Here is a 57,671-nt window from a genome sequence, read left to right on the forward strand (position 1 = left end):
TAACTAACACTATTATCGCAACAACATTATACACATCTATAATTGCCACAGTTTTAGTTAATTTTGTTCAAGTGAAGTATCAAAAAGTTGTTGGCTCTAATTCAACTGTTCTTATATTCATTGGAGAACCTATTTTTGCTTCATTATTTTCTTTTATATTTCTTAAGGAAAGATTTTCATATCTTCAATTAATAGGAGCAATTTTAATGATATTGGTTATTTTGTTAACTTCTTTTTCTGACAAAATAATTGTCCATTTTACAAAACCTATAAATACAAAAGAATTATAAAGTAAAAACATATGTCAATTACCCACCGCCCCTAGAGGCGGGGGCTTGTAGAAATACAAGCTCGGTTGATTAGCCTATGTCATTAGCTTTTGCTAATGATTAGTTATAGCAGAATATATAGTCACCGTGGGATGCTCCACAAGTCCCATGCTCTGAGGGTAATGGTTAAACATCTCTGAGGGGTAGGAGAAGTGCTGTTACCATTAAACCTGCTATAACATTGGCGATGTGGACCTACAGGCTTCGGCCTGACTTACCTTGATGGAGGTAAATTGTATGGAATGAAGCCTGTTCAAAAACCATTAAAGGACGCAACATTTATGTCTACTATAAGATGGAAATTGGTCAATGCGCTGATGTGTGACTACACTTACGGTTATATTACAAAATCCAAAAGAGTAAGTCTTGGTTTGGAAAAGACACATTATAACGATGCATTTTGCATAGCAGGTGGAATTAATCAACAGAGAATAGAACCTATCTATTTTGAGCAAATTAGGAGAAACAATCGTTCACTCGAAAAGTTCTATGATGCAAAATATGTTGATATAAGAGATAAGTCTATTAAAACAGGACAAGAGCTTTTCTGTGGTAGAAGGACACGGAACAAAAACTTAAATGAAGAAAATCTTCATAAGTATCGTGGAGCTAAAAAATCAAAAGGCAGAAGAAATATTCGTAAGCAAAGATACGCTTATCAGCCTAAAGATATTGTTACCTTTGAGAGCAAAAAATATTCAGTTCAAGGTGTACAGAACAAAGGTGAATATATTAAGCTAATGGAAATGTCTAAGCCAGTTAAAACAGATTTAGTTAAGCCCTATATGTTTAGGAAAGGATTTAGTATGTTTTATAACTGCAATTCATCACCCACTTACAGAAGTGGGAGTCTTCTTGCAGGAAAATGATAAAGAGGTGAATTTTAAATGAAATATATCGATATCAGAAGCGATACAGTAACTCAACCTACTCAAGAGATGAGAGACGCCATGTATAATGCAGTAGTTGGAGATGATGTTTACGATGAGGACCCTACAATAAAAAAATTAGAGGTTTATGCAGCTGAAATTGTTGGAAAAGAAGCTGCTCTATTTGTCCCTAGCGGTACTTTTGGAAATCAACTTTCTATCTTCACTCATTGTGAAAGAGGAAATGAGGTCATCTTAGATGATAGTTGCCATATAGTTATTCATGAAGTTGGGGCTTCATCTGTAATAGCTGGAGTTCAACTAAGGACTATTAAAAGTGATAAAGGCATTATGTCTCCTCAAGAAGTAAGGAGTAAAATTAGGAAAGGTGAAGAAGATATTCATTTTCCTTCAACAGGGTTAATTTGCTTAGAAAACGCTCACTCAAACGGAAGAGTTATCCCACTTGAGAATATGAAAGAAATTCATGAAATAGCAAAAGAAAATAAAATCCCTGTTCATTTAGATGGAGCAAGAATATTTAATGCCTCAACTTATTTGAAAGTTGATCCAAAAGAGATTACACAGTATTGTGATTCAATAATGTTCTGTTTATCCAAGGGGTTATGCGCACCTGTTGGTTCGATGGTCGCAGGAAGTAAGTCATTTATTGAAAAGGCAAAGAAAAAAAGAAAACTTATGGGCGGGGGTATGAGACAAGCAGGTTTTTTAGCCGCAGCAGGATTAGTTGCACTAGAAAAAATGAGAGATCGCTTACATGAAGACCATGAAAATGCAAGATATATGGGAAAAGAATTGAGCAAAATTCCAGAAATATCTATCAATTTGGATGATATCCAAATTAATATGGTTTTTTTCACTTTGAACATTGATAATGTTGAAGAGATGGTAAGTTACTTTTTGGATAAAGGTATAAAAATTAATCCCCCTGAAAATGGAATGTTTAGGTTTGTAACAAATTACTGGGTTACCAAAAGAGATATCGACTACATAATAAAAACCCTAAAAGATTTTTTATCTTTAAAAGCGAGATAAAGATAATGGAGAAAAAGAAGGTTGTTGCATTACGGTATAAAAAAGGAGTAGATAATGCACCAAAAGTAGTAGCAAAAGGCATGGATCTGATAGCCCAAAGAATTCTGGAGATCGCTGAAAAGGAAAATATACCCATTATCAAAAATGAAAAAGCTGTAGAAGATTTCTATGGTATTGATTTAGATGATGAAATACCTTCTGAACTTTATGAAATAGCTGCAGAAATCATAGCTTTTGTCTATAAATTGGATAAGCAACATATTTGATAATTTCACTCACAAACTCTAAATATAGTGCTTCCTGTTCCGCTCATAAGTGCAAAAATAGTACCTTTTTCTTTTTCTATCTCATGTTTTTGTTCTTGCAATTGAGGATTTATTTTAAAAACAATTTGTTCAAATACGTTGAAGGCGTTTTTTTTAGCAACTTCAACGTTTTTGTTTTTTAACGAACAATATAGAAGATGGGGGTCCCCTTTATGCTTTATTTCTTTCCATTGCTGATCCAATAGTTCATACATCTTTTTAGTGTCTATTCTTAAAGGCATCGGATATAATTTTATATTAATATCTAACGGTTCCAAATACTCTAAAATATCTCCTTTACCTCTTCCTATGGCGGTTCCTCCATTTAATAGAAAAGGAACATCACTTCCTATTTTTTTGGCAATATCAAATATATCTCTTTCTGATATATTAAAATTTTTCGCTAAAAATCTTAAAAGAGCAGCGGAATCTGCACTTCCGCCGCCAACGCCCCCTCCAAGCGGGAGTTTTTTTACTAATTTTATTTTTAAGTTAAAATCATAAATACCGGTTTCTTTTTTAAATATTTCTATTGTTTGTTTTAATATGTTATCTTTCCAGGGTATTGACAACTCTGGTTCACTTTCAAAAAATTCTTTTTCAGAAAAATCCACATAAATAATATCGTGTTCTTTTATGGATTGAAACAAGGTTAATATATCATGGTATCCATCGTCCCTTTTTTTTATTACATCTAAGTAGAGATTAACTTTCCCATAAGCTTTTAACATCATATATTACATCTTCTCCATTATATTCATTTTATTATATATTTAAAATACATACCAGCCAATGGTGGTAAAGTCAAAATGATGGATTGTTCTCTTCCATGCATTGGAACATCTTGTGAATAAACCTCTTTTGGATTATCAATTCCACTGCCATAGTATTCTTTCCAGTCGCTATTTAATATCTCTTGATAAACACCTTTTTTGGGTACTCCTATTCTATAATTTTCTCTCGGTACAGGTGTGAAATTAAAAATGCAAACTATTAATTCTTCTTGATTTTTAGATTTTCTGACAAAAGAGATAACACTGTTTTCTGTATCATTAAAATCTATCCATTCAAATCCATCATAACTATGATCTACCTCAAAAAGTGATTTATATTTTTTATATATCTTGTTCAAATCCTTTAAAAAAACACTAGTTTTCTCATGAGGTTCATATTGTAGCAAATGCCAATCTAAACTGTGCAAACAATCCCACTCTTTTCTTTGAGCAATTTCCGCACCCATAAAAAGTAACTTTTTACCAGGATGTGCATACATATAAGAATAAAATAACCTAAGATTAGCAAATTTTTGCCAATCATCCCCTGGCATCTTTTCTAAAAGAGACCTTTTCCCGTAAACTACTTCATCATGTGATATAGAGAGGATAAAATTTTCTGAAAAGGCATAAAGTAAAGAAAACGTCAGATCGTTTTGATGATATTTTCGAAATATAGGATCCTTACTAAAATACCTTAAAGTGTCATTCATCCAACCCATATTCCATTTAAATGAAAACCCTAATCCTCCCAAGTGAACTGGTTTTGTTACACCAGGAAAAGCTGTGGACTCTTCTGCTATTGTTAAGATTCCAGGAAAATACTGGTAAGCAACTGTATTTAATTGTTTTAAAAAATCAATTGCTTCTAAATTTTCTCTTCCACCATATTTATTAGGTATCCATTCTCCATCTTTTCTACTATAATCTAAATAAACCATAGATGCAACGGCATCTACCCTTAATCCATCAATATGATACTTTTCCAACCAAAATAATGCATTGGATAACAAGAAATTCTTTACTTCGTACCTTCCATAATTAAATATATATGTCCCCCAATCTTTATGTTCTCCAAGCCTTGGATCAAAATGTTCATATAGCGCTGTCCCATCAAATCTACCCAAAGCAAACGAATCTTTTGGAAAATGTCCAGGAACCCAATCAATAAAGACTCCTATATTATTTTGATGCATTACATCAACAAAATACATAAAATCTTCGGGTTTACCAAATCTGCTTGTTGGAGCAAAATAACCAGTGACTTGATAACCCCATGATATATCCAAAGGATGTTCTGCTATAGGAAGTAATTCAATATGTGTGAAATTATGTTCTTTAACATGTTTAACTAATTTTTGAGCTAAATCTCTATAATTTAAAAATTCATTTCCATCTTTTCTTGCCCATGAACCCAAATGAACTTCATATATCGAGATAGGTTCTTCAAACCAATTAATTCCTTCCCTTTTTTCCATCCATTCTTCATCCTGCCACTTATGCTTATCGTCTACATCATAAACTATAGCAGCAGTGTTAGGTCGAACTTCAAAATAGGTTCCGTAAGGATCTGTTTTTAGAAGTATCTCACCATTTTGAGTTTTAATTTCAAATTTATATAAATCCCCTTCCACTACATTTGGAATGAAGATTTCCCAAATGCCTGATACACCAAGTACTCTCATTTGATGAACTCTTCCGTCCCAATTATTAAAATTACCTACCACACTTACCCTTTTGGCATTTGGTGCCCAAGTTGCAAATAATACCCCATTTACACCCTTTATCTTCATAGGGTGTGCCCCTAATTTTTCATATATCTTATAATGATTCCCTTCATTAAATAGATACCTATCATATTCAGAAATAACAGGTAGAAAAGAATAGGGATCGACAGTACGCCATTTATGTCCATCCTGGGCAACATATTCAAATTCATATTCAAAAAACTCTGTTCCTTCTATCTTTTTTTCAAAAAGCCCGCTAGGATGTATTTTATCTAGTTTGATTTTCTTATCTTGTGTTATCAAATAAGCTTCTTTTGCAAAAGGTTGAATAGTTCTCACAATAAGATTTTTTTCATCTAATTTTCTTAAACCAAGATAGATAAAAGGATCATGGCACTCTGCGTTTATTAACATTTTAATTTCATCATCAGTCAATATTGGCATGGGATCACTCTCCTTCTTTCAAAATATAGTAAACTCCATTTTCCTGACCAATAACACCTTCTATTTCCATTTTCATTATAGTTGATAAAATTAATGATACATCTTCATTTATAGAATCACAAATTAGATCTAAATTATCTTTCCCATTCATTATTGATTGAAGTATATGATTCTCTAATATAGAATTTTTATCTTCTATGATTGTATTGTTATTATCAAAAGTCTTGTTAACTCTGAATAATTCTCTAAGTTGCTCTAAAGAAATTATTGGCGTAGCACCACTATATATGAGGTAATTTGTTCCATATGAGTTTATACGTGTAATATCCCCAGGCACAGCTAAAACTTCTCTCCCATAATCTAGGGCATACCTAGCAGTAATAAGTGAGCCACTTTTCTTTGAAGCTTCTACTACAATGGTTTTTTCTGAAAGTCCAGCAATTATTCTATTTCTATAAGGGAATGTATACCTTGCAGGCCTAGTTCCGGGAAAGTACTCTGATAAAATTAAACCTTCATTTTTTATTCTGGCATACAGGTTCTCGTTTGATTTGGGGTAAACAACATCTATTCCATTTCCTAAAACTGCTATAGTCTTTTTAGAATTTATATGGGCTATAGAATCTATTCCATAAGCCATTCCACTAACAATGGTATAACTATCTAATGTTTTTGCTATATTTTCACAAACCGTTTTTCCATAACTGGTTGGCTTCCTACTACCAACAATTGATACTTTCATACTTTTCATCAAAGAAATATCTCCAAAATAGTAAATAATGATAGGGGGATCATTTGTTTCTTTCAAAAGATCAGGATATGCTTCATCCCAATAAGTCAAGATTTTTAAGTCTTTGACCTGATTTAATCTTTTAAATATATTTCTTTTCTTTTCTTCATAATCTTCTTTAAATACTGTGGGCAATGTATTGTTATCAACAAATTCAATTAATTCTCGATTATTTTTTTTATAAACTTCTTTAAGAGTTATTAGATCTAAAACATTCAGTTTAAAACCCTCCCTTTAGAAATTCTAAAATCTGCAATATATATATAAGTTTCGTATTTGATTTTTTTACAAAATACTTACCAACTTCTAATCTTCATTATCTTTTAATTTCTTTAAATTCTTCGGTGCTTATAGCTGGGAAAGAGGGAGGGCTCCGCCCTTAACCCACTAAAAATTCAAAAACGATTATTAATAAGTGCAACTTTATTTAGTACTTATAACTGAGAAAGAGGGAGGGCTCCGCCCTTAACCCATTATAAATTCAAAATAATCCATAATTTATTTGTGTATACTAAAATCTCAACGGTTATTTCATATTATAGAAATATTTTAACAAAGGTGAATCGTTTGGAATCACCAAAATACTCTTTTCAAATGATTCTTTATAAATTTGAGTTATTTTTTGTAATTCATAAAAATCCATATCTTGTGAATATGCCTCTGAATATATATTAGTAGCACTAGCTTCCCCAGTTCCTCTTATGATTTCAGCCTCTTTTTGAGCATCTGATTTTATTATGCTGACTTTTTTATCAGCCTCTGCCTTCATTTTTTGAGCTTCTTTTTCTCCTTCAGCCCTAAGTTGAGCTGCCATAGCATATCTTTCACTTTTCATTCTTTCATAAACAGCTTGAGTATTTTCTTGAGGTAGATCCGTCCTTTTTAGTCTAACATCTATTATACTAATTCCAAAATCTTTTAAAGAGTTTACACTACGTTTTTTTATTTCTTCTAATATTTTAAGCCTTTGTATAGATAATACTTCTGAAAAAGAGTAGGTGCCTATTACATCTCTAACATGAGAATAAACAATATCGTCTATCCTTGTCATTGCTACCTCCATAGTTCCCAATGTTTCTATAAATCTTTTAGGATCTTCTATCCTCCATATTGCATAAGTATCTGCTAGAACAGTACGTCTATCGAAAGTAATGACTCTTTCTACTGGAATATCATAAATCATAAATCTTTTTTCAAACTTGACAACATTGTCGATGAATGGCGCTTTTACGTAAACGCCAGGTTCGGTTCTTACATTTTTAATCTCTCCAAATCTAAGTACAACTGCTTGTTGAGTTTGTTCTACTATGTAAAAAGATGTTAATCCAAAGAAAAGCCCTAAAAATACAATTATTATTGTAACTGCCCAAATAGTCATTTTCGTCATCTCAATCATCCCCCATAACCTCAGCTATATTGATGAAGTTTAAGGTATCTCCTTTTTCAGATATAACTTTTATTTTTGAATTTTCAAGCATTTTTTGTATAGAGTCTAAAATCAATCTGTTCTTTGTTATTTCCTCTGACTTTCGGTATTCCTCTAACATTATTCTGAATCGTTCAGCCTCGCCAGTAGCCTTAGATATTTGCTCATAAGCATAAGCTTGTGCATCGTTTAAAATTTTTACTGCTTCTCCTTCAGCACGAGGAATTACATCATTTGCATATCTTTGGGCTTCATTTATAGAAGTTTGCTGATCTTGACGAGCATTATTAACATCATCAAACGCAGGAACTACGGGATCAGGTGGTGTAACATCCTGTAAGTAAACATTTTCTATCTGAATACCTGCTTCATAATCGTTCATGATTTCTTGTATTCTTCTTGCAGTTTCCATAGCTACTTTATCTCTTTCTGTAGTTAAAACTTTTTCTAACTCTAATAACGCAACCATTTCTCGCAAAACGCTCTCAGAAGTTAATTTTACTAAATCGTCTCCCTGAATTACATTAAAAGCATAATCTACGGGATCACTAACTCTATATTGCACTATAGCTTCTATACTTATTATATTTTGATCTCCTGTAATCATTTCCGCTTCTTCTTCAACGAATACATAAGAAGTAGTTCTGCCAGAACTTGTGGTTCTAAACCCAATTTCAATCTTATTTATTGTTCTAACATCTACGATAACATGTGATTGAAAGGGATAAGGAAGATGTAAATGTATGCCAGGACCAGTTGTTGAAGAGTATGCACCAAAGGTTTTAACTAAAGCTACTTCAGAAGGGCCAACTTGATAAACCCCCGTTAGAAGATAAGCTCCCACAGCGATTATAATAACAAGAATTATTATATTTCGCCACCTATGTTTTCTATCGTTGCTATATTCTTTGAACTCATCATTAGGATCTACTGGATCAAATACTTCATATTCAGCCAAAACAACACCTCCTCAAATGTAAAATTATTTTGTACCCACTTTAGAAATTCTAAAACATTAATTTGTTAGACGTTTCAATTTTTTCAATTATACCTTTTCAAGGGCAAACCTTATTAATTATGAATTACTTTAAGTAAGTCTGTTGTGTTTTGACCAAAGAAATTGGGGATACGTTATCTTTAAAAATCTATTTCAAATCGTCAAAGAAAACTGGAGGATGAATCACAAAATTCTTTCCTCCATTTTTTCTAAAAATCAACGATATAAGTTGAGCATCTTTATTTTTATTACCATATCCTATATACATATGTTGGGGCTCTAAATTATTTTTTTCTAAATATATAAAGACGTCAGATAAGATCGATGGATGAATTACAAAACATCCTAATCTTTTATTTTTCAAAAGATACTTTGCCGCATAGATAAAATCTTCCATAACCTTTAAGTTGTCGGCAGACCTGGCAACCCTTCTATCTTTTTTATCACTTTTAAGTCCATCAAAATAATGAGGTGGATTTGAAATAACTAAATCCGCACACTCAGCAGTAAAAAGAGATTTAATTTCCTTAACATCTAAGTTATAAAACTCAACATTTTTAATACAATTGTTTTGTATGTTTTTTAAAGAAGCTAAATACAAATCTTTTTGAACTTCTATTCCATAAATCAAACTATTTTCTACTAATTTTGATAAAGCTAAACAAACATGACCAATACCACTTCCCAATTCTACTATTTTATAACCATCTTTAAAGGGACTGGTCGCAAGTAAAAAAACACTTGCATGGGTGGGAAAATGAGTTACACTAGGTGAATATAGACTTATACTTCTATAAATTTGATCTATTTTTTGTATCTTATTTTTAAATTCCAAAGCATCCATAAAAAACACATCCCGATGTATTTGAACAGAAATGCATAACAAAACAACTACTTCTAATATTTTTAACAATTATTAAATAATTATAACACAAAATTAGTATTGTTTCTAGATTTTTTTAACATAAATATCTTTTTGAAATTTAATAGAGGAGTATATAACAAAAATAAGAATTCAATAATAAGTTAAATACATGTTATAATTAAGACTGAAAATTATAATTGTATATTGTAACTATATAAAAATTACTGATAAATCATTGGAGGTTATCATGGCGGATAAAAGCAAATATAAAATACTTGTTACTGGTGGTGCTGGTTTTATTGGTTCAAATTTAGTAGACAAATTATTAGAAGAAGGGCATTCAGTAGTTGTTGTTGATAATCTTTCAACAGGCAATATTAATTTGTTATCTCCGTTAGCTTTATTTTATCAACAAGATATTAGAGATTATAAAGTTATGGATATCATTTTTGAAACCCATCATTTTGACTATGTCTTTCACCTAGCTGCTCAAATTTCTGTTCCAGAATCTGTTGAGAACCCAAAGAAAGATGCAGAAATAAATATTCTAGGTACTTTAAACATTTTGTCTTTATCTGTAAAATATGGAATCAAAAAGATAATATTTTCTTCTTCTGGTGGTGCTATATATGGAGAAAATGCACCTATTCCCACAACAGAAGATTATTGTCCAAATCCAATAAGTCCATATGCTATTTCAAAATTAGCTTGTGAACATTACATAAAATTTTTTTCAAAGGAATTTTCTCTTGATTATACTATATTAAGATATTCAAATGTATATGGGCCTAAACAAACTCCAAAAGGTGAAGCTGGTGTTGTTGCTATATTTACAGAAAATATGCTAAATAATCAAGAAGTTACAATTTATGGTACTGGTGAACAAATAAGAGATTTTGTGCATGTTTATGATGTCATACAAGCTAATATTTTATCTTTAGATCGTGCAAAAAACGAAATTATTAACATCTCAACCAATGAGGCAACAAGTATAAATGAACTCTTTAAAATCATGAAAGAAGAAATTAATTACAAAAAAACTCCTATTTATCAGCAAAAAAGACCTGGAGATTTAGAGGTAAGTGTGCTTTCAAACGAAAAAGCAAAAGAGATTTTAAATTGGCAGCCTTCATTCAATTTAAAAAAAGGAGTGAAAAACACTATTGAATGGTATAGAACCTCTGTATGAAAAGATACGCCCTAAAAACATCGATGAAATTTTAGGAAATGAAAAATTAAAAGAAGTGCTTAAGACCTGGATAAAAAATAAGAAAATCAGATCTTTTATAATATATGGTGAACCTGGAACAGGTAAATCTACTATTGTCAAAGCCCTACTAAACGAGATTAAAGAATTGTATGATATTTATACAATTTCAGGGGCTTTAGAAGGAAAAAAAACTATTAAAAGTATAATTGAAAAAGAAAATAATCTATTTTCCAAACCTAAATTACTGTTTGTTGATGAAATTCATAGATTGAACAAAGCTGAACAAGATACACTTTTATTAAGTATTGAAACAGGAGATTTAACACTCATAGGAGCTACAACAGAAAATCCTGCTATAAGTATAAATCCTGCATTACTTTCTAGAGTTTTAATCTTTAAAACCCAAGAATTATCTGAAAAAGATTATGAACTTTTATTTGAAAGAATTAAAGATTATTATAAAGATATAAATATAACCGACGAAGCAAAGAAAGCCCTTGTTGATTATGCTGGAAAAGATCTAAGAAGAATAATCAATTTAATTGAAACAGCTAAAGAAGCTTCTATAAACGAAATAGACTTACAATTTCTATCTGATTTTACAGGTTTCAAACTAAACTATAACAAAAATGCAAAATATAGTTTTATTTCTGCATACATTAAAAGTGTAAGAGGCAGCGATCCAGACGCTGCCATTCTTTATCTTGCCTATATGTTAGAAAGTGGGGAAGACCCACTTTATGTAGCAAGAAGGATGGTAATTCTTGCTGCAGAAGATGTAGGTTTAGCTGATCCAAATGCCTTAAATATAGCTGTTTCTGCAATGATAGCAACCGAACATATTGGTTATCCTGAATGTTATCTTCCTTTATCTGAAGCAACCTTATATCTATGTGCTTGCCCTAAATCTAATTCTTCTTACTTAGCTTATTCAAAAGCTAAAGATTTTATTAACAAAAGTAATTTTGAAATCCCTAAAAAATTAATTAATCCTCTCAATAAAAAAATGCAAAAGCAAGGATTTGGAGAAAATTATAAATATCCTCATGACTATGGTGGATTTGTAAGAGAAAGTTACATGCCTGAAACTTATGAAAAAACACAGTTTTATCATCCAAAAGACATTGGTTATGAGAAGAAAATCAAGGAAAGATTTATTCAATTATGGAAAAACTATAAAAATTATACTTGAAATTTTTTTCCTATGTTAACTCAATTAAATTTAATTGAAATTTTCTTCACTCTTTAGGAATAGTTGTTAATAATAACTTATTATTTACTTTATTCGAATTTCTTTTATTTGACATTTTAATTTAAAATAGTATATAATATTAAAGGATGTCTGAAAAAGTTCTAATTTTTCAGATAAAAGTTGGTCTGTTGAATACAATGGGCATAAAACGTCTTTTGAAATACATTAAAATAACGTATTTAATTTCAGAAGACAGGAAATTCATTTATTTTGAAGAGGAGGGATTTCATGAAAAAAGTTAGTGTTTTGTTAATCGCTTTAGTTTGTTTGCTTTCCGTTTTTTCTTTTGCAGAAAAGGGACCTATGCCAGATAAAGTTTATTTCGATGTTAGAATGCAAGAAGACGTCGCTATACAGGATGTCGCTGCAGGTAACGTTGATGTCTTTTTTTCAGGAGTAGGTGCTCCTACTATCAATGCTTTACCTCAATCTACTCTTGATAAACTTGATATCTATTCTATTCCTTCGGGTTCTTGGTCCTTGCTTTTTAATCCTGTACCAAACGCTGCCCCATATACAGTAAAAGTTGGAGATAAAGAATATTTTAACCCTTTAGCAATCAAAGATGTTAGATTTGCAATGAACTTTCTTATAAACAGACAATATATTGTCGATGAGATTCAGCAAGGTGCTGGGGAAGTAATGTACACAGTTGCTACCCCAGGACAACCTGGTACACAACCTTACATTGATATAGCAGCAAAAATGGGTTTTGCCCCAGAAGGAAATGAAGAACTAGCACTTGAAACAATAGAAAACGCTATGAACGAAGCTGCTAACCTTCCTGAAAACAAAGGTAGGCTGGTTAAAAAAGGTCAATGGTGGACCTTTGATGGCGAACCAGTTACTATAAAATTCCTGATTCGTGTAGACGATCCTGAAGGAAGACTTAAAGCTGGAAGATATATAGCAGATCAAATAGAAAAAGCTGGAATAAAAGTTGAAAGGTTAGAAAGAGATAGAACAGCAATACAGATTGCTTATTATTCAAATCCTGCAGACCTAGAATGGCATATTTATACCGAAGGTTGGGGTGCAGGAGCTACCAGAAAGTTCTGGCATCATATTGTAGCCCAAATGTACGCCCCATGGTATGCTAACATGCCTGGTGGTCAAGATCCTGCAAACTGGAATTATGTACAAGATGAAATTGATTATTTAACTCAAAAAGTATACAGTGGAAATTTTGCAACAGAAGAAGAATATTGGGATTCTATTTTAAGAGCGACAGAACTCGGATTAGAAGACTCTGTAAGAATTTACATCTCCTATCAAGACCAATTCTTTGTTGCTAACAAAGACCGTTTCAATAGAAGAATGGTTTATGGTTTGGGAGACGGTTTAAATCAATGGTCTGTAATAACTGCAGACACAAAAGATAGAATCCTAAGAGCTACTCAGTTTTCCTCACAAGGTGCTTTATTTATGAGTGCTTGGGATCCAATTGGAACCGATGGGTTTAACGATGTTTTCTCTATCAATATAGCTTCCACTATGTACGATTACGGAATGTTCGAAAGTCCTGCTTCTGCTGATATTGTACCAGCAAAAGTTATTCCAAGACTAGAAACTCTTGATACAAAGTTTGAAGTAGACGAAGAAGGAGAATTAGTTGGTTTAATTGAAGTACCTCAAGATGCAATAAAGTTTGATACGGTTAGCAAAAAATGGGTTCCTGTTGAACCTGGTCTTAAGTCTTTAAGTGTATGCACTTACGATATAACATATGGTATATGGAATCATGGTATTCAAGAAAGCTTAGCTGATTACATGTATGCATTCGCTTATGCATGGGATCTATCAACTCAAGGTGACGCTAATGACACAAGATACGATCCAACTTATTCTGCTTCTGCAACACCTGGATTAATAGTAGAAGTAGCAAGAAGAATTAATCCTGATGGTTCTATAACCGTCTGGTTTAATTACAACTTCCCTGTTGATGATATGTATTTAGCATCTTGGGGAGCACCTATGTTCTCTGTTTCCCAATCAGGTCAACCTATAGGAGTATCTTGGGAAATAGTAGAAGCCTTAACTAGATTGGTAGAACATGGTGGAGTTTCTGGAAGAGGTTATACACTTTCAGCAACTGCAGCAAAAGGTAATGTATACGAAATCGATGTAATTGAAACTGCGGCTGTTAATGATATTAAGGTTGAGCTTCAAAAAATGATCAATGAAAAATACGTTCCTGTTTATATCAATGAATATGTAACCCCTGATGAAGCTGTAAAGAGATATCAAACTGCACTTGATTTTATCAACAAATATGGACATGCATACATAGGTAGCGGACCTTTCTACATGTCAAAATATGATCCAGTTGCTAGATATGTTGAATTGACAGCAATAAGAGATGAAAGATACCCATTTGAAAGAGGATATTGGAATGAATTCTTTGAAACAGTAAGATTAAATGTTGATAGTGTAGATTTGGCTTTTGCAGCTATAGGCGGATTAGACTTACCAGTATACATAAACGTATCAGAAGTATTGTATCCATATGATACATACACACCAGCAACTGAAGGAAATGTTGAAGTTTCACTTATAACGCCAGATGGTGAAAAAGTATTCAAAGCAGAAGTTGAATCACCTGGAAGATTCTTAGCTACTATTCCTGGTGGAGTACTTGCCGAATTAGATTCTGGAACATATACGGTTGTAGTAACCGCTAAATCAGAAGGAGCTATACCATCAACCTATTCATCTACAATAATTATTTACTAATTTTTTAAGTATCAAATTCAATAGATCTTTTTACAGGCTCCCCGTCTAGGGGATGCCTGTCTTTTAAAGAGAGCTTGCAGCTGACAAGAGGTGATTAGCTTTATGTATTGGAGATATGCTATCAAAAGAATCCTTATGGGTATTATTATTTATGTAATAATAATCTTTATTTATTCCTTTCTTTTTAATACCGTAATGGAAGAAACATTGAATGGACAAATCATTGAACAAGTAAATGGAGAAATGGTTAAGATTTCACAAGTAGGTACAGATCCTGATTATTTGTTGGAGTATAGGGAAAGAAGAATTAGAGAGCTTAGAGATATATATCACCTTGACGATCCATTGCTTTCACGGGTATTTTGGAGAGCAATAGACACTTTAACATTTAACTATGGTAGATCTACAATAATGAGATCATTTAAAGGAGAAACGGACGTTATCAAAATTGTCCTTGAAAGAATTCCTAATACCTTAATGTTATTTACTACATCGATTATCTTAGATATATTAATTGGTGTGTGGTTAGGAATCAAAAAGGCACAGAGGGCTGGAAAATTCTTGGATAAAAGTACCTCAATCATAACCATGACTGTTTATGGATTGCCTTCTTGGTGGTTTGGAATGGTAATGATAATGATTTTTGCTTTTATGATACCTATTTTCCCTTCAGGTGGCATAAGTAGTGTACCACCTCCAGAAACTTTCTTTGCAAAACTTGTTGATTTATTATACCATATGGCTTTACCTGTCATCACTCTAGTCTTTATTGGATTTTGGGGTAGAGCATACTTAACAAGAAATATAGTTCTAGGAAACCTACAGGAAGATTTCATTATGTCTGCAAGAGCGCGAGGTATACCAGAAAGATCTGTTTTATATGGACATGCATTAAGAACCTCTGCTCCTCCTATTTTGACGATGTCGTTACTATCTCTATTAGCATCCTTTTCAGGGGCATTAGTATTTGAAGGCATATTTAGCTGGCCCGGTATGGGAAACTTATATTGGGCAGCAGTGCAGCAAAATGATATACCGGTTCTTCTCGGTAATTTATCAATAACCACACTTATATATATTTCTGGTATAGTATTGTTGGATTTAATCTATGGATTCCTAGATCCTAGAATAAAAGTAGGTGGGAAAGCGTGAGTACTGATATCAAATCAAAAAAAGCACCAAGTAGAATTCAAATGCAACTAGCAGATTTTTGGAAAGAATTCAAACAAGTAAAATTCGGTATTATAGGACTTATTTTTCTAGTTATTTTTATCTTAATTACAATATTTGAACATTTTTTGATTCCATTCCCAGAAGCGTCTACAAGGTGGCGGGATATTACTTATTGGGAAGATAATCCCAGGAATGCTCCACCTGTTTGGATCAATTGGTTTACCGAAAAAGATTACACACCTACAACTTATATGAACAACCTAGAATTTGAAGAAAAAACCATTTCTCCTACTATGTCAGTTAGCACAGCTATCTTAGAATACGATTATAATTACGATGTCCCACCTATAGATCTAATCTATAGAGGAAGATTCAAGGGATCGTTCACTTTAAACATAGTATTGGAGAGACCTGATGGCAACACTATTAATTTAGTAAACAAAAATTTTAGTTCACCTACATGGAAAGATTTTAGAGTTGCAATTAGTAATGAAGCAAAAAATGCTGTTCAAAGCTTTGCCAAAAGATTTCAAAATGTATCCTCTCAAACAATAAAAGTAAATAGTACTATTTTTTCTGAAGCAAATAAAGAAATTATTACAAACCCTGTACCTTTAAAAGGTACCTATAAATTTAACATCAATATAATCAAAACTTCTGAAGATACAGTAATTGAAGACCCTAAATTTATCTTTTCTGGAGCTGTGTCAGGCATTTTGGGAACTGATAATGCAAAACGCGACATATGGAGTGGATTAATAGCTGGCACAAAATGGGCTCTTTTCATAGGACTTTTAACTTCTGCTATATCAATATCAGTAGGGGTTATTTATGGTGTTGTTTCAGCATATTATGGCGGATTTGTCGATTCTATTATGCAAAGAATTTGGGAAATTTTTATGAATATTCCCTTGCTACCAGTTTTAATTGTTTTATCTGCCATATTTAAACCCAGTATATGGTCTTTAATAACAATGATGTGTTTATTCTTTTGGGTTGGCCCAGTAAAAACTGTTAGAAGTATGGCCTTGCAAATAAAAGAAGAAACCTATGTTGAAGCTGCTAAAGCCCTTGGTGCATCAAATGGTAGAATAATATTCAAACATATGGTCCCTATCTTAATTCCATATGCATTTGCTAGTATGGCATTAAACGTGCCAAGCGCCATACTTTACGAAGCAACTGTAAGTTTGCTTGGATTAGGAGATGCTACAATAGTAACTTGGGGCCAAATTCTTCATGATGCTATGAATGGTGGAGCGGTTACAAATGGATTATGGTGGTGGGTAGTTCCTCCTGGAATCTCTATAGCTTTAATAGGAATGACATTTGCATTTATTGGTTTTGCAATGGACACTATCCTAAATCCAAAATTGAGGACGAGGTAGATAAAAATGAGCGAAGTGTTAACTGTTAATAATCTGAAATTATATTATTTTACACGCAAAGGAGTTGTTAAAGCTTTAGATGATGTTAGCTTTTCTCTAAAAGAGGGAGAAACCCTAGGGCTAGTTGGAGAATCCGGTTGCGGTAAAACTACCCTAGGAATGGGACTTTTACGGATGCCTAGCCCTCCAGGAAAAATCGTTGATGGTGAAATAATAATTGATAACGAAAATATCATTCACTTGAAAGAAAATGAACTAAGAAAACGGATTAGATGGAATAAAATATCGATGATATTTCAAGGAGCTATGAATAGTTTGACTCCAGTTTATAATATAAAAAAGCAAATGTTAGAAACACTTTTAAATCATCGCGAAATGGAGGAAGAACAAACCCTCGAAATAATAAAAAAATACATAAATTATGTTGGTTTATCTGAAGATGTTTTAAAAAGATATCCTCACGAACTTTCAGGTGGAATGAAGCAGAGAGTAGTTATTGCAACTGCACTTTTTCTTGAACCAAAAATAGTTATAGCTGATGAACCCACAACAGCCTTAGATGTTGTAGTTCAAGCTCAAATAATTAATTTGTTAAAAAAATTAAAACATGATTTGAATCTTTCTTTTATATTTATCACACATGATCTAGCAACAGAAGCAGAAGTTGCTGATAGAATTATGGTCATGTATGCTGGTAAAATAGCAGAAATTGGAACAAATGATCAGATATATGGAAAACAAGGACCTTCTCATCCATACACAAAAGGTCTTTTGGGTGCTACTCCAAAGTTAAGAGAAAAAGTTGAAGAACTTGCTTTTATTCCTGGTACACCACCTGATCTTCTCAATCCTCCAACCGGTTGCAGGTTCCATGAACGCTGTCCTGTGGCTTTTGATAAGTGTATTTTAAATGAACCACCTTTAAAAGAGATAGAACCTGAGCATTTTGTTGCTTGTTGGAGGTGTTATGATGAATGATGAAATTATTTTGAGTGTAAAAAATATAAAAAAATGGTTCCCACTAAGAAGATCGATTACTGAAGTTTTCAAGGGTAAAAAAAGATGGGTAAAAGCGGTTGACGGTGTTACCTTTAATATAAAGAAAGGTGAGATTTTTGCTCTTATTGGTGAATCAGGCTGTGGAAAAACCACTACAGGCCGTTTGATAATGAAAATAGAAGAGCTTACTTCTGGACAAATCATTTTTAAAGGAACTGATACATCCACTTTATCTTCTTCAACTGAAATAAAAAAGTATAGAGAAGAAGTACAAATGGTTTTCCAGGATCCATACGCATCAATGAACCCAAGATTTAGAGTTAGAGATGTATTATATGAACCATTGATTATCCATAAAAAAACTAAAGATTCTAGGGAAATGGAAAAAATTGCCAGAAGAGCTCTTGAGGAAGTTAAATTAACACCTCCTGAAGAATTTCTGGATAGATTTCCTCATATGCTTAGTGGTGGTCAAAGACAGAGAGTAGCTACTGCAAGAACTTTAGTACTTTCTCCAAATCTAATCATAGCTGATGAACCTGTATCCATGATTGATCTTTCAACAAGGGCAGAAATATTACATATGATGAAGGAAGTCCAAGAAAATTTGAATTTAACTTATTTATATATAACTCATGATTTATCAACTGCTAGGTATTTCTGTGACAGAATTGCTGTAATGTACCTAGGTAGAATTGTTGAATTGGGAACTTCTGATGAAATTATAGAAAATCCTTTACATCCTTATACCAAAGCATTAATAGCAGCTGTTCCGGAACCTATTGCAGGTAAAGAAAATATTATTAAAGATATTCCCATAAAAGGAGAAATTCCTTCTGCAGCAAATATACCTAAAGGTTGTAGATTCCATAACAGATGTATATACTCAAAACCATTGTGCTATGAAAATGTAGATGATCCAGAGCTTGTTGAAGATTCAAATGGACATTATGTGGCTTGTTATAGATACAAAGAAATAAATCAAGAAGTGCAAAACATTTAATTAAAAAACCCCACATTTTGTGGGGTTTTTTAAATTATTCATTTTTCAGTTTAATTTAGAAATAAGGACGGTAATTTGATGTATTGGAAATATGTTCTAAAAAGAATAATAATAGGACTTATCATATATGTACTAATAATATTTATATATTCTGTTCTGTTCAATGTCATGTTTGCAGTAAATAATAGATATCTTTTGGAAGGTTCTGTAGTATCAAAAATTTTCTCTAGTTGGATAGACACACTTACTTTTAATTATGGTCAATCTAACGTAATAAGATCTTTTAAAGGAGAAACTGATGTTATTAAGATTGTGCTTGAAAGGATTCCAAACACTCTGCTTCTCTTTACATCATCTATAATAATTGATATTTTTTTTGGAATATGGTTAGGAATAAAAAAAGCTCAAAAAGCTGGAAGTCTTATGGATAAAACAACTTCTATAATCACAATGATTTGTTATGGGCTACCTGTATGGTGGGTTGGTTTAGTAATGATTATGCTTTTTGCTTTCACTTTTTCTTTATTTCCTTCAAACGGTATTCTTAGCGTTCCACCTCCAGAAACTTTTTTAAAAAGAATGTTGGACATTATGTATCACATGTTTTTACCAGTAACAACCCTAGTTTCATTAAACTTTTGGGGTAGAGCCTATTTAACTAGAAATATAGTTTTAGTTAATTTGCAGGAAGATTTTATTATGTCTGCAAGAGCTCGTGGTATACCAGAAAGAACTGTTTTATATGGTCATGCATTAAGAACTTCGGCCCCTCCAATTTTGACTATGTCTATTTTATCTTTGATAAATTCTTTCTCAGGTGCTTTAATTTTTGAAGGCATATTCAATTGGCCTGGAATGGGTAACCTTTACTGGGCAGCTGTTCAAATGAACGATATACCTGTCCTTTTGGGAAATCTATCAATAACTACACTTATATATATATTTGGGATGATAATATTAGACTTAGTTTATGGTTTTTTAGACCCTAGGATAAAAATAGATGGAGCTGCATAAAGTCAATAAAAAAATCCCCTTTATTTAAATGGGGATGAATTAAATATTCTCTAAAGTTATTTTAGCCCACGTTTCTAATTTGACATTTTCTAACTTTTCTATTTCACTTTTGGTAAGCCAAGTACTTTCAAAATTATCTACTTCCTTAATTTCTGCATATTCTACATAACCTTCAAAAAGAACTCCTATATGAACATTAGAAACGTCTTCTGAGTTGTCTCTTATAATTCCTTTGTAAACGTATTTTGCTGAGTGAGAAAGCCATAATTCTTCGTTTATTTCTCTATCCATACCGTTAAAAAAAGTTTGTTCTTTTGTATATCCTTCGTCTCTTTTATTTATATGTCCTCCAATACCAAGAGAAATTAGGTTATGAAGCCTTTTTTCTCCTTGATTCTCTGTTCTCTTTAATACTAAAAATTTATTATTTTTATTTTTAAAAACTATATAAGGAATTATTTGTTTGAATGATGTATCATCTTCTATTTTGTTTCTTTCAAAAAAATCTCCATATTCTAGAACTTCAATAAATTGAGTAAAATTAATTTTTATGAAATTGTCATTAGTATGAATTTTTTCAACAAATAATTCTGTAGGAACTGCAAATACATGTTCACTCATTCTATTATCTCCAAGGAAATATTTTCGTTGGTATATATACATATTTGACCTGCAATGTGTAATGACTTTTGAACTATTTCCTCAGCATCTAACTCTGTATTTCTTAAAAGAGCCAGGGCAGCAGCATACGCATATGGACCTCCAGAACCAATAGCTATAACATCTTCTTGAGGTTCCATTACCTCGCCATTTCCAGATATTAACAACATATTATCCTTATCGGCAACTAGTAGTAATGCCTCTAATCGTCTTAATACCTTATCCATTCTCCACTCCTTTGTAAGTTCTACTGCGGCTTTAACTAAATTACCATTAGAGGATTTATACTTAGTTTCAAACCTTTCATATAAAGCTAATGCATCTGCGACAGAACCAGCAAATCCAGAAATTACTTTTCCTTCTCCTATTCTCCTTACTTTTCGAGCATTGCCTTTGAAAACAGTTTCTCCCATTGTTACTTGACCATCACCGCCTATAACAGTCTTTCCATTTCTTTTTACACCAATTATTGTCGTTCCTTGAAATTGCACTTTTATTCCTCCTCTTATACTTCTTCATAACAATATCTTACCAAATGTACTACTATATTACATAAAGATTGTTACAAAAAAATCGAATGATTTTTCAGGATAAATTTTATAATATCTTCGAATTCTAAGCCAATTGCTTTTGCCGAAGTTGGTAGATCGCTTAAATCTGTCATTCCTGGTATAGTGTTTACTTCTAATACATAAACTTCATTCTCTTTTACAATGGCATCGACTCTAAACATATCTTTCAAAAATATTGAATTTGTAATTATCTCTCCAATTCTGTGCACCTGTTTTCTTATTTTTTCAGGAGGGTCCATCCATGGTTTTAAATCAGTTAACCCATTTGTATACTTTGCTTCATAATCATAAAATTCCTTTTTGGGGATAATTCGCAACAAGGGTAAAAGTTCAAACTCTTCCTTGTCTTCTATAAAAGAAATTGTAATCTCTTCACCTTTTATGTATTCTTGTATAATTACATCGCCAAATTCTATTAAATCTTTTTCTAAATAAAGCTTGTATTCTTCCAAGTTATGAATAATAAATACCCCTTTACTAGAACCACTTTTTCTCGGCTTAATCACTAAAGGTAATTCAAAAGGGGGATCTATAAAAACACTAGTTAAACATGTTTTTGGCATTTTAATAGATTCTTTAAAAAAAAGATAAAACAAGTATTTATCATAAGTTATGTATGATGTTTCAGGATTTGAACACGTGTAATCAATGCCTAACAATTCAAAAAGAGAAGGAAGCCTCCCATCTTCTCCAAAATCTCCATGAACAATGTTGAACACAAATTTATAATCTGTTATTTGATATATAAAGTTCTTGTCGATAGGATCTAAAATTTTGGTTTCAAATCCTAAATTGTTAAGACTTTTTTCAATATTTTTAGCGCTTCTAAATGAAACTTCACGCTCTAAAGAATTGCCTCCAGCAACTATGGGAATTATCAACTTAGATTTCTCCTTTTTATTTTTTTATCTTTTCAAGTTCATAATATTTTTTATCTTTTTCACAATATAATTTTTCTTTTCCTCGGCTAGTCCTATAAAATAATGTTTCTCCACATGATGGACATTTATACTCAGAAGGTTCATTCCAAAACATTTCCCCACAAGAAGTACATTTATAGTATATTTTCCCTTTTTTGCTTCTTAATTTTTCAACTTCTCCTCCACAATTTGGACAACTTCCTCGTGCATTTACATTTTTTGTAAAAGTGCATTTTGGATAATTGCTACAAGCAATAAATTCTCCGTATTTTCCAATTTTTAAAATCAAATCTCCCCCACAGACTGGACATTTCTCACCGGTTTTATTGTTTTCTTCATTAATTTTTAGATTAGTTTCTAAAAAATCTTTAATATACAATTTGTTTTTTATGGTCACACCAAATGATTCTAATGGTATCTTTAAAGTTTCTTTGCATTCATCACATGAAAGGTATAATCCGTATCTTCCAAAATTTAACACCATCATTTTGCCACATTTTTTGCAAGGAACATCGCTTTCGTAATTTAATTCTAATTCTCCATTTTTTATTTCCTTTGAAGCCCTTTCAAGAAATTTTTCAAACTCTACGTAAAAGTCTTCTAAAACTTTCTTACCTTTGTTTTTCCCTTCCTCTATTTGGTCTAAATCTTTTTCCATTCTCGCTGTAAATTTAACATCAACTATATCTGGAAAAAATTTTTCTAAAAAATCGTTGACTACAAAACCAGTTGTGGTGGGCCTAAGTGTACTTTTATCTATTTTTACTACATATTTTCTCTCTAATAAGGTTAATATTATTGTTGCATAAGTTGAAGGTCTTCCAATTTCCTTGGCTTCAAGTTCTTTAATTAAAGTAGCTTCTGTATACCTGTTTGGTGGATTTGTTTCCTTTTCTTCAAATTTAAGTTCTTCATAAGTAATTTTTTCATTTTTATCAAGTTCAAAGTAATTTTCTCCGTTTGATGACTTCCAAAATTTTTCAAATCCTTCAAAAAGACATTTTTTAGAGGTTATTTCAAATGAATATTTCAAATTCTCATCTTCTATTATATACTTTCTTTCCTGATATTTTGCAGGAGCTGCTTGAGATGCCATAAATCTGTTCCATATCAAAGTATATAATTTTAAATGATCTCCTGAAATAAGCTTTTTAGCTTTTTCGGGATCAATATTTACATCTGTCGGCCTAATAGCTTCATGCGCATCTTGTACATTTGATTTTTTACCCTTATTTATATAATTCCCAACATATTGTTTTCCATAATTTTTCTCTAAATATTCTAAAGCCGCTTTTTTGGCTTCTTCAGATATCCTTGTTGAATCTGTTCTCATATAAGTTATAAATGCAGTACTTCCTTCAGGCGTTTCTATACCTTCATACAAATCTTGAGCAATTTTCATAACCTTACTTGAACTCCAATTAAATATTGAAACCGCACTCTGTTGCATAGTACTTGTAATAAAAGGAGAAGGCGGATTTTTAAATGTTTCTTTTTCCTCTATACTAGTAACTTTCATTTCTTTATCTTTTAGATAATCAAAAATTTCATTTTTCTTTTTTGCATTAATAGTTTCTGGTTTTAAAGTCTTACCATTTTCTTTGGTTAAAGGAATGATCAAACCGTTATGATCCAAAAATATTTTAAAATACTTTTTAGGTTTAAACGTAAATATTTTTCTTTCTCTGTCAATTATTAATTTTAACGCTGCTGACTGAACTCTTCCAGCACTTGTATTATAGTTTTTAAGAACTCTCCATACTAAAGGAGAAATTTTGTATCCTACTATTCTGTCTAAAATTCTTCTAGCTATTTGTGCATCAACTTTATTTAAATCAAGACTTCTAGGATTATTTACAGAATTTAAAATAGCGTTTTTTGTTATTTCTGAGAATATTATCCTATTTTTTTCTTGAGGATCAAGATCTAACAATTGTGAAAGATGCCAAGCTATTGCTTCACCTTCTCTGTCCATATCAGACGCTAATAATACTTTTTTGTTTTTAGTTTCTTTCTGTATTTCTTTGATTACCTTTTCTTTATTTGGAATTATTTGAAATTCTGGCTCAAAATTATTTTCAATCTTAACCCCAAACTCTTTTTGAGGTAAATCCCTAATGTGTCCCTTTGAAGCAATAACCTTATAATCCTTCCCCAGATATCTTTCTATAGTCTTTGCCTTTGAAGGCGATTCTACTATCACAACATATTTTATATTTTCATTCTTAACGTCGTTCTTCATATTTTTGCTCTTTTTTTTATTGCTCTTCGTTTCTTCATTACTTTTTCTTGCCATCCATTTACCTCCTTGAACTACTACAATACTCACTTTAGAGTTTCCAAAATCCTTATTATATGTATTTTTTAGATTTGATTTTTTACAAAATGTTTCCTTACTTCTACTACTCACCAATTCTTAATTTTTTAAACTTTTCGGTACTTGTACCAAGATAAAATGGGAAAGTTCTGTACTGAACCTGTTATAAATTCAAAATTCTATTTTTAGAAAATCTTCATTTCTAAAGTCTCTACTACTAAAAGCTAAGATTAATCGCTGTATTTTTCAATTTTCATTTTTCTCTCAAGTCTTTTATCATATTCACTCCATGTAGAGTTTTCATTTATTTGAAGGGCATTTCTTATATTTTCTTTAGCCCGGGCTATCTTAGAATCAATGTTATCACTAAAATTTACAATCATCGCTTCTAAAGTTTTTGGTACAACAGGGCTTCCATACTCAATTTCTCCATGATGAGACAGGATAATGTGTATTATATGATCTAGATCTTCTTTACTTATCCGTTCTCCAATCTTTTCTGCCTCTTCATAAATTAGTTTTACTCCTAAAGGAATATGACCCATTAATTCACCTTGCTCAGTTTTTTCTATTCCACTCGGTGTAATAACATATTCTTCAATCTTTCCAATATCATGTAATAGGGCCCCAGCAATTATTATATCTTTATTGATATATACTTCTTCTTCAGAATAGGTTTTATAAAGTTTAAGAGATAATTCAGTAACCTTCAAACTATGCTCTATTAAACCATTTTGATAGGCATGATGAATATCCATTGCTGCTGGTGAGGTTAGAAACATCTCCCTTATATAATCGTTTTCAATAAAGATTGAGGTTAGTAATGCTTTAACACCTAAATTTTCTACTTGAACTATGTAATTCTCTAATGTATTAATTAAGGTGTTTAACTCGGTTTGAGAACTCTTCATATATTTTTCTGGATTCACCTCTAAGGGATTTAATATTTCTATAGCTTCTTCATCATTGATCAAATTTATCTGAATTCTATTCTCAAAAAAAACAGTTTTTCCTTTCAACTTTATAACTTCTCCAACTTGAATTTTATTATTATTTTCTTCAGGATAATACCAATCAACTGCTCTAATTGACTGACTTTTATCTGCTAATGTTATTAGTAGAAATGATCTGTCAGATTTAGTTTTTTGAAGCCTTTTACTTACTACTTTGCCTTCTACTTGTACCTCTTCATTAGGTTTGAGTTCAGAAATTAAATTAACCTGTTTGAAAGCTTCCTTTTTAACAAAATCAGAGTTATTATCTCCTTTTTGCCCTTTTAGAATTTCTCCTATTGAATAATTATCTCCCAAGTCAATTTCCTCCTCTAATGTAAATTCTTGGAACTCTCCTAGTTAACTTAGAGGTGATTTCATAATTAATCGTTCCTGCTTTTTGTGCTAATTCTTCACAAGTAATACTTACTCCATCTTGTTCTCCAATTAGAACAACTTCATCTCCAACATTTGTGTTGACTTCAGTGATATCAACTACCATCTGATCCATAGAAATATTCCCCAATATTCGACATTTTTTTCCATTAATTAAAACATAGGCTTTATTTGAGAGATTTCTAAAATAACCATCTGCATATCCTATTGGAACAATAGCGGTTTTCATCGATTTTAATGTGGTAAAGGTTCTACCATAACCAATACTTTCGCCAGATTTTACCATATTTATTTTAGCTACCGTGCTTTTCAATTCCATTACTGGTTTCAATTCTTCTACTTTAATAATATTTGATGGCTGCATACCAAAAGTTGCAACACCTGGTCTTACATAATCTAAAGAACTCTGCGGAAAAAATAGAAGACCAGCACTATTGGCTAGATGTCTTATCTTTATATCAATTCCCTCATTAATAATGTAATTTAAAATATTGAGAAATTTATCATACTGTATTTTAACAAACTCGTCTTTTTCATCAGCAGTTGCAAAATGAGAATAAATTCCTTCAACGTTAATATTATGTTTTTTGATCAATCTGATTAATGTTGATAATTCTTCTTCTCTTATTCCTATTCTATTCATTCCTGTGTCAACATTTATATGAAAAACTAATTTTTTAATGTCTTTTCCTAGTATACCACAAGCTTTTTCGAGAAAGTCTATAGAAGTAATCGTAGGTCTTAAATAATCAGAATAATCTAATACGCTTTTTAAATCTTTAGGATCAAAATAATTAAAGATCAAGACTTTCGATAAAATTCCCGAGCTTAATAATTCTAATGCTTCTTCTAAAAAGGCTACAGCAAACATATCATAACCCGACTTTAATGCAGCTTTCCCTAATTCTTGCATTCCATGGCCATAAGCATCTGCCTTGAGAACGGGCATAATTTTAGCAGTTGTACAGGAATTTAGAAATTCCAAGTTCTTAAGATATTTTTCGATGTTTACAACTGCAAATGTGTTTCTACCAATTATATTCATTGTATTAAAGTCAGATGCTATAAATCAAATATAGATTAATACAATCTATATTGAGCACCCTCCCTCCTTTCAATTATTGACTTGTTTTATGAGTAAATTAGCTATACAGTCATTAATTAATATTTATTTATAGCATAGATATTTTAAGTAAATACCCACCTATAGGATACTTAAACTATAATTATTATTTCTTTTAATTTTCTCTGATCGAAAATACACCTTTAACAAATATTTTTATATATTTTAGTAATTTAAAGATTATATACTTAACATAAAATACTCTTTAAAGGTTAAAAACATCTTGCCATAAATGAATATCTTTGTTAATAATATTTTTTAGGTTTTGTCTACTAATAAAAAAGCCTTGTTTGAATTATTTATAATTTTAAATAAATTATCTGATCAGAATTATTATTGTATTTAGGTTATTTGATATTAATATCTAGATTAGGATACTAGCAAGTCACCAACGCCGTCCTTCTAAATTTGAATTTATGTTTTTATAATATTTATAAAATAACCTACGAAAATTATACAATAAATAAATTAATTTATCAAAAATAGAAGTTTTGTCTTCAAAATAAAAAACTGATATAATTAGGTAAGTTTACTATTTTTAAAACAAAATATGTTAGGTGGAGGCAAGAATATGGAAAAATTTATGGATTTTAAAGAATATTTGGCTAAAATTTCGCGTTATGAACAAGCACTTTCTCTTATCTACTGGGACCTTGAAACTTATGCACCTGAAAATTCTGTAAATTATAGATCAGAAGTACTAGGTGAACTATCTGAAAGACATTATAATCTTTTTGTTTCTGATACAATAGCTGAATATTTAGATTATTTTTCACAAGAAAACATTTTTAATAGTTTTTGCGAACAAGATAAAGCATTAATAAAAGTAACAAAAAAAGAATTCGAAAAAATAAAAAAAATTCCTGTAAAACTTGTAAGAAAACTAGCGCAGACCACTACAAAAGCAAATCATGCTTGGAAAAAAGCAAAAGAATGTGATAATTTTAATCTTTTTCAACCTTATTTAGAAGAAATTTTAGTGCTAAACAAAGAAAAAGCAGATATATTAGGGTATGAAAATAATAGATATGACGCCTTATTAGATTTATATGAACCTAACTTAAAAACTACAGAAATTTCTAAAATCAATGAATATTTAAAAGAGAATTTAACTCCTTTTTTAAATAAACTACTTGAAGACGGAGAAAAACCTCAAGATGATTTTTATAAGCAAAATTTTGATTTTAACAAACAAAAGCAATTGTCATTAGAAGCTTTAAAATTTATGAATTTTGACTTCAATTCTGGTAGATTGGATATTTCTGTACACCCTTTTACAACAAAAATCGGCCCCAGGGATGTAAGAATTACTACAAAATATAGCCCCCTAGATCTTAGATATTCTTTGTTTTCTACTATTCACGAATGTGGTCATGCACTTTATGAGTTAAATATACCAGAAGCTTTTTTTGAAACTCCTTTAGATGAAGGGGCTTCAATGGCTATCCATGAGTCTCAATCAAGATTTTGGGAAAACTTTATAGGCAGAAGCTTTCCTTTTTGGAATTTCTTTTCACCTATATTAAAAGCTATACTCAATTCTTTTGAAGGCTTATCAATTGAATCTCTTTACAAAGGAGTAAATATAGTCGAGAGGAGCTTATTAAGAACAGAAGCAGACGAAGTTACCTATAATTTTCATATAATGTTGAGATATGAAATTGAAGAAGCTCTAATAAATGACAGAATTACTACTAAAGAATTGCCTTTAATATGGAATGATAAAATGAAAGAATATTTAGGAATAGTTCCTCCAAATGATTCTCTTGGTGTTTTACAAGATGTTCACTGGTCTAATGGTTCATTTGGTTACTTTCCATCATATATGTTAGGTAATCTTTATGCGGCTCAATTTAATTCTAAATTAAAGCAAGACGTACCTGATTATTCTTTAGAACTTGAAAAAGGTAACGCTACATCGATTTTAACCTGGTTAAAAGAGAACATTCACCAATATGGAAAAATGTATGAACCTCAAGAACTTATCTATAAAGTTACCGGAGAAACGCTTAATCCAAAATATTTTGTTGATTATATAACAAATAAGTATACAGAAATCTACAATATTTGATAAAAATGCTGCGAGTTTATGTAAAGTTAACTCGCAGCTGTTTCATTTTCTCACATATTTAATCTTTTTTCTCGTTCTCTTTTTCGTCTTCTTTTTTTGCTAGTTTTTTTAGATTTTCACATACATGATAATAAAAAGTTCCTTCTTCATACTCACCTTTTTCATTTATTTTTCCTGCTTTATAATCTGTCATCAATTCTACTGCCTCATCTATATTATCAATAATCCAAATATGAAAATTCTCATTTTCTATATCTTGAATAATTTCATCTTTTATAACTATATTATCAACATTTTTTGCTGGTATAATCACACCTTGTTTTCCATTGAAACCTTTTATTTTACAGGTTTGGTAAAAACCTTCTATCTTCTGAGTTATTCCACCAACCGGTAAAACTTCTCCACTTTGATCCATAGAACCAGTAATAGCAATACTTTGTTTTAATGGAATATTTGCTATTGACGACATTAAAGCAAGAGTTTCAGCTACAGTTGCACTATCTCCTTCTATAATAGAGTAGACCTGTTCAAAATTTAGTGATACACCAAATCCACTTTGTATAAACGTAGAAAACTTATGTTTAAAATAATTTTCTATTATCAACGAAGACTTTTTGTATATTTTTCCACTTAAATCTATGTCACGATGTATATTTATTATTTTTTCAGAAGAAGATCGATAACTTTTAGCTGTAATCTTTACTGGATGTCCAAATGAAAAATCTATAGTATCGAGTACTGTTAAACCATTAATTTGACCAACCTTATAGCCTTCCACTAATAAATCTATTTTCTCGTTTTTAATAGCATCAAATATTTTATCTCTGTGAAATGAAAACATTTTTTCTTTGAAATCTATTGCACTTCTTATATTATTTGCATTTATATAATAATTGGCAGGTATTTTACGAGAAAAATTATAAGCATCTATTAAAAGATTTTTTAGTTCTCCCAATTTCAAAGAAATTTTTTTATTACTTCCATTAATCCTGCATGCATATTTTATTATCTCTTCTACCCCATCTTTTGTTATATGTGAAAGATTGTTTTCTTGAACAGCATTACTTAAAAACGCCATAAACTTATTTATATTCTCATCATCTAATTCTACTTCATAGTCAAATTGTGATTTTACTGGGAATAATTTTTCAAATTCGCTATCGTATGCTCTCATCATTGTGTAAACCCATTCTTCACCAATTAATATAACTCTAATATTTAAAGGTAAAGGTTCTGGCTCTAAAGTTTCTACACTTGAATAACCTTCTGCAGCTTGAATATTTTCAATTTTTATCTCATTCTCTGTCAAAATTCGCTTCAAGACTTCCCAAGAATAAGGTTTCCTAAGAACTTTCTCAGCTTCCATTATTAGATAACCGCCAGTTGCTTTATGAAATGCACCAGGTTTTATCATAGTAAAATCTGTATGAAGAAATCCCATCTGTGAATAATATTCTATTCTTCCAACAAGATTTGAAAAAGTTGGGTTATCTTCCTCAACAACAGGGGCACCTTGAAGATAAGAATTATCAACTAAAACATTAACAGCATACCTCTTTTCTTTAAGCGCTTTAATAATATTTTGATTATCAGAGGTTAATTGCGATAGGTGAGTAGCCATATCTTCTTTCAAGAGTTGAAGGTATTCAAAAACATCAGAATATTTCAAATACTTTTTTTCTAAAGGTTCAAAAAGTTTACTTAAACTAAAAGTAGCCCAATACCTTCTTAGATTTTTAACCTCCTCCCAATACTCCTTGTCTAGTTGAGTTATTCTTGACATAGTTCTTTCGATTAACTGCATTAATCTTTCAGAGTTTTTTCTAAACTGTTCTTTAATTTCATCTGGAAGACCTTCAAATTCTTGAGGAGTAAGCCTTTTTCCATTAAAGATAGGGACACTTATAATACCTCTTTGTGAGGCTTCGAGTATGAAGCCTAAATTTTGAGCCTCTTTTCTTAAATCGTTCCATAATTGTTCTCTTTGAGCATTATATTCTCTTTCTAAAGAACTCAAGCGGTCTTGAAATTCTTCTGTAGCCATTGTCTTGTTCAATACCTGAACAGATGAATCTATAATATTTTGTAATTCAGATTTGAACTTTTTTCCTTCTCCTGCAGGCAATCTTAAAAGTTTTGGCTTCCTTTCCTCTAGAAAATTAAATACGTACATTACATCTGGAGGAGTTTTTTGACCTAAAGCAATTTTTTCTACAATCTTACGAGTCATACTTCTTCTACCACTACCTGTAGGTCCAACCACAAATATGTTGTTTGAATTGTTAGAGCTTCTTAACGCAAAATCAATAATCTCACATGCATCTTTTTGTATCGTATAATCTTGATATGACCCTACTTTTATTGATTGTGTATTCTCTACTTTTATTTCAGGTATATTTATTGAGAAATCACTTAATTTTAGTTTTCTCATAAAATTTTTAGGCGAAATAGCCCTTAGTTTTGTAAACATTAATTATAGAAAAAGGGAGTCGCCTTCCTCCTTTCTTAACAAATTGGACTTTCAAAGGTAACTAAAGTCAAATCTATTAAAAATTGCTTCTATGTTTCTTAAATAATATTGTGGTGAAAATAATTCTTCAAACTCTTCTTGAGACAAATTTTCGAGAATTCGACTTTCTTGGGAAAGTAGATCTTTAAAATTCTTCTTTTGATCCCATGCCTTCATTGCATATTTTTGCACTAATTCATAAGCTTCTTCTCGGCTGAATCCTTTTTCGACAAGCTTCAAAAGTACTCTTTGTGAATACACTAAATTGTAAGATTTTTCAATGTTCTCTTTCATTGCATCCTCATGCACTACCAAATTGCTTGCCAAAAAATTTGCTTTATTTAACATATAATAAGCCAAAATAGTAGCATCTGTCATGAATACCCTTTCAACTGAAGAATGGGAAATATCTCTCTCATGCCACAAAGAAATATTTTCGTAAGCTGCAGATACATAAGATCTTAACATCCTAGACATTCCTGTTAACCGTTCACATAAAATCGGATTTTTCTTATGAGGCATTGCAGAAGATCCTCTTTGCCCTTTTTTAAATGGCTCTTCTACTTCTAATACCTCAGTTTTTTGAAGATGTCTTATTTCTATGGCAAATCTTTCAATAGAAGCACCAATTAACGCTAACACGCTAAAAAATTCTGCATGAAGATCTCGTGGGACGACTTGTGTTGAAACTTTGCAAGGTCGAAGTTCTAACTTTCTCAAGGCTATTTCTTCTACTTGAGGATCTAAATTTGCATAGTTTCCAACAGCTCCACTGATTTTCCCTTGTGAAATATCAAAGATGGCTTTTTCTAACCTTTCTTTATTTCTTTCTGACTCCGACACGAAACTTAATATTTTTAAACCAAAAGAAGTTGGTTCTGCATGAACTCCATGAGTTCTACCTACAATCACTGTATATTTATGTTTTAAAGCCAGTTTTTTCAAAGAGTTGATGTAATTATCTAGCTCTTTTTCTATGAGCTCCCCAGCTCTTTTAATAGCCAAAGCATTTGCAGTATCTACCACATCAGAAGATGTCAAACCCATATGAAAATATCTAGCAGCATCACCCATATATTCTGTAACAACTTTTATAAAGGCTATCACATCATGATCAACTACTTTCTCAGTTTCCAAAATTTTTTCTACATCAATCTTTGCCTTCTGCCTTGCTTCTAAGGCGGTCCCCTGAGGAGCAATATTTAATTGTTCAAATGCCTCAATTACAGCGAGTTCTACTTCGAGCCATCTATTATACTGTGCTTCTAATGTCCAAATATCCTTAATAGGACTTATTGAGTATCTATCTATCAAATTTAACACCTCTTTGTGAATTTATTTCTTGAGATCTGTTTGCTGCTTCCTTTACTGCATTCATTATTATCCCACGAATACCCCGATTTTCTAAAACCTCAATCCCTCTAATAGCAGTTCCCCCAGGTGAAGTAACCATATCTTTTAATTCGCCAGGATGTTTATTGCTTTCCAGTACCATTTTAGCAGACCCTAAAACTGTTCTTGCAGCAAATTCTAAGGAAAGATCTCTAGGTAACCCCATTAAAACTCCTCCATCGGCTAAGGCTTCAATAATAATGTACACATAAGCAGGACCACTTCCACTTAAAGCTGTTATAACATCCATCATATCTTCTTCTACTAAATAGACTCTACCAACGCTTTCCAAAAGATTTTTAACCATACTGATTTCTTCATCAGACACATTCTTGTTTCTGCTTATTGCTATTACACCTTCTCCAACCAATATTGGAGTATTAGGCATTGCACGTATTATTTTTGCGGATGAAGGCAAAGCTTTTTCTAAATGTTCAATGGTTATCCCAGCTGCAATAGAAATAACTATTTTGTCTTTACAAAAGGAACTAATTTCTTTCAATACTTTATCAATTACCTGAGGTTTAACTGATAGAAGAACTATATCACATTGTTGAACAGCCTTGATATTATCATTCAAAGTCTCAATATTGCAATATACAGGGTTCATTTCAAAATTGTCTACACAAATATCTGTACCAACTATCTGTTCTTTTTTCAAAATTCCCGCATTAACCAAGCCTTTTGCTAAAGTGCTTCCCATTTTACCTAAACCTATTATGCATAATTTTTTGTCCATTTTCATCTGACCTGCCCATTACCTAAAATAACATATTTATATGTAGTGAGATCCTCTATACCAATAGGACCTCTAACATGAAGCTTTTGGGTACTAATACCCATCTCTGCACCGTAACCAAATTCCTCTCCATCGGTGAACCTAGTTGAAGCGTTAACATACACTGCAGCAGCATCAATTTCATTCAAAAATTTTCTGATTGTTATATAATTTTCTGTAACAATGGCTTCAGAATGTTTTGAGCTATATGTATTTATATGTTTAATAGCCTCTTCAACATCTTCGACTATTTTTACTGCTAGGATGTAATCTAAATATTCTGTTTCCCAGTCCTTATCGGTTGCAGGTTTTATTTGAGGTAAAATTTTTAAGGTTTTTTTACACCCTCTAAACTCAACTTTATTATTTAATAAAAGGTATAATTTTTTAAGAAATTCATTAGCTATATCGTTGTGTACAAGAATAGTTTCCACTGCATTACATACCGAAGGTCTACTTATTTTAGCATTCTCTACTATCTTTAAGGCCTTATTAATATCCGCATCTTTATCTACATACACATGACAATTACCTGCTCCAGTTTGTATTACAGGTATTCTAGAATTTTCGATTGTGTAGTTTATTAGTGAAGGACCTCCACGTGGGATCAGAACATCTATATATTGATATAATTTCATCAATTCATCAACTGCTTTTCTATCAGTCACATCAATGAATTGAACAATTTCTTTGGAAAAACCTGCTTTTTCAATTGCGTTTTGTATAACGTTTACTAAAGCTGTGTTAGAATTTATGGCTTCAGATCCTCCTCTTAAAATAACTGTATTGCCTGATTTTATACATAAAGCTGCTGCATCAACTGTAACGTTGGGACGTGCTTCATAAATAATAGCAACTACTCCTAAAGGTACAACCATTTTACCTATCATTAAACCATTAGGACGTTTCCACATAGTCTTAATATCACCTAATGTACTAGGCAAATTAGCAACCTTTTCAACACTATTAGATATATTAAATATCCGCTCTTCATTTAATTTAAGCCTATCCAATAAAGCCTCAGTAATTCCCTTTTCTTTAGCTAAGGATAAATCTTTTTGATTCTCTAATAAAATGTAATCACTTTTTTCTCTTAATTCATTCGCTATATATTTAAGTATGTTTTTTCTATCTGCATCAGAAATCAAAGCAAATTCAGTACATATTTGTTTTGCCTTCATTGCTTTTTCAACAACTAGACTTTCAATATTCATTTCATTCCTCCCTCATTGATAGAACATATAGAACCATACCCAGATACCACTGTTTTGAAATTTAAATTTTTTATTTGCTTTCCTTCCAAAGTATTCTTCAAAATTAGACTCTGGAGTTATAAAATAAAACTTTCCATTTGGAAAAGCTCTCAATAAATGTCTCATTTTCTTATAAGTATCTTTTGTATTATCTTTTTCTTTCATACCATATGGTAAGTTTGAAATAAAATAAATTTCATCATTTGACGATTCTAGAGATTCCATTGCTTTTTTTTCAAAATGGATCTTAACGTTCGCTAAAGACGCATTTTCTTTTGCAATAGAAATTGCTTTATAACTCTTGTCGTATCCATATATTCTATAATTTATTTCTTCTGGCTCAAAATATGGGTAAAAACTATGCCTAAATTCATTAAATATTCTCCATTTTTCGCATACATATTCTTTTTTTAATGATTTACCACTTGCATATAAGGCTGCCTCAATTGGAATTGTTCCTGAACCACAAAAAGGATCTATTAAAGTATATTTTGCTTCCCACTTTGATAGAAGAACCATACTCGCAGCTATCGTTTCTCTTAGGGAAGTACTAACATGTTGCGTTCTATAACCTCTTTTAGCAAGTGATTCTTTATAAACAGTATCAAGGGCAACTGTTACTACATTATCTTTTAAATACACATAGATAGGGTAAATTACCTCGTTTTCTTCCCAAATTGTACATTTGTAGCTACTTTTGAGTTTTTCATATATTGCTTTTTTGATAATTGATGCCACAGCACCTGTTGCTGATAAATCAGAATTTGTTATCTTAACTTTTTCAACAACTAATCTTCCATTTTTTTCAACATATTCCGCCCAATTAAGATTATAAACTTTATCAAAAAGATCATCAAAGTTATTTGAATAAAACTCTCCAACTTTTATTAATATCCTATCAACAGTCCTAAAATTATTTAATATACTCGGAATATCTTCAAGAGGGGCAGAAAATTTTACTTTACCAGACATTGAATCAATAATGTTATAACCATGAGACTTTATTTCATAAGCTGGAGCTGCCTCCAACCCAGATGTGCATAATGAAATTAACTCAACCATGTTGTACTCCTTACCTGTGACTTTTTCTGTTTATTATTAATTATACCATTTAATTTAGACATTTATTGTACATGACTCAAAGGAATGTAAATGATTAAATTTAACCATTGATACAATAAAAATTTATAAATGTACAACTCTTATATACACTAAAAAGCATAAAAACCCTTGACTCATATACAAAGTTCTGATAAAATTATAAATGTATAAAGGAAAAAATAAGTGGAGCAACAGCAATTAAATTTATAATCATATTGTTAAATATCGCACAAATAAAAGGAGGCTGAGATTCAATGAACAAAAAAAGAGTTTTGTCAGTTATGTTAGTAGTAGTATTAATGGTTTCAATGAGTTTTGCCGCTCTCTTTGGAAAAGCAAAGTGGAATGATGGAACTTACGTAGGTTATTCCGATCCAAGCGATAGAACCTACACAAAGGCCGTTGTAAAAATTGAAAAAGGTAAAATAGTTGAGGTCACATTAGAGGAAATCATTAACACAACAGGATTCGCAAAGGATGAAACTTACCCATGGGAACCATGGCACGAAGCAATGAAGGAATTACCAAAGAGATTTGTTAAGGCAAATGGTACTAAAATAGATACTTATACAGGTGCAACACACTCTTCTGAAATGGCCATTCAAGCAGTTGAAAGAGCTTTGAAACGTGCTGAAGGGTTTGAGGGAGTAATAGATGGAAAATATGTGGGTCATTCGCAAATTTCCGAAAGAAATGACAGGGCAAATGCAATAATAGAAGTAAAAGATGGAAAGTTGGTTAGTGTAGTCTTAAACGAATACAGAGATGTTTATAACACAGGAGAACCAAAAACAGAAGAAACTTATCCTTGGGAAGCATTTCATGAAGCAAAAGTAGTTATTGCAGAAAGAATTTTGGAAAAGGGAACTGTCCCAGTTGATACTTATACTGGAGCTACAGGAAGTTCTAATATGTTCATTGAGGCAGTTAAAGACGCTATGATAAAAGCCGGTTTTAAGTTTTAATTCCATTTGTATATAAACTAATAAGTACTTCTCAAAACAAAAAAGGGCGAAAGCCCTTTTTGTTTTTTGCTTTGTTAATGAATATACATACTCAAACAAAAACTTTTTGATTGTGGTATAATTTCTTTGGGAGGTATCAATATGGATTACTGTAATAGATTTAGCGAAAATATTTCACTGCCCGTCTGCTTAATAACTGTAAAGAGTGAATCAAGAGTTAATTCGATGACCGTAGCATGGTCTACCCCTTTATCTTCAAACCCACCACTATTTGGATTTGCAATCCGTAAGAACCGATTTACTTACCAATTAATAGTTAAAGAAAAAGAATTTACAGTATCTTTTTTGTCTCTGGAAAAAAGCGATTTGGCCGTTAAATTAGGAAGAATTTCTGGTAGAGAAGGCGATAAAGTATCCGCAATCTCTTTAAAATTGAAAGATTCTGATGTGGTGAAAACCCCTTATGTTGAAGAAGCTTATTTTGCAATGGAATGCAAACTTGAGAATCTTTTTGAAACAGGTGATCATGATTTCGTTGTTGGGAGAGTTGTTTCTGTTCATCCAACTAAAAATGTTTTAATTGACTCGAAACCTGCAATATACCTAGGAAATGACACGTTTACAACCATTGATACATCTCAAATTAATAAATTTGATACTAAAGAGATAGTTGCAAGTATTAAAAACTCTTTTGGCAGAGGTGCATAAGATGATAAAAGACTCTCATTCTGACGGTTTTATTTTAGACATTGTTGAACCCTCGATCTCTTTTCCTTCAATAAGGTTAGAGAAAGGTCAAACGTTAGGAATATATACTAATGAACCAAAACTACTAACAAGAAACTTTTTCAAACTAATTTGTGAACCCGAGAAATATGCGAAAAAAGTTACAATAAACGGATTAATTGCCAACGGGACAAACTGGATCGGACGATCTTATACACATATGGTAGTGCCTGAAATTTGGAATGATAGTATCTATAATATCTTGAAAAAAAAGCCTAAAAGGCGCCATTTAATATTTATTGGTGCTACAAAAAATGAAATAGTATCTGAAGAATTGGATAATATTGCTAGTTTTGTTGAATCTTACAAAAAAGATGGAAGTATTTTTGTAATAACAGACTCAACTGAACTTCTAAAGAAAACTGTGACAAAAGTGATAAACGAAAATGGAATCGACATAGACTTAAATGACTCGGAGATTTATAAATTATCAAACGAAAAAGCAAGTGGATCTAAGATTTCTAATATAATTACAAGTCTTGAAAACTTAAATTTTGAAAACAATTATATTAATTTGGAGTAAAACTATAAAAAAGATAGGTAGGAAGTGTTACTAGCTCCTACCTATCTTTTTTACTTTTAATCTTATATTTTAAAATATTGTACCTGAGCTACTAAATCTTCTGCTATGATTTTTAATTCCTCACTTAAATTATTTACATTTTGGCTCATATCTGCCTGCTGTTTTATAGCTTGCGTCATTTCTTCTATCTGTTGAGCTATATTCATTATGGAAACAGTAGCTGTATTCATTGCACTATTCATTTCTTGTGCTGCAGCACTTTGCTCCTGTGCACTTGCAGCTAAACTTTCGATCATTGAATTAATACTTTCAATTTCTTTTAATATATTTGAAAACTTTTCTTTTACTAATACGGATTGTTCACTGGCCTCGTCTACTACTTTTACTGTATCATCTGTAGCAGAATTTGCTTGTTGAGCACCTTCTTGTATCTGATCTAACATCAGTGCAATCTTATCTGTAGCTTTTTTACTTTCTTCAGCTAGTTTTCTTATTTCATCAGCAACTACTGCAAAACCTTTTCCAGCCTCTCCGGCTCTAGCTGCTTCAATAGCAGCGTTTAAAGCCAATAAATTTGTTTGTTCTGTTATAGAGTTTATGACTTGGATTATTTCACCTATATTTTTTGCTTTTTGAGATAAGCTCTTTACAGCATGCTGAGTAATGTTAGCTTTCTCTTTAGTTTGAAGAATAACTTCAACTATGGATTTTACCGCCTCTTCACCTTCCTTAGCTGCATTATCAACTATTTCAGCCCTTTGAGCTAGGTCCAAGGCAGATTTAGACACATTTTGAGCGCTCCCCGAGACCTCTTCTACACCAGCTGTTACCTCCTGTATAGACGAAGAAGCATTCTGAGCAGATCTGTTAATTTCTTCCATTTGAGATGAAAATTCTTCCGTTGTAGAACTCAATTCTTGAGAAGTACCTGCTAAATTTTGTGATAAATCATAAATTTGATCAGATTTGTTCGATATACCAGTAACTAAACGAGCCAAATCATCTTGCATATTCTCTAAAGCAGTCTTTAAGGATAGAAATTCTTTTGCTTTAAATGTTACATTAGATTTGAAATTTAATTCACCTTCAGATGTTTTTGAAACAATTTCTGAGATATGACCAAAAGGTTTAATAAGAACTTCTTTTATTAAAAAATAAGATAGTATAATTGCTGCTATAGAAATTATCAATGCGAAAAATAGAAATCTTCTAAGAAAATAGGAGTCGTTTTGGGCAACTAAATTGTTAAATTCTTCCATTGATATACCGACAAAAAGCACACCTATTAAATTATTATTTTCATCTAATAGAGGCTCATAAAGTGTTATATAATCATTATTAAGTATTATTGCTTCACCCAAGTATCTTTGTTTTTGGATTATATAATTATAGGCAGCACTATCTTTTCCAAGGAAAGTTCCTACTGCTCTTGTTCCATCTTTATTTTTTATTGATGTTGATATACGAACAAAATCGTTACCCTGAATCTGAAATATGGTAGCTACTACGTTCATATGATTACTAACCTTATCAACAACCTCATATCTTTCTTTTACAGGGTTCCCGTCTTTATCGACTAAAACGCCGTTTGTCAACCGTAAACTCCCATAACTTTGATTGATATACTCTTTAAAAACATTAATTGCTCCCTCAAGTTGTTTTGAATATGTAAGATCAAGCAATTCAGAAGTCGAACTTTTATTTACATTCATTGAAACAAACAGTAAAGAACAAGTAAGTAAAACTACAATCAATATCTCAATAAGTGTTGTATAGGTAGAAAGTTTCATTTAACGATTCCTCCTTTAACGAAATTATACTGCATTTAAAATCCTACCAATAAAATGAACCCGGCTTTCTTTAGAAAACCTTCATTGCTAAAGTCCCTAAATGAATTACTTGAACTATTTCTCTAATTTGATAAAAAAGTATGCTGTAATTTGAAAAGAAAAAAAATAAAAAGGCTTTACTACATTAAAAATTGATTTAAGCCATACCTTTTTTAGAATTCTACAAAATTTATGATTCAGTTATATTATTTATCGACTATTTTTTTATAAATCTTAAATTTTATGAATTTTAGTTATTAAATCATTTTTCAAAAAAAATTGGTATAATTGTTATGTATACTGTGATAATATTTTTGTGATAACATTTCAAAGATCTAAACTTATAATAGGAGGAATTAAATGAATCATAATATAAAAGACATTGAAGAAATAGCCAAAGAATTAAAAAACGAATTGGAAAAAATTGATGATTATCAGAGTTTTCAAAATTTAAAATCTAAGTATTTAGGCAAAAATGGCATAATAAAATCTTTAATGAAAAATCTAAAAGAACTTGATGAGGAACAAAGAAAGAACTTTGGAAAAAACATAAATGAACTTAAAAATATAATAGAAGAATTTTTTGAAGAAAAATTGATCATTTTAAAAGAAAAAGAACGATTATTAAAAGAAAAAGAGAGTTGGATAGACGTTACTATCCCTGGTTCAAAGAGAAAAATTGGAAAAATTAGCTTAATAAGTAAGACTATCCGCGATATAGAAGAAATTTTTGTTGGGATGGGATTTTCAGTTGCTGAAGGTCCTGAAATAGAAAACTCATGGTATAATTTTGATGCCCTTAATACTCCAGAATGGCATCCTGCTAGAGAAATGCAGGATACTTTTTATTTATCTAATGATAAAAAGTATCTTTTAAGAACTCATACCTCACCTGTTCAAATAAGAACTATGCTATCTAATAAACCTCCTTTAGCAATTATTTCTCCAGGGAGAGTGTATCGAAAAGACGAACTTGACGCAACTCATTCTCCTGTGTTCCATCAAGTAGAAGGATTGTTTATTGATAAAAATGTTTCTATTGCTCATATTAAAATGTATCTTGAATACTTAGCAAAAAAATTATTTGGCGATAAAGTTACCATCCTTTTAAGACCAAGCTATTTTCCTTTCACAGAACCAAGTTTTGAGGTAGATATAAGTTGTATTTTTTGTGAAGGGAAAGGTTGCAACATTTGCAAAAATTCTGGTTGGATTGAAATTTTGGGAGCGGGCTTAGTTCATCCTAACGTATTAAAAAGTGTCCATTATGATCCTGACGTTTGGCAAGGATTTGCATTTGGAATGGGTGTGGAAAGAATTGCATTGTTAAAATATAATGTACCAGAAATGAGGGAATTTTATAAAAATGATATAAGATTCATTGAAATATAGTTCTTTCTTTAGGAAGAGAAAATTTGCAGGATAGATGCTTTATGTATTAGCAGCAATCCTAACGTTAAAAATTAGATTGTTGGTATTTCATTAAACAAGTGAGGAAACACAATAGGCAGATACACAAAGCGAATATCTTGAAAGGTGGTAAAAAGAAATTAAATCAGGCTCCATATTTGGTAAAAGGATTCAGATTGTTTGACAAGGTAAGATTCAAAAGACAAGAAAGTTTTATATTTGGTAGACGTTTAAGTAGATATTTTGATTTAAGAAAGTTAGAAGGTACTATAATTCATAGAAGTGCCAGTTATAAGAAACTGACATATATTAATAAAGTCAAAACATTTTTATTTGAAAGGAGGAAATGGCACATTCATCTCCACCCTATAGAGGATGGAGTATCCTGTGCTTAAAATGAATGAAGATATCATTAAATTGGTTGAAAGAATATATAAAAATTACAAAGGATACTCAAGAATTAGTAAAAGAACTTAAATTGCATACAACTGATGTTGAAACTTATGAAGTAATTAGAGACAAGGTTTCTAACATAGTTGTAGGACAAATAACTAATATTGAGCAACATCCTGAAATAGATAATCTTTTAATATGTAAGGTTGATATAGGAAAATGCAAAATAAATTTGGTTACCGCAGATCCAACAGTAAAACTGGGGGATAAAGTTCCAGTGGCTCTTCCAGGAGCTGTTTTAAATGATGGCACCATAATTGAAGAAAAGTCTTTTAAAGGTATTATTTCACAAGGTATGATGTGTTCTTTAAAAGAGCTGGGTATCTCAGAAGAAGCAGAAAAAATATATAAAATAATAGACAATGTTGAGATAGGAACAGATTTTGTTGATTTTTTTGAGTTAACTGATGAAATAATTGATTTAGAGATTCTCCCAAATAGACCAGATTTACTGTCTTATTTAGGTGTCGCAAAAGAATTACAGGCGATAGGTTGTGGAGAAGATTTCAAGATGATTGATTATACACAAATCAAAAAAGGTAAAGGGTTTCCTGTTGAAATACAATACAATAAATGCAAAAGATATATGGCAATAGTAGTAAAAAACATCGAAGTTGGACCTTCACCTTTATGGCTAATTAAAAAACTTGGAAGTGCTGGCATCAGAAGTATTAATAATATTGTAGATATAACCAACTATGTGATGTTAGAAACTGGTCATCCTATCCATGCATTTGATTTAGATCTCATCGAAGGTCAAATAATAGTAAGAAAAGCCTTCAAAGGCGAAAAAGTATTATTATTAGATGGCAAAGAATATATTATGATGGGAGAAGAAACGCTTATTACAGATGGAAAGAACATATTGGCTCTTGGCGGAATTATGGGTGGAGAATTAAGTGGAATAAATGAAAACACTAAATCAATTCTTCTAGAAGTAGCCTATTTTGACCCAATTAATATTAGACTTTCTTCAAGTTACCATAAAATCGTATCAGACTCTTCATACAGATTTGAGCGTGGGGTTGATCCAAACGATGCGGAAATAGTTATGGGCAGATTAATAAAATTAATTTCCGAATTGGTTGGTGGAGAAGTGGATACTTTTGCTACCGATGTCTATCCTGAAGAAATTCCAGAACTGAAAATATTGCTAAGAAGAAAGTATTTAGAAAATAGATTAGGAATTAGTATTGAAGAAAAAACAGTCTCTGAGATTTTAAAAAGATTAAATTATAAATTTTACAGTTTACCAGACGGTTGGAATATATCTGTTCCTACAAATAGACCAGATATCACTCAAGAAATTGATTTGGTTGAAGAAGTTGGAAGAATCTATGGTTATTCGAACATTCCTTCGCGTTTTCCATTTATAAAAGGATTAATTGGAAGTAGGGGTGAATTTGTTTCTTTTAAAGAACGCATTACTGATATAATGCTTTCTAACGGATATCATGAAGCAAAAACTTTTCCGCTTAACAGTGCGAAAAGAATGTGGATGGATGAAAATCTAGATTTGAAAATTATAAATCCTCTTTCTTCAGAATATGAATACATTTCCTCAAAATTAATATATGGTATTTTAGAGTCCGCTTCTTTTAATTATAGAAATCAAAATAAGGATATAAAACTTTTTGAAATTGATAAAGTTTTTATGAAGGATGATAATAGTCCAACTGGTGCAAAAGAATTTACAAACCTGGCGTTTGTAGCTATTGGAAGAGAAAATGATGAGGATTTTACTGACAAGAGATCTGTCTCCTTCTACACAGTAAAAGGTTCATTAGAAAACGTAGTTAGTGAATTTAATCTAAAATTAGATTATAAAAGAAGCTCCTTACAGGGGCTTATGAACTCACAAAGTGCTGACATATATTTAAACAAAGAAAAAATAGGATATATTGGACTATTAGATCTTGAGATTGCAGAGAATTTATATGAAATAAAAGATCCTATATATATATGTGAAATAAATTTAGACTTTTTATTTAGTAATAAAAAAGAATCCCAAAAAATGATTAGAAGATTTGACTTCCCTGCAATAAAAAGAGAGTATGCATTTTTAGTTCCTATGGACGTAGAGTTTAAAGAAATTAGTCAAATCATTGAAAATGCTGGAGAAATAATCGAACAATACAAAATTTTTGATGTATACAAAGGTAAAAACATCTCTCCTAATCATATTAGTATAACAGTATCAGTTGTATATCGTTCACAATTTAAAACTTTGACTGATGAGGAAGTAAATGACATTGAACGACATATTTTAGAACAGCTAAAAGGAAAAAAAATTACACTTCGTGAAAAATAACAATTCTCTATATGAAAGGAAGAATATAAATGAGGCAAAGAAGCCTGACAAGTTTTTTAATAATGATAAATGTAATCGTATTTGTTTTAATGTTTTTATTTGGTGGGCTCAAGGCCTTTTCCAACCCACGGATATACATACTTTTTGGGGCACAAATTGGAAATCTAATTTCAATGGGGGAATGGTTCAGGTTAATTACTTCTATGTTTGTACATGGAGGGCTTTTTCATATATTTTTTAATATGATGGCATTATTTTATGTTGGCAATATTGTTGAAAGGGCCTATGGACCCTCTCGATTAATAACCATATACATGTTGTCAGGTATCTTTGGTAATATATTGACTCATTTTTTCATACCATATGCTATCTCAGTAGGAGCATCGGGAGCTATATTTGGCTTAATAGGTTTGCTCTTTGGAGCAGGCTTTAGACATGATACCCCAGTTATACTTAAGCCAATAACAGGTACAGCTCTTCTCCCAATTATTTTAATAAACGTAATTTGGGGATTTTTACCCGGTGCAAATATAAACAACTTTGCACACTTGGGAGGGTTGGCTGTAGGATTTACATTTGGATGGCTTACTCCTATACGTTATACAAAAACTAGCTACAAAGTATGGAAAATTCTCTCCTACATTGCATATGGTTTAATTATTTTAAGTTTTATTATGTTAATAATTTTTGATTTTCGTTTTTACATTTTAATTTAAAAAAGTCATTTTAATATATTAGACATTTAAAATAATGTTGTCAAATTGTAATCCTTTTAAAATGAGGTGAGTTTTTTGACTATTGAAGAGTTAATTGGAAAAAATGTAATAGAAGAAAGTATCAAAAGAATAATAGAAAAAGATAAAACACTAAACTCTGTTTTGAGGATAGAAAAAATCGAAGGTAACAAAAATGGTAAATATTTTGGCATACCGTTTTTAGTTAAAGATAACATATTAGTAAAAGGTACAAAGACTACTAATGCCTCAAAAATACTCGAAAATTATATCTCCCCATATACTGCTACAGCCGTTGAAAAACTTTTGCAAGCAGGTTTTTCTTTAGTTGGTAAAACAAACATGGATGAGTTTGCTATGGGAAATACTAATGAAAATTCATATTTTGGTCCAGTTAGAAACCCATATGACATTAACAGAGTCTCAGGAGGAAGTAGTGGGGGATCAGCAGCTGCAGTCAGTGCAGGATATGTTCCATTTGCTTTGGGTACTGATACAGGCGGATCTGTTAGACAACCTGCAGCTTTTTGTGGAGTTGTCGGATTTAAGCCTTCATATGGAATGATTTCACGATATGGAGTTACTTCTTTTGCTTCCTCATTAGACCAAATAGGAGTTTTAGCTAATTCTGTAAAAGATGTAGCTTTGGTAGTGGAAACCATGAAAGGAAAAGATGATAAAGATTCAACTACTCTTAATCATACTACTGATCTTACAGATAATTTAGAAATAGATTTATCAAAAATTAAAATATGTATCCCAAAAATAGTCTATGATACAGAACTTGATGCCTCAATTAGGAATAGTTTTTATGAAGCAGTAAATTTTCTAAAGCAGAGAGGAGCAAAAATAGAAATCATAGATATTCCCGAATTAGAATATGTTGTAGCTGTATATTATATCATAGCTCCTTCTGAAGCCTCTTCAAATCTAGCAAAGTTTGATGGTGTTAGATATGGATTAAGAAGCCCTTCCGTTGGATTGAGTGAAATGTATAGAACAACAAGAGAGATTGGTCTTGGAATTGAAGTTAAAAGGCGGATCATAATGGGTACTTTTAATCTATCTTCGGATTATTACGATAAATACTATTCTAAAGCATTAAAAGTAAGAAATGTTATAAGTAGAAAATTATACGATATTTTGAACGAATATAATGCAATAATGACACCTACTTCTCCATCAATTCCTCCTCGTTTAGGAGAAAAACTAAGTCCTCTTGAATACTATCTTATGGATATATTCACTATTCCAGCCAATCTAGCAGGACTTCCGGCAATTAGCATTCCTTTTGGATTTACAAAAGGACTTCCTTTTGGTATTCAGTTAACTGGAAGACAAATGAAGGATGAAGAACTTTTAAAAATTTCATACACAATTCACGAAAGTACAGAAAAGGAGCTACCAAAAAATGTATAAGACAATAATTGGCCTTGAAATACACACTCAACTGTTGACTAAAACAAAAGCTTTTTGTTCTTGTAGTACTGAAAGCTTTGATTCCTTACCTAATAAGAACATATGCCCGGTTTGTACTGGTCATCCGGGTACCTTGCCTGTATTGAACGAAGAGGCAGTAAAACTTGCAGTGAAGGCTGGTTTAATTTTTAATGGAACTATAAATAAAATTTCTAGATTCGATAGAAAAAATTACTTTTATCCTGATTTAGCTAAAAATTATCAAATTACACAGTATTTTTATCCAATAGTTAGTGATGGATACATAATTATAGAAGGTAAAAAAATTAGAATAAAAAGAATGCACTTAGAAGAAGATACAGCCAAAATGTTTCATGAAGGTGATCAAATATCTACAGCACAAGAAAGTTTTTTAGATTTCAATAGATCTGGTATTCCTCTATTAGAAATAGTAACTGAACCTGATATGGAATCACCAAGTGAAGCGAGAATGTTCATGGAAAAATTAAGAAATTTGCTAAGATATGCTGATATTTCGACTGGCGATATGGAAAAGGGTGCTCTTAGATGTGATGCTAATATTTCGATAATAGACCTTGAGAACAATAAAGTTAGCAAAAGAGTAGAAATAAAGAATATTAACTCATTTAAATTTGTAGAAAAAGCACTTGAGTATGAACAAGAAAGACTTATAAATATTTTAGAAAATAATATTAGGATGGTACAAGAAACGAGGGGATGGGATTCAAATAAAAAAGAAACTTTTCCTATGAGAACTAAAGAAGAAGATACGGATTACAGATATTTTCCTGAACCGGATCTACCACCTTTAATACTAAATGATGAATTCATAAATCACGTTCGCTCAACAATTACAGAAATGCCAGAAGAAAAAGCTAAAAGGTTCATGATTCAATATGATCTTCCTCAATATGACGCTGAAATATTAACTTCTAATAAAGAATTATCAGATTTTTTTGAAAAATGTGTTATACATGCCAAAGATGCAAAATTCGTAAGCAATTTAATTATGACAGATTTGCTTAGAGAGATGAAAGAAAACGAAGACGAAATAGAAAACCTCAAGATAAAACCTGAATATTTTGGAGAATTAAAAGAACTATTAGATTCAAATAAAATTTCTACCAAAATATTAAAAGACATTTTCCCAGAAATTTATAAAACAGGTAAAAGCCCAAAAGTTATAGTGCAAGAAAAAGGTTTAGAACAAATAGATGATGAATCTGAGCTAAGAAAAATAATTGAACAAATAATAATAGAGAATCCCCAAGAGGTAGAAAAATACAGAAATGGTAAGAAAAAATTGCTTGGTTTTTTTGTTGGTGAAGTTATGAAAAAAACAAAAGGAAAAGCTAATCCTCAAAAAGCAAATGAGATACTTCTAGAATTCTTAGAGGATAAATAGGGGGCATCATTTTTGAAAGATAACCTACTAATACTTGCCATGTTAATGATTTCAATAACATCTTTTTCTTTAGTAAATTATTCCCCTATAAAACCTAAAATAGATCAAAGCGGGTTAAACTTATCCGTTTTTTCGACAAGCTTTCAAGGAATAGGCATTGAATTACAATATTATAATTACAAAAGTCATTACATGGAAAGCTCTTTCTTAAATAGAACTATTAAATTAAAAACTGGGGAAAGCTTTTTTAAAGCCTTTGTTGACTTACCTATTTACAATGAGAAATTTGGTGTTGGTTATGAATATATGTTAGAAAAAAACTTTTTTGGTGTTTTTTCTCTAAATAATTTTCAAAGATTAGAAAGTAAAAGTTTATCTCACAATTTTTATAACATAACTCTTGGCAAATTCAACATCCCATCTTATTCAGTTGGTAATATAAAATTTTTAAAAGGAAACGATTTATATTTATTTGAAATAAGTTCTTTACTCTATAGACCTTTTACATTACCTTTTAATCTAGGGTATTCTAACGGATTTTATGTGTCACTTCCATTGATCAATTTCGATAATTATTATATTGATTCTATGAATGTCGGTTTTACTCTCATCGAGAAGAATGTTTATCCACAACTTAGTGTATCCATTCCACTTAATATATTTGAACAAACTTTGCACATAGGTTCGAAGTTTGCATTCGGAAAAAATGTTTACTATGAATTATATCTTTTTAATGAGAACATGAGTTTCCCATTTCTATTGCTTATAAATAATAAGGGAGGAGCTTTGTTTATTGAACTGTAATGATTTAGGAATTTACATACATATCCCTTTTTGTACAAAGCGGTGTTTATACTGTGATTATACCTCATTTACGAATTTAGAGTTAATAGAAAAGTACTTCGATACTTTAAAAAAAGAAATAATTTTAAAAAGTAGGGAATCTAAAAGTTTCAAAATTAAAACTATTTACTTAGGTGGAGGAACTCCATCTATCATTAAAACTGATCTCATCGAAGATATTTTCTTTACTTTACTCAACAATTATGATATTAATTCTTTAGAAGAATTTACTATAGAAGTAAATCCAGAGAGCGTAAGAGAAGACAAGCTAAGTTTTTACAAGAGTATTGGCATCAATCGTATTTCAATTGGTTTTCAAAGCACGACAAATGAAATATTAAAAAAGGTTGGAAGAATACATAGATTTGAAGAAGAGATACGTGCTTTCTCCCTTTTAAAAAAATACTTTGATAATATTAATGTGGATTTTATTCTTGGTTTACCAGGTGAAAATACAAATACAGTAGCTAAAAATCTAGAATTCATACAAAACTTTCAACCATCTCATATTTCATATTACTTATTTGATGCTTCTCATGATACACCTTTAAAATTCTTACTTAATGACGGTAAAATGTATCTACCAGACGAAGATTTTTTAGCAGGTCAACTTGATTTGATTGATAATTTTTTGAAAAACATTAACTATAAACATTATGAAATTTCCAGTTGGGCCTTGTTAAGTAAAGAATCTATGCATAACAAATTATACTGGCACAACTTAAATTATCAGGGATTTGGTATTTCAGCTGGGGGACATGTAAATAATTTTCGGTATGTTAATACCTCCTCAATAAATAACTACATAAAATATATAAATGAAGGGGTATTCCCTTACGAATACCAAAACTCAAATGATTCATTTCATGAACTAATAGAAACACTGTTCATGGGTCTAAGACTATTAGATGGTATAAACTATGTTTCATTAGTCAATAGGTTTGGAAAAACACTAACAGACAAAGTTATAGATAACTTGAAAAAAAATGTAGAGAATTACATATGTATAAAAGATAATCACATTAAATTATCAAAAAAAGGTTTAGATTATTCGAGATATGTCTTCGAAAAATTATTAGATATCACTTATTAAAAATGTAGGTACTAAATCAAGTTTTTTAAATTGCCGTAGCCTATAAGAATTAGCGACTTTAGAAATGAAGATTTTCTAAAAATTGAATTTTTGAATTTATAACGGGTTCAGGGTGGAGACCTCCACCCTTTCCTAACTACAAGTACCAAAAAGTTTAAAAAATTAAGAGTAGTGAGTAGTAGAACTGTGGAAGTATTTTGTAAAAAATCAAATCTAAAAAATACATATAATAAGAATTTTGGAATTTCTAAAGCGAGCAATAAAAACACCTAGGAGGTTGGTTTTCTTGGAAAAAAATGAAGAGGTTGAACTATATTTAAAAAATAAGAAAATCTTAAAATACAACTCAAAAAGTAGAAGTGATTGGGACGAATATTTCATGGATGTGGCACTATTGGTAAGTAAAAGATCTACTTGTATACACAGAAAAGTTGGAGCAATAATTGTAAAAGATAAAAGAATACTTGCCACCGGATACAATCAACCTCCCTCTGGATTTCCACACTGTGATGAAATTGGATGTATAAGAGATGATTTAAATATTAAAAGTGGAGAACATCAAGAGATTTGTTATGGACTTCATGCTGAGCAAAATGCTTTAATGCAGGCAGCTAAATTTGGCATTAGAACAGAGGACTCTATTATATACGTTACCCACCAACCTTGCTCCATTTGTGCCAGACTGATTATAAATGCTGGCATAAAAAAAGTGTATTTCAGAGAAAGTTATCCTGATGCATTGACAAAATTTTTCTTTGAAGCATGTGGAATAGAAACAAAAATTATTTAACACAATTTAATATAAGGGGTGGAATTTAAATGCCTTTAGAAAAATATTTTCATTATTTAAGGCAAGACAGAATGACTCATATATGGTGCCCTGGTTGTGGAAATGGTATTATTATGAAAAGCTTTTTGGAAGCTGCCTCCAATCTCAATCTAGATAAAAACAAAGTGGCAGTTGTTTCTGGAATTGGTTGTTCTTCAAGAATCACAGGTTACCTCGATTTTAACACCTTACACACTTTACATGGTAGAGCAATTCCTTTTGCAACAGGGGTTAAATTAGCTAAACCAGATTTTGATGTAATAGTCATGGGTGGTGACGGCGATTTACTTGCCATTGGAGGAAATCATTTTTTACATGCCTGCAGAAGAAACATGGATTTAACCGTTATTATTTTTAACAATAACATATACGGCATGACAGGCGGACAATACTCTCCTACGACACCAAAAAACGGATGGGCTACTACCTCACCTTATGGAAATCTCGAAGATAATGTAGATCCTGTAAAGTTAGCTATAACTTCCGGCGCAACTTATGTTGCCAGATCAACTGTATTCCATTACTCATTAACCACCAAGTATATTGAAAATGCTATTAAACATAAGGGAATGTCGGTTGTAGAGGTTATTACTAACTGTCATACATATTTTGGTAGATACAATCAAAAGCCAACGCCTATTCAAATGTTACAGTATTTCAAAGAGAACTCTATAACATTAAGTAAGGCTGAAAAAATGAAAGTGAATGAACTAGAAAACAAATTTATTATCGGAGAATTTATTAATATAGAAAAAGAAACCTACAACGAAAGATACGATAAATTAATAAAAGAATTATCTGCTGGGGAGGTGTCAAAAAAATGAGCTTGTCATTTTCGATACCTCTTGCAATAAGAATGGTTGGTGAAGCCGGACAAGGAATAATCTTGATGGGTTCTATTCTTGCAAAGTCACTGGTAAAAGAAGGATATTGGGTAGCACAATCTCAACATTATGGAGCACAAGTTCGTGGAGGAGTTTCTTATTGTGATACACTGTTTGATATCGAGCCTATTGACTATCCATTAGCAGATCATTTTGATGTTTTGTATTTAATGCATGGTATAGGTTCTAACAACATTGAAAAACTCAAGAGAAATAGCATTTTATTCTATGATGAAAAGTTTGTAGAAAAACTTCCACAGCATATAAATAGAATTACAAGAAAAATAGTAAAAGTTCCAGCCTCTAGAGTTGCTTTAGAAGAATTATCAAATATAAACGTTGCAAATATGATAAGTTTAGGAGTATTATGTTCTGTTACTCAACTTGTTTCTGAAGAAATATTAATTGAAACTGTAAGAGAAAACGTATCGGCAAACTATAAAGATATTGATGAAAAAGCTGTTAGAATTGGGTATTCATTGATAGAAAAAAGATATCCTCTTAAATTTTATAAAAAAATTGAGAGGCTAGGAAAAGGTTATGAATAATAGTAATAAAAATAATAATAGTAAGATACCAAATAAAAACATTTCTTTAAAACAAAGTTTTTCTTTTGCTTTTAAGGGGTTAATTTATATATATAAAATGGAAAGAAATTTTCGAATACAGAGTATAGTGGGAATAACAGTTTTGATAGTGTCTCTTTTTTGTAATTTGTCAACTATAGAATTCATTTTTCTTCTCTTTACTGTGATGCTCGTTCTTGTTATGGAAACATTAAATACCGTTGTTGAAAAGTTACTTGATTTTATTCATCCTATTTACAATTCAACGATCAAAACCATAAAAGATATTTCAGCTGCATTAGTATTAATTACATCTGTATTTGCAGTAGTAATTGGTATAATAATATTTGGGAGAGCTTTATTTAATCTTCATCCTAAATATGGTATAATAATAGCGACAATTTTCCTTCTAATATTAAATTTGTTAGGTGCTCTATACAAAACTGACGACTGATTAGTTAAAATTGGTCTACCTTAATTTACACCATTTTTCGAAAAGGAGGATTCCTTCTTTGGACCCAATAAGAGTTTTGATTGTTGATGATTCTGCATTTATGCGAATGGTGTTAAAAGATATAATTGACCAACAACCAGATATGAAGGTCGTTGGTTTTGCAAAAGATGGAGTAGAAGCAATAGACAAAATTATTACATTAAAACCTGATGTGGTTACCCTTGATATAGAAATGCCTAAAAAGAATGGGTTAGAGGTTTTATCAGAGATTATGCAGAAGTCTCCTACTCGTATAATTATGGTAAGTAGCTTAACTTCAAATGACGCAGATATTACTATAGAATGTCTTGAAAAAGGTGCTTTTGATTTTATCCAAAAACCTGCTGGAAGCACTTCTTGGACTTTTAGAGATGTACAAGATGAACTTTTGAACAAAATAAGAGAGAGTATGAAAGTATCCCTCGATAAACTAACAACTGTTCAACATATCCCTAGAAGAAAATCCCGAAAAAGACTGGACTTTAATATAGTTGGCCAAAAAATTGTTTTAATTGCAAGTTCAACTGGGGGACCTAGATCTTTAGACGTCATTATTCCACAATTACCTGAAAATTTAAATGCCCCTGTTATTATTATTCAACATATGCCTCCGGGTTTCACAAAATCTTTAGCCGACAGGCTGGACAAAATATCTAATTTAAGAGTAAAGGAGGCAGAAGACGGAGAAATTCTTCAAAAAAATATCGTATACGTAGCTCCTGGAGATTATCATCTTGGTTTAAAAGGTAACGACTTTAAGGTTAGGCTTTTTCTTGATAAAAGCGAAAAGATAAACAACGTGAGACCAGCCGCTGACTTTACCTTTGACTTAGCTGCTGAAATATATAAAAAAAATTCCATTGCTGTAATATTAACTGGAATGGGACGTGATGGCTCAAAGGGAGCTTTTAAAATAAAACATTACGGTGGAAAAGTAATCTCAGAAGCAAAAGAAACTTGTGTGGTTTACGGTATGCCAAAGGTGGTTGCAGAAGAAGGTTATGCAGACTATATACTTCCAAATTATAAAATTCCCGAAAAAATTGTAGAATTGCTTTCAAATTCAAATGCTTCAAAAGGGGGAAAGGTATGAGTTCTTTAAATAATAACTTTAAAGAATTTTTTATTATTGGTCTTTTTCTTTTATGTTTTTTATCTATTTTTTCGAAAAATGTCTACTTTCAATGGAGAGAATTGGACGTTACGTCCTATTTTGAGGAAAACGAAAATACGTATATTGATCTGGAAGTTATTGCCAAACTTACAAATAGATCTATAGATGTATTTAATTCATCATTAATTTACATTAAAGGAGAAAAATGGAATGTTTTCATTTTTCCACAAAATAATTTGGCTATCATTAATAGTAGTGAATCTTTAAATTTTTATCCTAATGACTTAAAAGAGAAAAACGGGAAAATATATTTAACTCCAGAATTGTTAGCTAAAGTAATGGATCTAGAATTGATTTCTAACGATAGCTCTGTATATTTGAATGTTCCTTTAGCTCAGGTTAAGTCTATCAAAACTATTATTCAAAAAACAGATGCTAGGATTATAATTGATCTTTCGTCATCTCCTGAAGATATTGGTATTTATCCTTTAGTTAATAAATCAGGTTATCTCTTAAAAATTAAAGGTGCAGAAGTACCTAATTCATATATTTACGAAGAATATAAAAACAAAATTAACTTCATTAAAGCTTACCATTATTCGCCAACAGAAGTATGGGTTCAAATAAAGTTAAACAATACTGCTAACTTGAATGAAATTATTGAGGAGACAAGAATAGTACTTGATTTATCTTTTGAAGAAGAGATTAGTTTACCTGTGTTGGTGTTAGATCCTGGTCATGGAGGTATTGATTCAGGAGCTGTTGGACCTACTAAGGTCTTTGAAAAAGATCTTACTCTAGCAGTGGCAAAAAAGGTTCAAGAACTATTAAGCACGTATAATATCAATGTCTATCTTACTAGGACTACTGATATTTACGTGGATCTACACGACAGAGCTGTTTTTTCAAATGAAAAGGTAGCTGATTTATTCATTAGTTTACACATGAACGATTATCCTTCTGATAAAACAGTTTCAGGATCTGAAGTCTATTATTTTGATTTTTCTGAAAGTGCTTATGCAAGAAGAATTGCTTATCGTGAGAATTTAGATATGACAGCAGATAAAAATATAATTCAAACTTGGGTCAGCGATAAAGGAAATAGTCTGAAACAAAGTGAAAGTTTTGCCAAGATTTTAGGCAGTTATATCAATGGTAATGGAATAAGATTCAGAGGTATTTATAAGGCAGAATTTGCAGTTTTGGCTTATACTAGAGGTCCAGCAGTATTATTTGAAATGGAATTTATAAGCAATCCTGATGTGGAAAAAAAGTTTTCGTCTGGACATTACGTAGATACATTTGCAGAAATAATAAAAAATGCCGTAGTAGAATATTTTAATCTAAAGTAAAAACTTGCAACTTACATTCCACATTTATCAACAACAATAGCGGCAGCTATTGCATACTCTCTTTCATGAGATATTGTTATATGTATATCAGCTTCGCCTCCAAATTGATTAAATATATATTCTGAAGAATCAGCGTCTATAAAAGGTTCTCCATTTTCTTTTTCTAATATAGTGATTCTTGAATATGGGATATAACTCTTAAAACATTTTATAATAGCCTCTTTTGCAGCAAACCTACCTGCTGCAAATTCTTGTTTTTTCCTATTTCCTTTAAACCCGTTATATATTTCTCTCTCTTTAATAGATAGTATTTTTTTAATGTTATTGTCATTTATTCTGTCTATTTTCACTATATCGATACCTATCCCTCTAATCATTAATTATCAACCTCACATTAGCTCCTGGAGTGATTTTTTGAAGAAAACTCTCAACTCTTTGATCATTAATATATATATCATAAGATTTGATCTCGTCGATATTCAAAGATAAACTTGATAATATATCGATTAATTGAGCTTCTTTACGTACTTTCCTCACAGTATAGTTTGAACCATTTTTTATTTCTTGATTGACATCTATTATGTTTCCATTACAAGTAACTATTATTTCTTCTCTATCTAATACTACTTCTTCACCATTCAAATAAACTACCATCTTTTCTGTTTCTACATCTAAAAAATCTTTTATTTTAGGAAGTTCCTTTATTTGGGTCCTCAATAAATCTCCTTCTTGAATCCTATAATCATTTTCTAATATTTCATCGTTTTTTACAATAACAGTTCCTACTACGACTTCATATGGAAGATTATTTATAGTAAAATATAAAACTTCATTATTATCTTTAAAAACTTTTTCAATTGTCGGAGAAATCGTTTGAATTTCATCTCCATCTTGTATTAATTCTTCTAAATCCTCAACTCTTTCACCATTTTTATATATTATTGGATAAATTTTTTTTGGCACTCCATTTAAAAAAAATTCCATTGGCTTAATGACCTCTGTTAATTTCACTGTAACTGGTTCAGCATCACGTGGTTCTTCAATTTCTATTATATCTCCCGGATTTATTGTAGAGTGTAATTCTGCAGGTTCTCCGTTTTTAAAAATTCTTGCTTTTTTACCAAAATTTCCTCGTTTTATCTGAAGTTTTCCGTTCAATTCAAAAGCTATTGCTAGTGAAGGGGTACTGACCAATTTATCTAACGAATAACCTGCTTGAAGCAATACTTGAAGAATTGTTATATCTTTTCCAATCATGAGCATATTTACACTTCTGCCGTTAACTTTCACTTCCGTAAATACACTACCCTGCTTTTTAAGAGCAACATTAACAATTCCTAGGGGAGTTATATATTCACTACCTTCTAATTTTTCATTTTCAAAAAAGATTATATCTATATTCTTTAATGTTTTTAATGAAACTCTATTATTTGGAATACCTAATTTTTCAGCCAACTTCTCTGTAATTAAAGGTACTTTACCTCCTCCTCCTACTATCATAACAGCAATTGGAGGTTTTCCATTGAGATTTATAATTTCCTTTGCTATTTTTTCAGTTATATCATCTATTACAGGAGAAATTAGATTAAGAACCTCTTGTTTAGTAATAGTTTGTGAATTATCTAATATATCAAGGAAAGATATGGTCTCTTTTATCTTCAGTTGCCTTTTTATACTTTCTGCAGTTTTAAAATCTACTAAAAGTCCTTCAGATATGACATCGGTAATTTCATCTCCGGCTTTTGGAACCATTCCATAACCTGTTATTATACCCTTATCAGAAATTGCTATGTCACTTGTTCCAGCGCCTATATCAATCATGGCAATATTAAGGTTTCTCAAGTCTTCAGGAACAACTAAACTAGTAGCGGCTATAGGTTCTAAAGTAATATGCATTGGTTTAAGATTTACTCTATCAAGTACCGATAACATAGCCTCTACAACATTACTAGGAAGAAAGGCTGCTAGAACCTTAACTTTTGCTTGATTTCCTTTCTGTCCTTCAAGATGTTTCATCCATTGGTTATCTAAACTGTAATAAAGCACAGAATAACCAACACAGTACATACTTTGAGGATACTGCAATTTTTCTGCTGCAGCATTAACCGCCTCAATTTCCATTTTATTTATTACATCTGAACTTAAATATCCATATTCAGAGATATTTAGTGAATAGGTACCGATGGAAGAAATTAGAAATCTAC

The 57,671-nt window shown here is 31.1% G+C and carries 50 protein-coding genes (2 of these 50 running past the window's edge); 30 read left to right on the plus strand and 20 right to left on the minus strand.

Features of this window, described 5'->3' with window-relative positions:
- The 4 genes from DTL3_RS01135 to DTL3_RS01150 all read left to right on the plus strand — a co-directional run.
- Positions 1-290 carry the end of a DMT family transporter gene (locus DTL3_RS01135; RefSeq protein ID WP_045087164.1) on the plus strand. It extends 571 nt beyond the left edge of the window, so only the last 290 of its 861 coding nucleotides appear in the window; its start codon lies off the left edge, out of view; it ends in the stop codon at positions 288-290.
- A gap of 281 nt (positions 291-571) precedes the next feature.
- Positions 572-1,198 carry a hypothetical protein gene (locus DTL3_RS01140; protein ID WP_144403449.1) on the plus strand — a complete coding sequence of 209 codons (627 nt, stop codon included), beginning with the start codon at positions 572-574 and terminating at the stop codon, positions 1,196-1,198.
- Between the two features lie 18 nt (positions 1,199-1,216).
- The gene (ltaE, locus tag DTL3_RS01145) at positions 1,217-2,254 is read left to right on the plus strand and encodes a low-specificity L-threonine aldolase (RefSeq protein WP_045087165.1); all 1,038 of its coding nucleotides are present in this window, start codon (positions 1,217-1,219) and stop codon (positions 2,252-2,254) included.
- A 5-nt stretch (positions 2,255-2,259) separates the two neighbouring features.
- Positions 2,260-2,520 (plus strand): EscU/YscU/HrcU family type III secretion system export apparatus switch protein, encoded by a 261-nt coding sequence (locus tag DTL3_RS01150; protein ID WP_052670215.1) that lies wholly within the window; start codon positions 2,260-2,262, stop codon positions 2,518-2,520.
- A gap of 5 nt (positions 2,521-2,525) precedes the next feature.
- Here DTL3_RS01150 and ispE read toward each other — a convergent pair whose 3' ends face one another.
- The 6 genes from ispE to DTL3_RS01180 form a co-directional block, all read right to left on the minus strand.
- Complete coding sequence (gene ispE / locus DTL3_RS01155; protein WP_045087167.1) at positions 2,526-3,293, minus strand: 4-(cytidine 5'-diphospho)-2-C-methyl-D-erythritol kinase; 768 nt, start codon at positions 3,291-3,293, stop codon at positions 2,526-2,528.
- 23 nt (positions 3,294-3,316) lie between these two features.
- A complete protein-coding gene (glgB, locus tag DTL3_RS01160; protein WP_045087168.1) occupies positions 3,317-5,503 on the minus strand; it encodes a 1,4-alpha-glucan branching protein GlgB in 2,187 nt (728 codons plus the stop codon).
- Between the two features lie 4 nt (positions 5,504-5,507).
- Positions 5,508-6,428, minus strand: a complete 921-nt coding sequence (gene dprA / locus DTL3_RS01165) for a DNA-processing protein DprA (RefSeq protein ID WP_052670217.1) — start codon at positions 6,426-6,428, stop codon at positions 5,508-5,510.
- Between the two features lie 391 nt (positions 6,429-6,819).
- Complete coding sequence (hflC, locus tag DTL3_RS01170) at positions 6,820-7,671, minus strand: protease modulator HflC (protein ID WP_045088518.1); 852 nt, start codon at positions 7,669-7,671, stop codon at positions 6,820-6,822.
- A gap of 10 nt (positions 7,672-7,681) precedes the next feature.
- Positions 7,682-8,677, minus strand: a complete 996-nt coding sequence (hflK, locus tag DTL3_RS01175) for an FtsH protease activity modulator HflK (protein ID WP_084217073.1) — start codon at positions 8,675-8,677, stop codon at positions 7,682-7,684.
- Positions 8,678-8,864: 187 nt separating this feature from the next.
- Positions 8,865-9,560, minus strand: a complete 696-nt coding sequence (locus DTL3_RS01180; RefSeq protein WP_052670219.1) for a tRNA1(Val) (adenine(37)-N6)-methyltransferase — start codon at positions 9,558-9,560, stop codon at positions 8,865-8,867.
- A 268-nt stretch (positions 9,561-9,828) separates the two neighbouring features.
- Here DTL3_RS01180 and DTL3_RS01185 point away from each other — a divergent pair, with 268 nt between their 5' ends.
- The 8 genes from DTL3_RS01185 to DTL3_RS01220 all read left to right on the plus strand — a co-directional run bounded on the left by DTL3_RS01185 (position 9,829) and on the right by DTL3_RS01220 (position 20,353).
- Positions 9,829-10,770: an NAD-dependent epimerase/dehydratase family protein gene (locus DTL3_RS01185; RefSeq protein WP_045087170.1), complete on the plus strand. Its 942-nt coding sequence runs from the start codon at positions 9,829-9,831 to the stop codon at positions 10,768-10,770.
- Positions 10,745-11,983 carry a replication-associated recombination protein A gene (locus tag DTL3_RS01190; RefSeq protein WP_045087171.1) on the plus strand — a complete coding sequence of 413 codons (1,239 nt, stop codon included), beginning with the start codon at positions 10,745-10,747 and terminating at the stop codon, positions 11,981-11,983. The genes DTL3_RS01185 and DTL3_RS01190 overlap by 26 nt, the downstream gene beginning before the upstream one ends.
- Positions 11,984-12,271: 288 nt before the next feature.
- Positions 12,272-14,776: an ABC transporter substrate-binding protein gene (locus DTL3_RS01195; RefSeq protein ID WP_045087172.1), complete on the plus strand. Its 2,505-nt coding sequence runs from the start codon at positions 12,272-12,274 to the stop codon at positions 14,774-14,776.
- Between the two features lie 102 nt (positions 14,777-14,878).
- On the plus strand, positions 14,879-15,928 hold the full coding sequence (locus DTL3_RS01200) for an ABC transporter permease (RefSeq protein ID WP_045087173.1): 1,050 nt from the start codon (positions 14,879-14,881) through the stop codon (positions 15,926-15,928).
- Positions 15,925-17,337, plus strand: a complete 1,413-nt coding sequence (locus tag DTL3_RS01205) for an ABC transporter permease (protein ID WP_231854021.1) — start codon at positions 15,925-15,927, stop codon at positions 17,335-17,337. The genes DTL3_RS01200 and DTL3_RS01205 overlap by 4 nt, the downstream gene beginning before the upstream one ends.
- Positions 17,338-17,343: 6 nt before the next feature.
- Positions 17,344-18,315, plus strand: coding sequence for an ABC transporter ATP-binding protein (locus tag DTL3_RS01210; protein ID WP_045087174.1), 972 nt, complete (start codon positions 17,344-17,346; stop codon positions 18,313-18,315).
- Positions 18,308-19,339 carry an ABC transporter ATP-binding protein gene (locus DTL3_RS01215; RefSeq protein WP_045087175.1) on the plus strand — a complete coding sequence of 344 codons (1,032 nt, stop codon included), beginning with the start codon at positions 18,308-18,310 and terminating at the stop codon, positions 19,337-19,339. The genes DTL3_RS01210 and DTL3_RS01215 overlap by 8 nt, the downstream gene beginning before the upstream one ends.
- A gap of 78 nt (positions 19,340-19,417) precedes the next feature.
- Positions 19,418-20,353, plus strand: a complete 936-nt coding sequence (locus DTL3_RS01220) for an ABC transporter permease (protein ID WP_045087176.1) — start codon at positions 19,418-19,420, stop codon at positions 20,351-20,353.
- Between the two features lie 39 nt (positions 20,354-20,392).
- Here the strand turns inward: DTL3_RS01220 and DTL3_RS01225 are convergent, their stop codons facing one another.
- The 6 genes from DTL3_RS01225 to alr form a co-directional block, all read right to left on the minus strand.
- Positions 20,393-20,974, minus strand: coding sequence for a hypothetical protein (locus DTL3_RS01225; RefSeq protein WP_045087177.1), 582 nt, complete (start codon positions 20,972-20,974; stop codon positions 20,393-20,395).
- Positions 20,971-21,504, minus strand: a complete 534-nt coding sequence (gene hslV, locus DTL3_RS01230; RefSeq protein ID WP_045087178.1) for an ATP-dependent protease subunit HslV — start codon at positions 21,502-21,504, stop codon at positions 20,971-20,973. Before hslV ends, DTL3_RS01225 begins: the two co-directional genes overlap by 4 nt.
- Positions 21,505-21,575: 71 nt before the next feature.
- Positions 21,576-22,466, minus strand: coding sequence for an ATP-grasp domain-containing protein (locus DTL3_RS01235; protein ID WP_045087179.1), 891 nt, complete (start codon positions 22,464-22,466; stop codon positions 21,576-21,578).
- Positions 22,467-22,482: 16 nt separating this feature from the next.
- The gene (topA, locus tag DTL3_RS01240) at positions 22,483-24,801 is read right to left on the minus strand and encodes a type I DNA topoisomerase (RefSeq protein WP_231854022.1); all 2,319 of its coding nucleotides are present in this window, start codon (positions 24,799-24,801) and stop codon (positions 22,483-22,485) included.
- A 251-nt stretch (positions 24,802-25,052) separates the two neighbouring features.
- Positions 25,053-26,132: a 3'-5' exoribonuclease YhaM family protein gene (locus DTL3_RS01245; protein ID WP_052670222.1), complete on the minus strand. Its 1,080-nt coding sequence runs from the start codon at positions 26,130-26,132 to the stop codon at positions 25,053-25,055.
- Between the two features lies 1 nt (position 26,133).
- Positions 26,134-27,255 carry an alanine racemase gene (alr, locus tag DTL3_RS01250; RefSeq protein WP_045087180.1) on the minus strand — a complete coding sequence of 374 codons (1,122 nt, stop codon included), beginning with the start codon at positions 27,253-27,255 and terminating at the stop codon, positions 26,134-26,136.
- Between the two features lie 649 nt (positions 27,256-27,904).
- Between alr and DTL3_RS01255 the strand changes: the two genes are divergently transcribed.
- Positions 27,905-29,404: a carboxypeptidase M32 gene (locus DTL3_RS01255; RefSeq protein WP_045087181.1), complete on the plus strand. Its 1,500-nt coding sequence runs from the start codon at positions 27,905-27,907 to the stop codon at positions 29,402-29,404.
- A 58-nt stretch (positions 29,405-29,462) separates the two neighbouring features.
- Here the strand turns inward: DTL3_RS01255 and DTL3_RS01260 are convergent, their stop codons facing one another.
- The 5 genes from DTL3_RS01260 to DTL3_RS01280 all read right to left on the minus strand — a co-directional run bounded on the left by DTL3_RS01260 (position 29,463) and on the right by DTL3_RS01280 (position 36,398).
- Positions 29,463-31,835, minus strand: a complete 2,373-nt coding sequence (locus DTL3_RS01260) for a Lon protease family protein (protein WP_045088524.1) — start codon at positions 31,833-31,835, stop codon at positions 29,463-29,465.
- A gap of 90 nt (positions 31,836-31,925) precedes the next feature.
- Positions 31,926-33,227 carry an adenylosuccinate lyase gene (gene purB, locus DTL3_RS01265; protein WP_045087182.1) on the minus strand — a complete coding sequence of 434 codons (1,302 nt, stop codon included), beginning with the start codon at positions 33,225-33,227 and terminating at the stop codon, positions 31,926-31,928.
- On the minus strand, positions 33,217-34,044 hold the full coding sequence (proC, locus tag DTL3_RS01270; RefSeq protein WP_052670227.1) for a pyrroline-5-carboxylate reductase: 828 nt from the start codon (positions 34,042-34,044) through the stop codon (positions 33,217-33,219). The genes purB and proC overlap by 11 nt, the downstream gene beginning before the upstream one ends.
- Positions 34,045-34,046: 2 nt before the next feature.
- Positions 34,047-35,297, minus strand: coding sequence for a glutamate-5-semialdehyde dehydrogenase (locus tag DTL3_RS01275; RefSeq protein ID WP_045087184.1), 1,251 nt, complete (start codon positions 35,295-35,297; stop codon positions 34,047-34,049).
- 12 nt (positions 35,298-35,309) lie between these two features.
- Positions 35,310-36,398 (minus strand): THUMP domain-containing class I SAM-dependent RNA methyltransferase, encoded by a 1,089-nt coding sequence (locus DTL3_RS01280; protein WP_045087185.1) that lies wholly within the window; start codon positions 36,396-36,398, stop codon positions 35,310-35,312.
- A 293-nt stretch (positions 36,399-36,691) separates the two neighbouring features.
- Between DTL3_RS01280 and DTL3_RS01285 the strand changes: the two genes are divergently transcribed.
- The 3 genes from DTL3_RS01285 (at position 36,692) to DTL3_RS01295 (ending at position 38,711) form a co-directional block, all read left to right on the plus strand.
- On the plus strand, positions 36,692-37,402 hold the full coding sequence (locus tag DTL3_RS01285) for an FMN-binding protein (protein WP_045087186.1): 711 nt from the start codon (positions 36,692-36,694) through the stop codon (positions 37,400-37,402).
- Positions 37,403-37,543: 141 nt separating this feature from the next.
- Positions 37,544-38,110, plus strand: coding sequence for a flavin reductase family protein (locus tag DTL3_RS01290; RefSeq protein ID WP_045087187.1), 567 nt, complete (start codon positions 37,544-37,546; stop codon positions 38,108-38,110).
- Position 38,111: 1 nt separating this feature from the next.
- Positions 38,112-38,711, plus strand: a complete 600-nt coding sequence (locus DTL3_RS01295; RefSeq protein ID WP_045087188.1) for a hypothetical protein — start codon at positions 38,112-38,114, stop codon at positions 38,709-38,711.
- Between the two features lie 62 nt (positions 38,712-38,773).
- Here DTL3_RS01295 and DTL3_RS01300 read toward each other — a convergent pair whose 3' ends face one another.
- The gene (locus DTL3_RS01300; RefSeq protein ID WP_052670229.1) at positions 38,774-40,501 is read right to left on the minus strand and encodes a methyl-accepting chemotaxis protein; all 1,728 of its coding nucleotides are present in this window, start codon (positions 40,499-40,501) and stop codon (positions 38,774-38,776) included.
- A 399-nt stretch (positions 40,502-40,900) separates the two neighbouring features.
- Here DTL3_RS01300 and pheS point away from each other — a divergent pair, with 399 nt between their 5' ends.
- The 14 genes from pheS (at position 40,901) to DTL3_RS01370 (ending at position 55,467) form a co-directional block, all read left to right on the plus strand.
- The gene (gene pheS, locus DTL3_RS01305; RefSeq protein WP_144403451.1) at positions 40,901-41,932 is read left to right on the plus strand and encodes a phenylalanine--tRNA ligase subunit alpha; all 1,032 of its coding nucleotides are present in this window, start codon (positions 40,901-40,903) and stop codon (positions 41,930-41,932) included.
- Positions 41,933-42,069: 137 nt separating this feature from the next.
- Positions 42,070-42,345 carry a hypothetical protein gene (locus DTL3_RS09565; RefSeq protein ID WP_045087189.1) on the plus strand — a complete coding sequence of 92 codons (276 nt, stop codon included), beginning with the start codon at positions 42,070-42,072 and terminating at the stop codon, positions 42,343-42,345.
- A gap of 5 nt (positions 42,346-42,350) precedes the next feature.
- Positions 42,351-44,714 (plus strand): phenylalanine--tRNA ligase subunit beta, encoded by a 2,364-nt coding sequence (pheT, locus tag DTL3_RS01315; RefSeq protein WP_045087190.1) that lies wholly within the window; start codon positions 42,351-42,353, stop codon positions 44,712-44,714.
- Between the two features lie 29 nt (positions 44,715-44,743).
- Positions 44,744-45,430, plus strand: coding sequence for a rhomboid family intramembrane serine protease (locus tag DTL3_RS01320; protein WP_045087191.1), 687 nt, complete (start codon positions 44,744-44,746; stop codon positions 45,428-45,430).
- A gap of 66 nt (positions 45,431-45,496) precedes the next feature.
- Positions 45,497-46,867, plus strand: a complete 1,371-nt coding sequence (gatA, locus tag DTL3_RS01325; protein WP_045087192.1) for an Asp-tRNA(Asn)/Glu-tRNA(Gln) amidotransferase subunit GatA — start codon at positions 45,497-45,499, stop codon at positions 46,865-46,867.
- The gene (gene gatB / locus DTL3_RS01330) at positions 46,860-48,293 is read left to right on the plus strand and encodes an Asp-tRNA(Asn)/Glu-tRNA(Gln) amidotransferase subunit GatB (RefSeq protein ID WP_045087193.1); all 1,434 of its coding nucleotides are present in this window, start codon (positions 46,860-46,862) and stop codon (positions 48,291-48,293) included. The genes gatA and gatB overlap by 8 nt, the downstream gene beginning before the upstream one ends.
- 12 nt (positions 48,294-48,305) lie before the next feature.
- Positions 48,306-49,097, plus strand: coding sequence for a hypothetical protein (locus DTL3_RS01335; protein ID WP_045087194.1), 792 nt, complete (start codon positions 48,306-48,308; stop codon positions 49,095-49,097).
- Positions 49,087-50,229 (plus strand): radical SAM family heme chaperone HemW, encoded by a 1,143-nt coding sequence (hemW, locus tag DTL3_RS01340; protein ID WP_045087195.1) that lies wholly within the window; start codon positions 49,087-49,089, stop codon positions 50,227-50,229. The genes DTL3_RS01335 and hemW overlap by 11 nt, the downstream gene beginning before the upstream one ends.
- A 286-nt stretch (positions 50,230-50,515) precedes the next feature.
- Entirely contained in the window at positions 50,516-51,019 is a 504-nt protein-coding gene (locus DTL3_RS01345) for a deoxycytidylate deaminase (RefSeq protein WP_045087196.1), read from the plus strand.
- 29 nt (positions 51,020-51,048) lie between these two features.
- Positions 51,049-51,882, plus strand: coding sequence for a 2-oxoacid:ferredoxin oxidoreductase subunit beta (locus DTL3_RS01350; RefSeq protein ID WP_045087197.1), 834 nt, complete (start codon positions 51,049-51,051; stop codon positions 51,880-51,882).
- On the plus strand, positions 51,879-52,490 hold the full coding sequence (locus DTL3_RS01355; RefSeq protein WP_045087198.1) for a 2-oxoacid:acceptor oxidoreductase family protein: 612 nt from the start codon (positions 51,879-51,881) through the stop codon (positions 52,488-52,490). Before DTL3_RS01350 ends, DTL3_RS01355 begins: the two co-directional genes overlap by 4 nt.
- Positions 52,483-52,962 (plus strand): diacylglycerol kinase family protein, encoded by a 480-nt coding sequence (locus DTL3_RS01360; RefSeq protein WP_045087199.1) that lies wholly within the window; start codon positions 52,483-52,485, stop codon positions 52,960-52,962. The genes DTL3_RS01355 and DTL3_RS01360 overlap by 8 nt, the downstream gene beginning before the upstream one ends.
- 100 nt (positions 52,963-53,062) lie before the next feature.
- Positions 53,063-54,094 carry a protein-glutamate methylesterase/protein-glutamine glutaminase gene (locus DTL3_RS01365; protein ID WP_045088527.1) on the plus strand — a complete coding sequence of 344 codons (1,032 nt, stop codon included), beginning with the start codon at positions 53,063-53,065 and terminating at the stop codon, positions 54,092-54,094.
- On the plus strand, positions 54,091-55,467 hold the full coding sequence (locus DTL3_RS01370) for an N-acetylmuramoyl-L-alanine amidase family protein (protein WP_052670234.1): 1,377 nt from the start codon (positions 54,091-54,093) through the stop codon (positions 55,465-55,467). The genes DTL3_RS01365 and DTL3_RS01370 overlap by 4 nt, the downstream gene beginning before the upstream one ends.
- Positions 55,468-55,478: 11 nt before the next feature.
- On the opposite strand, the gene acpS is transcribed toward DTL3_RS01370, so the two are convergent.
- Positions 55,479-55,844: a holo-ACP synthase gene (gene acpS, locus DTL3_RS01375; RefSeq protein ID WP_045087200.1), complete on the minus strand. Its 366-nt coding sequence runs from the start codon at positions 55,842-55,844 to the stop codon at positions 55,479-55,481.
- Positions 55,837-57,671, minus strand: the 3' portion of a protein-coding gene (locus DTL3_RS01380; protein WP_045087201.1) for a cell division FtsA domain-containing protein. The gene runs 238 nt beyond the window's last position; only the last 1,835 of its 2,073 coding nucleotides appear in the window; its start codon lies beyond the right edge, outside the window; its stop codon occupies positions 55,837-55,839. Before DTL3_RS01380 ends, acpS begins: the two co-directional genes overlap by 8 nt.

This window comes from Defluviitoga tunisiensis (genome assembly GCF_000953715.1).
In the GTDB taxonomy this organism is placed as follows: domain Bacteria; phylum Thermotogota; class Thermotogae; order Petrotogales; family Petrotogaceae; genus Defluviitoga; species Defluviitoga tunisiensis.

Excerpts from the sequence above, each read along its gene's own strand:
- DTL3_RS01140 (WP_144403449.1), top strand. The coding sequence starts at position 572 with ATGAAGCCTGTTCAAAAACCATTAAAGGACGCAACATTTATGTCTACT.
- ltaE (WP_045087165.1), top strand. The coding sequence starts at position 1,217 with ATGAAATATATCGATATCAGAAGCGATACAGTAACTCAACCTACTCAA.
- DTL3_RS01150 (WP_052670215.1), top strand. The coding sequence starts at position 2,260 with ATGGAGAAAAAGAAGGTTGTTGCATTACGGTATAAAAAAGGAGTAGAT.
- ispE (WP_045087167.1), bottom strand. The coding sequence starts at position 3,293 with ATGATGTTAAAAGCTTATGGGAAAGTTAATCTCTACTTAGATGTAATA.
- glgB (WP_045087168.1), bottom strand. The coding sequence starts at position 5,503 with ATGCCAATATTGACTGATGATGAAATTAAAATGTTAATAAACGCAGAG.
- hflC (WP_045088518.1), bottom strand. The coding sequence starts at position 7,671 with ATGACTATTTGGGCAGTTACAATAATAATTGTATTTTTAGGGCTTTTC.
- DTL3_RS01180 (WP_052670219.1), bottom strand. The coding sequence starts at position 9,560 with ATGGATGCTTTGGAATTTAAAAATAAGATACAAAAAATAGATCAAATT.
- DTL3_RS01185 (WP_045087170.1), top strand. The coding sequence starts at position 9,829 with ATGGCGGATAAAAGCAAATATAAAATACTTGTTACTGGTGGTGCTGGT.
- DTL3_RS01195 (WP_045087172.1), top strand. The coding sequence starts at position 12,272 with ATGAAAAAAGTTAGTGTTTTGTTAATCGCTTTAGTTTGTTTGCTTTCC.
- DTL3_RS01200 (WP_045087173.1), top strand. The coding sequence starts at position 14,879 with ATGTATTGGAGATATGCTATCAAAAGAATCCTTATGGGTATTATTATT.
- DTL3_RS01210 (WP_045087174.1), top strand. The coding sequence starts at position 17,344 with ATGAGCGAAGTGTTAACTGTTAATAATCTGAAATTATATTATTTTACA.
- DTL3_RS01215 (WP_045087175.1), top strand. The coding sequence starts at position 18,308 with ATGAATGATGAAATTATTTTGAGTGTAAAAAATATAAAAAAATGGTTC.
- DTL3_RS01220 (WP_045087176.1), top strand. The coding sequence starts at position 19,418 with ATGTATTGGAAATATGTTCTAAAAAGAATAATAATAGGACTTATCATA.
- DTL3_RS01225 (WP_045087177.1), bottom strand. The coding sequence starts at position 20,974 with ATGAGTGAACATGTATTTGCAGTTCCTACAGAATTATTTGTTGAAAAA.
- topA (WP_231854022.1), bottom strand. The coding sequence starts at position 24,801 with ATGGCAAGAAAAAGTAATGAAGAAACGAAGAGCAATAAAAAAAAGAGC.
- alr (WP_045087180.1), bottom strand. The coding sequence starts at position 27,255 with ATGAATATAATTGGTAGAAACACATTTGCAGTTGTAAACATCGAAAAA.
- DTL3_RS01255 (WP_045087181.1), top strand. The coding sequence starts at position 27,905 with ATGGAAAAATTTATGGATTTTAAAGAATATTTGGCTAAAATTTCGCGT.
- DTL3_RS01260 (WP_045088524.1), bottom strand. The coding sequence starts at position 31,835 with ATGAGAAAACTAAAATTAAGTGATTTCTCAATAAATATACCTGAAATA.
- proC (WP_052670227.1), bottom strand. The coding sequence starts at position 34,044 with ATGGACAAAAAATTATGCATAATAGGTTTAGGTAAAATGGGAAGCACT.
- DTL3_RS01275 (WP_045087184.1), bottom strand. The coding sequence starts at position 35,297 with ATGAATATTGAAAGTCTAGTTGTTGAAAAAGCAATGAAGGCAAAACAA.
- DTL3_RS01280 (WP_045087185.1), bottom strand. The coding sequence starts at position 36,398 with ATGGTTGAGTTAATTTCATTATGCACATCTGGGTTGGAGGCAGCTCCA.
- DTL3_RS01285 (WP_045087186.1), top strand. The coding sequence starts at position 36,692 with ATGAACAAAAAAAGAGTTTTGTCAGTTATGTTAGTAGTAGTATTAATG.
- DTL3_RS01290 (WP_045087187.1), top strand. The coding sequence starts at position 37,544 with ATGGATTACTGTAATAGATTTAGCGAAAATATTTCACTGCCCGTCTGC.
- DTL3_RS01295 (WP_045087188.1), top strand. The coding sequence starts at position 38,112 with ATGATAAAAGACTCTCATTCTGACGGTTTTATTTTAGACATTGTTGAA.
- DTL3_RS01300 (WP_052670229.1), bottom strand. The coding sequence starts at position 40,501 with ATGAAACTTTCTACCTATACAACACTTATTGAGATATTGATTGTAGTT.
- pheS (WP_144403451.1), top strand. The coding sequence starts at position 40,901 with ATGAATCATAATATAAAAGACATTGAAGAAATAGCCAAAGAATTAAAA.
- pheT (WP_045087190.1), top strand. The coding sequence starts at position 42,351 with ATGAAGATATCATTAAATTGGTTGAAAGAATATATAAAAATTACAAAG.
- DTL3_RS01320 (WP_045087191.1), top strand. The coding sequence starts at position 44,744 with ATGAGGCAAAGAAGCCTGACAAGTTTTTTAATAATGATAAATGTAATC.
- gatB (WP_045087193.1), top strand. The coding sequence starts at position 46,860 with ATGTATAAGACAATAATTGGCCTTGAAATACACACTCAACTGTTGACT.
- DTL3_RS01350 (WP_045087197.1), top strand. The coding sequence starts at position 51,049 with ATGCCTTTAGAAAAATATTTTCATTATTTAAGGCAAGACAGAATGACT.
- DTL3_RS01355 (WP_045087198.1), top strand. The coding sequence starts at position 51,879 with ATGAGCTTGTCATTTTCGATACCTCTTGCAATAAGAATGGTTGGTGAA.
- DTL3_RS01360 (WP_045087199.1), top strand. The coding sequence starts at position 52,483 with ATGAATAATAGTAATAAAAATAATAATAGTAAGATACCAAATAAAAAC.
- DTL3_RS01365 (WP_045088527.1), top strand. The coding sequence starts at position 53,063 with ATGCGAATGGTGTTAAAAGATATAATTGACCAACAACCAGATATGAAG.
- DTL3_RS01370 (WP_052670234.1), top strand. The coding sequence starts at position 54,091 with ATGAGTTCTTTAAATAATAACTTTAAAGAATTTTTTATTATTGGTCTT.
- acpS (WP_045087200.1), bottom strand. The coding sequence starts at position 55,844 with ATGATTAGAGGGATAGGTATCGATATAGTGAAAATAGACAGAATAAAT.